At 66.5% G+C, this 57,671-nt stretch carries 47 protein-coding genes; 10 read left to right on the top strand and 37 right to left on the bottom strand.

Annotated elements, in window-relative coordinates; all coding sequences use genetic code 11:
- Nucleotides 1-104: 104 nt before the first annotated feature.
- From FFS49_RS20300 to FFS49_RS20245, 12 genes are all read right to left on the bottom strand, one after another.
- The gene (locus FFS49_RS20300; protein WP_105818422.1) at nt 105-1,049 is read right to left on the bottom strand and encodes an SDR family oxidoreductase; all 945 of its coding nucleotides are present in this window, start codon (nt 1,047-1,049) and stop codon (nt 105-107) included.
- 74 nt (nt 1,050-1,123) lie between these two features.
- The gene (locus FFS49_RS42630; protein ID WP_224755631.1) at nt 1,124-1,813 is read right to left on the bottom strand and encodes a hypothetical protein; all 690 of its coding nucleotides are present in this window, start codon (nt 1,811-1,813) and stop codon (nt 1,124-1,126) included.
- Between the two features lie 485 nt (nt 1,814-2,298).
- A complete protein-coding gene (locus tag FFS49_RS20290; protein ID WP_105818421.1) occupies nt 2,299-3,375 on the bottom strand; it encodes a DUF6708 domain-containing protein in 1,077 nt (358 codons plus the stop codon).
- Nucleotides 3,376-3,380: 5 nt separating this feature from the next.
- Complete coding sequence (locus FFS49_RS20285) at nt 3,381-6,059, bottom strand: T6SS effector BTH_I2691 family protein (protein WP_105818420.1); 2,679 nt, start codon at nt 6,057-6,059, stop codon at nt 3,381-3,383.
- Nucleotides 6,059-6,964 carry a DUF4123 domain-containing protein gene (locus FFS49_RS20280; RefSeq protein ID WP_105818419.1) on the bottom strand — a complete coding sequence of 302 codons (906 nt, stop codon included), beginning with the start codon at nt 6,962-6,964 and terminating at the stop codon, nt 6,059-6,061. The genes FFS49_RS20285 and FFS49_RS20280 overlap by 1 nt, the downstream gene beginning before the upstream one ends.
- Nucleotides 6,965-6,966: 2 nt before the next feature.
- Complete coding sequence (gene vgrG / locus FFS49_RS20275) at nt 6,967-9,810, bottom strand: type VI secretion system Vgr family protein (RefSeq protein WP_105818418.1); 2,844 nt, start codon at nt 9,808-9,810, stop codon at nt 6,967-6,969.
- Nucleotides 9,811-10,141: 331 nt separating this feature from the next.
- Nucleotides 10,142-10,639 (bottom strand): hypothetical protein, encoded by a 498-nt coding sequence (locus FFS49_RS20270; RefSeq protein WP_224755632.1) that lies wholly within the window; start codon nt 10,637-10,639, stop codon nt 10,142-10,144.
- Nucleotides 10,640-10,714: 75 nt separating this feature from the next.
- Entirely contained in the window at nt 10,715-11,209 is a 495-nt protein-coding gene (locus FFS49_RS20265) for a hypothetical protein (protein ID WP_105818417.1), read from the bottom strand.
- Entirely contained in the window at nt 11,187-14,531 is a 3,345-nt protein-coding gene (locus tag FFS49_RS20260; protein WP_105818520.1) for a type VI secretion system Vgr family protein, read from the bottom strand. The genes FFS49_RS20265 and FFS49_RS20260 overlap by 23 nt, the downstream gene beginning before the upstream one ends.
- A 52-nt stretch (nt 14,532-14,583) precedes the next feature.
- A complete protein-coding gene (locus FFS49_RS20255; RefSeq protein ID WP_105818519.1) occupies nt 14,584-15,261 on the bottom strand; it encodes a hypothetical protein in 678 nt (225 codons plus the stop codon).
- Between the two features lie 104 nt (nt 15,262-15,365).
- Nucleotides 15,366-16,616 carry a hypothetical protein gene (locus FFS49_RS20250; protein ID WP_105818416.1) on the bottom strand — a complete coding sequence of 417 codons (1,251 nt, stop codon included), beginning with the start codon at nt 16,614-16,616 and terminating at the stop codon, nt 15,366-15,368.
- Nucleotides 16,603-19,557: a type VI secretion system Vgr family protein gene (locus FFS49_RS20245; RefSeq protein WP_105818415.1), complete on the bottom strand. Its 2,955-nt coding sequence runs from the start codon at nt 19,555-19,557 to the stop codon at nt 16,603-16,605. The genes FFS49_RS20250 and FFS49_RS20245 overlap by 14 nt, the downstream gene beginning before the upstream one ends.
- A gap of 416 nt (nt 19,558-19,973) precedes the next feature.
- Between FFS49_RS20245 and FFS49_RS20240 the strand changes: the two genes are divergently transcribed.
- Together FFS49_RS20240 and FFS49_RS20235 are read left to right on the top strand one after the other, a co-directional pair.
- Nucleotides 19,974-20,234, top strand: coding sequence for a PAAR domain-containing protein (locus tag FFS49_RS20240; protein ID WP_105818414.1), 261 nt, complete (start codon nt 19,974-19,976; stop codon nt 20,232-20,234).
- Nucleotides 20,231-21,667, top strand: a complete 1,437-nt coding sequence (locus FFS49_RS20235) for a hypothetical protein (protein WP_105818413.1) — start codon at nt 20,231-20,233, stop codon at nt 21,665-21,667. The genes FFS49_RS20240 and FFS49_RS20235 overlap by 4 nt, the downstream gene beginning before the upstream one ends.
- A gap of 54 nt (nt 21,668-21,721) precedes the next feature.
- Here FFS49_RS20235 and tssF read toward each other — a convergent pair whose 3' ends face one another.
- Nucleotides 21,722-23,584: a type VI secretion system baseplate subunit TssF gene (tssF, locus tag FFS49_RS20230; protein ID WP_105818412.1), complete on the bottom strand. Its 1,863-nt coding sequence runs from the start codon at nt 23,582-23,584 to the stop codon at nt 21,722-21,724.
- 367 nt (nt 23,585-23,951) lie between these two features.
- A complete protein-coding gene (locus FFS49_RS20225; protein WP_105818411.1) occupies nt 23,952-24,365 on the bottom strand; it encodes a DoxX family protein in 414 nt (137 codons plus the stop codon).
- Nucleotides 24,366-24,803: 438 nt separating this feature from the next.
- Here FFS49_RS20225 and FFS49_RS20220 point away from each other — a divergent pair, with 438 nt between their 5' ends.
- Both FFS49_RS20220 and fliD read left to right on the top strand, forming a co-directional pair.
- A complete protein-coding gene (locus tag FFS49_RS20220) occupies nt 24,804-25,067 on the top strand; it encodes a hypothetical protein (protein WP_137910143.1) in 264 nt (87 codons plus the stop codon).
- Between the two features lie 319 nt (nt 25,068-25,386).
- Nucleotides 25,387-26,889, top strand: a complete 1,503-nt coding sequence (gene fliD, locus FFS49_RS20215; RefSeq protein WP_105818410.1) for a flagellar filament capping protein FliD — start codon at nt 25,387-25,389, stop codon at nt 26,887-26,889.
- A gap of 180 nt (nt 26,890-27,069) precedes the next feature.
- Here the strand turns inward: fliD and FFS49_RS20210 are convergent, their stop codons facing one another.
- Genes FFS49_RS20210 through rbsK form a run of 3 tightly spaced genes read right to left on the bottom strand, consistent with a single transcriptional unit; the run spans nt 27,070 to nt 30,365 of the window.
- The gene (locus tag FFS49_RS20210; protein ID WP_039355280.1) at nt 27,070-28,014 is read right to left on the bottom strand and encodes a dihydrodipicolinate synthase family protein; all 945 of its coding nucleotides are present in this window, start codon (nt 28,012-28,014) and stop codon (nt 27,070-27,072) included.
- Nucleotides 28,015-28,058: 44 nt separating this feature from the next.
- Nucleotides 28,059-29,378 carry an MFS transporter gene (locus FFS49_RS20205; protein ID WP_105818409.1) on the bottom strand — a complete coding sequence of 440 codons (1,320 nt, stop codon included), beginning with the start codon at nt 29,376-29,378 and terminating at the stop codon, nt 28,059-28,061.
- A gap of 60 nt (nt 29,379-29,438) precedes the next feature.
- On the bottom strand, nt 29,439-30,365 hold the full coding sequence (rbsK, locus tag FFS49_RS20200; RefSeq protein ID WP_039355284.1) for a ribokinase: 927 nt from the start codon (nt 30,363-30,365) through the stop codon (nt 29,439-29,441).
- Between the two features lie 241 nt (nt 30,366-30,606).
- Here rbsK and FFS49_RS20195 point away from each other — a divergent pair, with 241 nt between their 5' ends.
- The gene (locus FFS49_RS20195) at nt 30,607-31,692 is read left to right on the top strand and encodes a LacI family DNA-binding transcriptional regulator (RefSeq protein ID WP_105818408.1); all 1,086 of its coding nucleotides are present in this window, start codon (nt 30,607-30,609) and stop codon (nt 31,690-31,692) included.
- A gap of 41 nt (nt 31,693-31,733) precedes the next feature.
- Here the strand turns inward: FFS49_RS20195 and FFS49_RS20190 are convergent, their stop codons facing one another.
- From FFS49_RS20190 to FFS49_RS20180, 3 genes are all read right to left on the bottom strand, one after another.
- Nucleotides 31,734-32,804: a lysozyme inhibitor LprI family protein gene (locus FFS49_RS20190; protein ID WP_224755633.1), complete on the bottom strand. Its 1,071-nt coding sequence runs from the start codon at nt 32,802-32,804 to the stop codon at nt 31,734-31,736.
- 327 nt (nt 32,805-33,131) lie between these two features.
- Nucleotides 33,132-34,256, bottom strand: a complete 1,125-nt coding sequence (locus tag FFS49_RS20185; protein ID WP_105818407.1) for a Fic family protein — start codon at nt 34,254-34,256, stop codon at nt 33,132-33,134.
- Between the two features lie 91 nt (nt 34,257-34,347).
- Nucleotides 34,348-35,265 carry a LysR family transcriptional regulator gene (locus tag FFS49_RS20180; RefSeq protein WP_071335736.1) on the bottom strand — a complete coding sequence of 306 codons (918 nt, stop codon included), beginning with the start codon at nt 35,263-35,265 and terminating at the stop codon, nt 34,348-34,350.
- 128 nt (nt 35,266-35,393) lie between these two features.
- Here FFS49_RS20180 and FFS49_RS20175 point away from each other — a divergent pair, with 128 nt between their 5' ends.
- Both FFS49_RS20175 and wrbA read left to right on the top strand, forming a co-directional pair.
- Entirely contained in the window at nt 35,394-36,119 is a 726-nt protein-coding gene (locus FFS49_RS20175) for a pirin family protein (RefSeq protein ID WP_039355292.1), read from the top strand.
- A gap of 61 nt (nt 36,120-36,180) precedes the next feature.
- Nucleotides 36,181-36,783: an NAD(P)H:quinone oxidoreductase gene (gene wrbA, locus FFS49_RS20170; RefSeq protein ID WP_039355294.1), complete on the top strand. Its 603-nt coding sequence runs from the start codon at nt 36,181-36,183 to the stop codon at nt 36,781-36,783.
- A 90-nt stretch (nt 36,784-36,873) separates the two neighbouring features.
- Here the strand turns inward: wrbA and FFS49_RS20165 are convergent, their stop codons facing one another.
- The 7 genes from FFS49_RS20165 to FFS49_RS20135 form a co-directional block, all read right to left on the bottom strand.
- Complete coding sequence (locus FFS49_RS20165; protein WP_039355296.1) at nt 36,874-37,179, bottom strand: hypothetical protein; 306 nt, start codon at nt 37,177-37,179, stop codon at nt 36,874-36,876.
- Between the two features lie 234 nt (nt 37,180-37,413).
- Nucleotides 37,414-38,148, bottom strand: coding sequence for an LrgB family protein (locus FFS49_RS20160; RefSeq protein WP_039355298.1), 735 nt, complete (start codon nt 38,146-38,148; stop codon nt 37,414-37,416).
- Nucleotides 38,145-38,516, bottom strand: a complete 372-nt coding sequence (locus FFS49_RS20155; RefSeq protein WP_105818406.1) for a CidA/LrgA family protein — start codon at nt 38,514-38,516, stop codon at nt 38,145-38,147. The genes FFS49_RS20160 and FFS49_RS20155 overlap by 4 nt, the downstream gene beginning before the upstream one ends.
- Nucleotides 38,517-38,700: 184 nt before the next feature.
- Nucleotides 38,701-40,653: a HAMP domain-containing sensor histidine kinase gene (locus FFS49_RS20150; RefSeq protein ID WP_226285409.1), complete on the bottom strand. Its 1,953-nt coding sequence runs from the start codon at nt 40,651-40,653 to the stop codon at nt 38,701-38,703.
- Between the two features lie 126 nt (nt 40,654-40,779).
- The gene (locus tag FFS49_RS20145; RefSeq protein WP_105818405.1) at nt 40,780-41,433 is read right to left on the bottom strand and encodes a FlhC family transcriptional regulator; all 654 of its coding nucleotides are present in this window, start codon (nt 41,431-41,433) and stop codon (nt 40,780-40,782) included.
- On the bottom strand, nt 41,430-41,753 hold the full coding sequence (locus FFS49_RS20140; protein WP_071335732.1) for a flagellar transcriptional regulator FlhD: 324 nt from the start codon (nt 41,751-41,753) through the stop codon (nt 41,430-41,432). Before FFS49_RS20140 ends, FFS49_RS20145 begins: the two co-directional genes overlap by 4 nt.
- A 3-nt stretch (nt 41,754-41,756) precedes the next feature.
- Entirely contained in the window at nt 41,757-41,951 is a 195-nt protein-coding gene (locus FFS49_RS20135) for a hypothetical protein (RefSeq protein WP_137910142.1), read from the bottom strand.
- Between the two features lie 218 nt (nt 41,952-42,169).
- Here FFS49_RS20135 and FFS49_RS20130 point away from each other — a divergent pair, with 218 nt between their 5' ends.
- Together FFS49_RS20130 and FFS49_RS20125 are read left to right on the top strand one after the other, a co-directional pair.
- Nucleotides 42,170-42,799 (top strand): response regulator transcription factor, encoded by a 630-nt coding sequence (locus tag FFS49_RS20130; RefSeq protein WP_105818404.1) that lies wholly within the window; start codon nt 42,170-42,172, stop codon nt 42,797-42,799.
- 90 nt (nt 42,800-42,889) lie between these two features.
- On the top strand, nt 42,890-44,608 hold the full coding sequence (locus FFS49_RS20125; protein WP_105818403.1) for an ATP-binding protein: 1,719 nt from the start codon (nt 42,890-42,892) through the stop codon (nt 44,606-44,608).
- 130 nt (nt 44,609-44,738) lie between these two features.
- On the opposite strand, the gene FFS49_RS20120 is transcribed toward FFS49_RS20125, so the two are convergent.
- From FFS49_RS20120 to FFS49_RS20110, 3 genes are all read right to left on the bottom strand, one after another.
- On the bottom strand, nt 44,739-45,779 hold the full coding sequence (locus tag FFS49_RS20120) for an alpha/beta hydrolase (protein WP_105818402.1): 1,041 nt from the start codon (nt 45,777-45,779) through the stop codon (nt 44,739-44,741).
- 65 nt (nt 45,780-45,844) lie between these two features.
- Nucleotides 45,845-46,270, bottom strand: coding sequence for an organic hydroperoxide resistance protein (locus FFS49_RS20115; RefSeq protein WP_046547194.1), 426 nt, complete (start codon nt 46,268-46,270; stop codon nt 45,845-45,847).
- Between the two features lie 224 nt (nt 46,271-46,494).
- Nucleotides 46,495-47,061, bottom strand: a complete 567-nt coding sequence (locus FFS49_RS20110) for a TetR/AcrR family transcriptional regulator (RefSeq protein WP_039355310.1) — start codon at nt 47,059-47,061, stop codon at nt 46,495-46,497.
- 288 nt (nt 47,062-47,349) lie between these two features.
- On the opposite strand from FFS49_RS20110, the gene FFS49_RS20105 reads away from it, so the two are divergent.
- Complete coding sequence (locus FFS49_RS20105; protein ID WP_105818401.1) at nt 47,350-49,203, top strand: ABC transporter ATP-binding protein; 1,854 nt, start codon at nt 47,350-47,352, stop codon at nt 49,201-49,203.
- 63 nt (nt 49,204-49,266) lie between these two features.
- Here FFS49_RS20105 and FFS49_RS20100 read toward each other — a convergent pair whose 3' ends face one another.
- The 7 genes from FFS49_RS20100 to FFS49_RS20070 all read right to left on the bottom strand — a co-directional run bounded on the left by FFS49_RS20100 (nt 49,267) and on the right by FFS49_RS20070 (nt 57,553).
- Nucleotides 49,267-50,757, bottom strand: coding sequence for an aldehyde dehydrogenase (locus tag FFS49_RS20100; RefSeq protein ID WP_105818400.1), 1,491 nt, complete (start codon nt 50,755-50,757; stop codon nt 49,267-49,269).
- Nucleotides 50,758-50,782: 25 nt separating this feature from the next.
- The gene (locus tag FFS49_RS20095; RefSeq protein WP_105818399.1) at nt 50,783-52,198 is read right to left on the bottom strand and encodes an amidase family protein; all 1,416 of its coding nucleotides are present in this window, start codon (nt 52,196-52,198) and stop codon (nt 50,783-50,785) included.
- A 47-nt stretch (nt 52,199-52,245) separates the two neighbouring features.
- Nucleotides 52,246-52,626: a cupin domain-containing protein gene (locus tag FFS49_RS20090; RefSeq protein ID WP_039355318.1), complete on the bottom strand. Its 381-nt coding sequence runs from the start codon at nt 52,624-52,626 to the stop codon at nt 52,246-52,248.
- A 74-nt stretch (nt 52,627-52,700) separates the two neighbouring features.
- Complete coding sequence (locus FFS49_RS20085; protein ID WP_105818398.1) at nt 52,701-53,993, bottom strand: FAD-binding oxidoreductase; 1,293 nt, start codon at nt 53,991-53,993, stop codon at nt 52,701-52,703.
- Nucleotides 53,994-54,019: 26 nt separating this feature from the next.
- Entirely contained in the window at nt 54,020-55,600 is a 1,581-nt protein-coding gene (locus FFS49_RS20080; RefSeq protein ID WP_105818397.1) for a DUF3138 family protein, read from the bottom strand.
- A gap of 31 nt (nt 55,601-55,631) precedes the next feature.
- Complete coding sequence (locus tag FFS49_RS20075; protein WP_039355325.1) at nt 55,632-56,573, bottom strand: ABC transporter permease subunit; 942 nt, start codon at nt 56,571-56,573, stop codon at nt 55,632-55,634.
- Nucleotides 56,570-57,553: an ABC transporter permease subunit gene (locus tag FFS49_RS20070; protein WP_137910141.1), complete on the bottom strand. Its 984-nt coding sequence runs from the start codon at nt 57,551-57,553 to the stop codon at nt 56,570-56,572. Before FFS49_RS20070 ends, FFS49_RS20075 begins: the two co-directional genes overlap by 4 nt.
- Nucleotides 57,554-57,671: the final 118 nt, after the last annotated feature.

Below are 57,671 nucleotides of genomic sequence, written 5' to 3'. Positions count from 1 at the left end.
TGGTACGCATTCTGTCGCACGTCGGTCGGTCTTGATAATTGGCTTCGCCATTGAATGATCTTCAATGGCGACAAGAAGGTGGGGGCCGCGACGGGCGCCCGATCCTATAGCCCCTGCGGCGCATCTCGCAGCACGGCGCGTAGCGCGGCATCGAACGGCGTCGCGTGGTCGATCCCGGCGGCGCGCACGCGCGATGCGTCCAGGTGGCAGTCATATGGGCGCGGTGTCGCGTCGGTCGGCTGGTCGATTCGCTTGAGCGCGGCTTCGATGCCGAGCGCGGCCGCGATCCGCTGCGCAATGTCGTACTTCGTCATCGGCTCCTCGCCCGACCAGTGACGAAGGCCCGTGATCGACGCGCCCGCGAGATGGCGCAGCATGAGGTCGCGGATGACGTCCGCGACATCCGGCGTATACGTCGGGTAACGGATCGCCCATGCGTCCATGCCGACCGCGTCGGCGCCCGGCCGAGCGGAAGCGACGATCGCCGGCACGAGGCTCGTGACGGCCGATTCGCTCCAGTCGACGATCGGGCCGAAGAGCAGCGGCAGGCGCAACACGCACGACAGCGGCGACGCGGCGAGCAGCGCCGCCTCGCCTTCCAGCTTCGTGCGACCGTAGATGTTCAACGGGTTCGGCGCGGCGTCTTCGCGGTACGGGGCCGCCTTGCCGTCGAAGACGTAGTCGGTGGAGATGCCGAGCGTCCATGCGCCGTAGCGCGCGGCGAGCACGCCGATGCGGGCCTGGGCCGTGACGTTGATGGCGCGTGCGGCCGCGGGATCGCGTTCGCAGACATCCGGGCGGCGCTCGGCCGCGCAGATGATCACGGCGGCCGGTCGGCAGGTGGCGAAGAGGTGTTCGAGGGCCGGCTCGTCGAGGACGTCGAGTTCGGCGAGGTTTTCCGGGGGCAGCGCCAGGCGTTTTGCGCTTGCGCCTTGCGGGTTCCGGATCGTTGCGACGAGGTTCAGCGACGATTCACGCGCCAGGGATGCGGCAACCGCGCGGCCGAGGAGGCCGGAGGCGCCGATGAGGAGGACGGTCGAGTGCGGCACGGTAACGATCTATGAAAGGAGAACGGGGATCCTCCAATCTATACAAGAACAGGCACCCGATGTCGACTCCCCTGCTACGTCGGCTGCGTGCCTGCCATCTCAGGAAATGTGCGCAAAGAAGCGATCGACGCCGAACACCTGCATGAACAGCAGCCACAGCAACACCGCATCGAGTGCGAGCATCGCCACCGTCCCCATCGCAACCGATATACGGCTATAGGCATTCTTCCTGGGCTGCATGGGGGCATCGTCCGGTGACACCTGGCATTGGCGGCCACTTCTTCCGGCCAGCGCGGCAGGCGACTCATTCGCATGGCCAGCCAGCGGAACAGACCCGCCAGCGTCGTGACCGGCGCGAACAGCACCGCGAACGGGCCGAACATCTGCCACAGGCGGTACACCCCATAAAGAAACGGTTCGCGTCGGTTTTCGATGGGCAGAAACACATCCGGAGCCGACACGCTCGCCGGGCCTTCCTCCATGTAACGACGGAAGTATTCCCAATGCGCAAGCAACGGTTCGTCCGGCCCGATACCCTTCGGGTGAACCGGCATCACGGCGCCCAGATAGAACGCATGCGTCACTTGCCCGTTCGCGTCCGGCAGATAGCCGAGCACGCCCCAGTTCACTCCGCCCTTCTTCAAGCAGAACACCATCTTGTCCCAATCCAGCGACCACACCCCGCCAGGGCCGTTGTGCCGGAACACATGGACCTTGCGCGTGGACCGCACCAGCCGGATCGGCTTGTAGGTGTAATCCCACATATCCTGCTCCAGTGATAACCAATCAGGATAACCAAAGGTGTCCCGATCGCGCACGCAAAAATCGCAGCCGATACTGCTGCCATCAAATTATCGATAGTCTTGAAATTAAAAATAACGTCAATCAATGCAGCATATGAAATAACCAGGATTGGCGACGCCATCAGCGTATAAACCATCCCGCCAAAGCCACGCCGCATATAGTTTCCATCTGCTAGTTCCATATAGGATTCGTTGCGACCCACTACCATCTCCAGCGATACCGGCTCACCTTTGATGGACGTTGGCCGCCTCTTATCGAGCGGGTACGCAAGCATGTCGGCCGTCGGCGCCCAAGGTTCCTTTGGCGGCAAGCCGATCACCACCTCGCGCCAATAGCGCTTGCTGAACAGTTGGCCCCAGTAGGCCTTTGCCGACGCGTCGTCGCTCATCTCGGTACCCGTGCTCTGATTCGCTTGATCAGCGATGCTTCTCGGAGCTCAGGAGCTTCAAGTAAAAAGCCGGTCGATTTCGAACACGCGCGTAAACAGCAACCAGAACAACACGACGTCCAGCGCCAGCATCAGCACGACACCCATCGCGACGCCGACGCTGTTGTCCGTCGCTTTCTTCTTGGGCTGCACGGTTGCATCATCCGGTGACACCTGGCATTGCACCTCCACCTCTTTCGGCCAGCGTGGCAGGCGACTCATTCGCATGGCCAACCAACGAAACAAGGCTGCCAGCGTTGTGAGCGGAGCAAACACTATCGCGAACGGCCCGAACATCTGCCACAGTCGCCGCGCACCATAAAGGAACGGCTCACGGCAATTCTCGATAGGCAGCAGAAATTCCGGAACAGGCAAGCCAGCCGGGCCTTCCTCCATATAACGACGAAAGTATTCCCAGTGTGCGAGCAATGGTTCATCCGCCCGCATACCGCCCGGGTGGACCGGCATGACGTTGCCGAGATAGAAAGCCTTCGTCACCTGACCGTTCTCGTCCGGCAAATAGCCGAGCACGCCCCAGTTCAACCCGCTCTTCTTCAAGCAAAACACCAACTTGTCCCAATCGAGCGACCACGTGCCGCCAGGGCCGCTGTGCTGGAACACGTGAACTGTACGTGTCGATCGCACCAGCCGAATCGGTTTGTAGGTATAGCCCAACATGTCGTGCTTCCACTGATATCCCACCCAAACAAACAAGGGGATGAACAATAGAAAAATCAGCAAGGAGGCCAAAACCAGAGGAAGTGTCGCTCCGTAATTTGCAAAGCCATAAAAAGGAATAGCCAAGAAGGCAACAGTTGGCAATTCAAACAATGAAAACACCATTCCACCGAAACCACGCCGCGCATATTGACTGTCGGCGACTTCCATGTAGGTTCCGTTGCGTACGACTACCATGTCCAGCGAATCCGGTTGGCAATCTACTTTCGCGGGCTTTGCTTTATTGAGGACGTAAGCAAGCATCTCCGCCGTCGGTGCCCAAGGATCCCTCGGTGGCAAGCCAATGACCACTTCTCGCCAATAGCGCTTGTCAAACAACTGGCCCCAGTAGGCCTTCATCGACGATTCATCGCTCATACAGCCTATCCCGTTGTTGCTTTCTGGAAGTTGTCTTGCTCCTCCGGACCGTCCTGATAGCTATTGGCCGGCCCCCACATGCAATTTCGCGTCCACGTCAAGGTTGGCGGATCCTTGAAAAGGTCGATCGCCACGCTGAGAACCAGGACAATCGCTGTCGCAATCCATGCTGGCGGCCCCAACGCCTCCACCTCAGCGCCACTGATGATTGCAACGATCCAAACTCGCGTCAACGACACGCCGAGTGCGATCTCCAGGCCGCCTCGGACGGCATACAGGGAAAGCATCCCGAACTCTTTGTTTTTGACCGCCTCCCAAGCGCTAACGGCATCTATACCCACCGCAATCCACATCACCACAGCACCCGCACCAGCGCCGCCCATCTTTATAAAGCGCAGAAAACCACCCCCCAAACTCTTCGCCACCGGTCCCAGCAACGGCAATCGCCGCACGCCGGCCGACTTGATACCCGTGCTGACCAGATCCAGCATGCCGCTCACCAGACCGACGGTCGCCGACCTGAACGCCCACGCCACACGCCCCTCTTCGCTCTTCAGCGCCTTGCCCATCGCATCCTCGGCATTCGCCCACCCCAGCGTCGAAAACACCAACGACACCGACGCGAGCATGCCGGGAGATCGCGCATAGCGCAGCACCGTGCCCATATAGCTGTTTACCGAGACCTTCGTGACCACCTCCGCGCCCGGCGCCTTCCCGAGCGACAGCACCCGGTCGGCCGCGAGCTTGCCCTGGGCTTCGGAAGGCAACCGATACAACGCGTCCTTGTCGGCCTCGCTGGCGTCCAGCAGCAGGTTCCACGACCTGACTTCCTCGTCGAGGCTGTACCCGGCCTTCTTCGCCTCCTCCTCCAGGATGGCCATCCGTGCCTGCACGATCATCGCCCGATCGGCCTTGTCCGGACCGCTCGCGGCCGGTTGCAGGGTTTCCAGCGCCTGGTGCATCGCGCTGAACACGTCGCGCCGCGTGCCCACCACCTGCAACCGCTGCACCGGCATGCCTGCGTGCATCCCCAGTACCGTCTTCAAATCTTCGGACGCCGGGTTGCGTTCCTTGATCACGGCCACCATCCGCGGCCCGAGCTCCACGATCAGTTCCGGCAGCGTATTCTTGCTGTCGATCGTCTTGTACGCGTTTTCCCCCGCCATCTTGAGCTTGCTGATCACGGTCTTGTACAGCGAAAACAGCTTCGACCATTTTCCGGGGTTCGGCAGATTGTTGGCCGCATCGGCCGTCTTGCCGTCATTCTTCTGCGCGCCCCCGCTGACCTCTGCGGCATGAGCCTTCAGCTCGGGATGGTTGAAGAACAGCGATCGCCATATCAGGTTGTGAGCCGCCATGCCGCCATGCAGCCATTCGTCATAGAGCTTCACGCACGGTCCATAACCGCCCGTCCCCATCACGCACGCCGCAAACAACGCGGTAAAGCCGACCCCCGTATTGATGTCCTTCGCGTCGAAGTGGTAATCGAACACCGTCGTCATCCCGGCGCTTCGCATCCATGCCACGTGGGCTTCCGCGAGCGGCCGCATGATCCGGTTGTCGTATTCCTCGGACGCCTTTGCGTACTGCTGCCGATATGTCTTTCGCAGGTTGGGATTGATCAGCTTGTGGTACTTGCCCCATGCCTCATTGCGCGCGTGCTCGAGGTCGGCCGCCGTGAATTTCACTTTCCTGGCCTCGTCGAGCAGCGGCTGCATTTGCTTGCGATAGCTTTCCAGCAGAAAAGCCGTCCCGCCGCTATTGACCAACTCGTTGTAATCCTCCTGCGATTTCCGGACCCGGCTGTTGTACAGATCCATCTCGGCCTGACGTTCGACCGCAGCCTGCAGGTTCGTCAGGTTGGTATCCAGGTCGGTCGGCCGTTTCCACTGTTCCGAGAACCCCTCCCATCGCGCGTTCATGTACGCCGGAATTTCCTGCGCGATGCCGGCCGGATCCTGGAGCGCCAGCACCAGCCCCTTCGCGGGCGCCAACCCGTCGCATACCGTCTTGAGCGTCGTGGCGGACAGGATGTCGCGGCACAGGAACGGGCTCCACCGCAACGCGCTGACCTCGTCCACGAGCTTCATCGCATATTCGGCAACGATCATGTCGACCTGGTAAATCTGGAACGCGTGAGCGGGTTGCGGCGCCCCAGGCTGGCCGTGGTCGTACCAGGCGCCGATATCGACGAGACGCATGAATTTGCTGCGCTTGTCCGCGGACAATTTCACATTATTGTCGCGAATCGCCTTGGTCCACCACGCGTCGGAAAACCCGAACCATACCTTGCCCGCGCTGGCGGGATCCTGGATCGTGACCACCGACGCATTGGCCAGCTTGGTCGCATCGCGCTTGCAGCTCTCGTGGAATCGGTCACCACCAGGCGGCTTGTCGTCGACGAGCGGCACGATCGACAGGATTCCCGATTCATCGACGGCGTACGCTTCCCAGTAAGCGTGCGTCTCGTAGTACAGGTACAGGTAGCCCGGGCGCAACGTGCGCCCCGTATAGACGGTTTCGCTGACGTTCAGCGGCACCTCCGCAGGCCCGAGCAGCGCAGTCGCGTCGGGCGGCTGGTGCGTGACCCTGTAGCTCCCGAACGTCTTCGTCGGCGCGATGCCATAGCGGATCGGCAGGATCGGCAGGCCTTTCTTTTCACAGAAGGGGCAGGGTGTCGTCATCAACTCGCTCCTTGCGTCGAGTGATCGGTATTCGCCGGCGCAACACGTCTTGCATCGGCCGCTCGCTCGAGATCCCGAACGATGGCCTGCCAGTCGTCATCGCGCCAGAGCGACGTCAGACGCCGGTAACGGGTGGGGTGCCCCGCGCATTGCTGCAACATCGCAATGACTTCGGGGTGCGTATCGAATCCTGGATGTTTCAACATTCCGTGCCGTGCAAACGCCACGACGTCGTCGCGCTCGCTCAGGCCATGCGCTTCTGCCCTGACGAGCCACGCTTCGACCTGCGGCCCGTACAGTGCCGGCTCGGCACGCCACGCGGCCTCGGTTTCCAGCGCGGCGTGCACCGTACCGATCCGCGCGATGCGACGCCACACCGCCTCGCCCGGCGCGAACCGCACGTAATGCGTTCCTTGCGACGGCGTCGATTGCGCGAACCACGCGCCACCCGACGGAAACATCCAGACCGACACCGGGCCGAACAGCACCGACCGCTGGCCGGCATCGAGCATCCAGCCCAGATGCAGGAACACAACCGGGTCGTAGAAGCGGAACACGCCGCGCGCGCCGTCCGGGAAATGCGGCACGAGCAATTGCCGCAGATGCGCGCGCACATAGGCCGACACCGCGTCGGATTGCAGCAGCCCGACGCACGGCGATGCGGCGATCGCCTCGTCGCGATCAGTCAGCAAGCGCAACGCCTGCGTGCGCCGCGTGTCGCTCAAATCCTGCCAGGCCAGCAGAAACGGCAACTGCCGCGACTGCGCATCGAATCCCGGCGGCGCCAGCGCACGCAACGGGAAGTCTTGCCACGACAGCATCGCGTCCTCTTCACCCTGCAGCGGGTCGAGCAGCAGGAAGTGGCGCGCATCGAGCGCGTGGCGGTCGAAGTCGATGCGTTCCATCGTCAGCCCGCCGGCAGCATGACGACACTGTCGTGGCTCGCGGCCGCGCCCGACAGGCGCAACTGGCAATCCTTCGCGCTGCTGCTGCCCAGCGAGGTTTGCCCGCCCGCGCCTCGCGGCCCTGTCAGTTCGCGCTGCGCCGACTTGAACTCCACCCGCCCCGGCGCGCCGACCTCGATATTGCCGCCGTCCATCTTCAGGTACGCCTTCGCGGCATTCAGCAGCAGACGCTTCGGTGCCTGCAGGTTCGCCGCGCCCTGGCTGCTCGACAAGACGACCGCCTGCTGCGCGGCCGCGCCAAGCGTGCCCGCATTCTGTGCCTGCAGGCACACCGCCCCGGAGGCCGCGTGCAACGCGATGCCTTGCCCGGCGACCGGCCGCTCGCCCGCGGCGTTGCCCTGTGTATAGAACGCGATGCCGTGCGTCGCCGCCAGGGTTGTCTTGCCCTTGGCCGTCCATTGCAGATCCTGGCCTGCACTCAGCACCGTCTCCGTCCCCGACACCCAGACCTGGCTGCCGGGCGTCACGGCGGCGAGACCGTCCGCGCCGTGTGCGACGACATGCGGACGCGACCATGCCGCCGCACTGCCGCTGCCACCGCCGGCCTGGGCGGACGTTCGGCCGTCGCGCGTCGCGGCGAGCGCCTGCTCGCTCTGCTGCAATCCGGTCACGGCAGCCAATTGCGTCAACGTGCCAGGCCCCGCTGCATGATCCGTGTCATCCTGCCCGGCGCCGACGCTCGCGGCGGGCTGTGCCGGCTCGGCACCTTGCGCACGCGCCGCTTCTGCAAGACCGTCGAGCAGCTGGCGGTTCTGTGTCAGCACCTCGCGCGACGCGCTCGCATCCATCTGGCTGACGTCACGCGCTGCGCTGACCAGCATGCCCGAGCCGCCGCGCAACGCGGCAGCCGCGTCGGTCGTCAACTCGATGCCATACCCGCGATCGGCCTGCCGCTGGTTGTCCTGGATCTGCTTGAGATGACCCAGCGTCAACCCGCTGTTGTGGTCCGTCGTATAAAGACGCGCGCTCGCCTCGCCGGCCGTGTCGTCGATCAGGAACTGGCGATACCCGCCGGTTCCTTGCTGGCTCAGTTTCAGGTCCTGCGTCTTGATGCCCGTCAATGCCGCGGGGTGGCCGTTGCCTGCGAACCACGCGGCCGCGTTTCCGGTACTGCTGGCCGGACCGCCTGCTTGCGCGTTGTGCTGCGCATCGGCGTTGCCCTGGCCGTTGTACAGCGAACCCACCACCACCGGCCGGTCGGGTTGCCCTTCGAGCCATTCGGTCCACACCTCCTGCCCGACACGGGGCACGCTCACGCCGCCCCAGTTGTCACCGCCGACCGGCGTCAGCACGCGTGTCCATGTGCCGGCATTCCGGTCGCCTGGCGCGTTGGCCACGTGCGGGTGATCCACGAGACTCGCCGCCTTCGGACCGCGCTGCGCATGGTGCTGGATCCGGACCCGGTGATCGCGATCGGTGTGAACTGGATCGCCCGCGCCCACGACGATCGCCGTTTGCGCGCCCTGTACGGCCGCCACGGGATGCGAACGCGCACCGTGCCCCCCTTCGATCAGCGGCCGGTACGTCTGTGCGGCCGGCAGCGCGACGAAGCTGTTCGCATAGACCGCTTCGTTGCTCACCAGCGGCGCACCATCGTGCGTCCCGCTTCCGAGCGCGGCATGCAGCGCATGCGCCATGCCGTATTCGTTCACGTCGGCATCCAGCATCGGCGGTATGTCGCCGAGCGTCTGTGCGATCGTGGCGTGAACATCCGCATCGACGTTGGCGCGCACGCGGTGCTGAACGCGCAGGCACACGAACGCATCCGACGCCCTCAGCGCCGGATGCCCGCTGATCGCAAAACGCATGCCCGGATGCAGCGCCATGCAGGTGCTACGCCCTTCGCTGCACGACGCGGCGACGCGTTGTGCGTCGAGTTGCTGGCGCGCGCGCTGGTCGCCGAGTGCCGCGGTCTGGAACGCATAAGGGCCGGCGACGTCACGGTCTTCGCCTGCCATCGCGACGCGATCGGCCTGCGCGCCGGTCAACCGGGTCGACAACGTGCGGTGATCCCAGCTGGCGCGTGCGACCCTGCCGATGCGCCAGCGACGCGCGGTCATGAAATGCTGGATGCTGCCCGCCGGATCGCCGTCGCTCGTCTGGTGGTAGCCGATGACCTCCGGCTTGTCCGGCGTGAATGACTGGTTCGAGTCGGCGAGCACGAGCGTGTGCTTGCCGAGGCTGGACGCATGTGCGTCACCGGCATGCTCGAACCAATAGAAGATGCCCTCTTCGGCCCACAGCCGCTGCAGGAAATCGAAGTCGGATTCGCCGGCCTGGGTGGTGAGGCTGCGCTTGCGGTATCGGGCGGGATCACCCAGCGCCCAGCGCCACGCTGGCACCACGGCGCCCGCGGTGTGATAGCCGAAAATCTGCTCGCTGATGTCGAGCACGCTGGCGTTCAGGAAATTGTAGTGATCGACGCGCTGGCGGAGCACCGAGAGCCACGGCTCGACCTCGAGACGAAAACGGGCCAGCCCGCCGTTGTAGCCGATCCGCTCTGCCGCAATGATGTGACCGTGAACGGGACGGCGGACGTCGCTGCCTTCACGCGCCCGCCATTCGATCAGGATCGTCGCACCGATCAGGCGCTCCAGCGGCAACGCCTCGTTCCCGGACAAGGCCGTCAACTGGAACCGGTAACCGCCGTGATCGACCGCCTCCCACCCGAGCAGACTCTCGGCGACCAGCGCGTTCGGACCCAGCGGCGTGGTGACCCAGAGAAAGCGGTCGTACTGCGACCAGTCTCCAGCGAGTTTTTTCAGAACGTCCATATTTGTCGACATGAATGGGTTTGCCTCAGATGTGACGGGCGCGGTTCGCTACGCTTCGTGTCGTGGCCAACGTACGACTGCCCGCTCCCGCAAGCCGGTCAGTGAGCGCCGGCACATGGATTCAGCTCACGCTCGGGCACTGCGATATGCACACCTCCACCTGCCTGCTTGAGCGCACAGAACGCAGCGCCATAAACCGGGCCGGCATCCCCGCCCGGAATGATCGAGCACTCGCGGTGGCTCGACATCACCATGATCAACGCCCGGCTACGGCGCCCGGCACAACCGTGGCCACGTCATCATCCGCGGCCGGTACGCCACGACTCGGAGCCCATTGCACCGCTCAGTGTCCTGCCGGCGTGCACGGGTTCCCTTCCTGCCCCGTCGTCGCAATGCGGACACCGCCCCCCGCTTGCCGGATCACGCAAAACGCCGAGCCGTACACCGGGCCATAGTCCCCCCCCGGTAAGATCGAGATGCTGTAGAACTTGTTGATGTCCAGCGCCCTCGGCGCCGCACGCACAACCGCCCCGGCCAAGGTCTGGCCATAGACGAGACACTCGCCTCGCTTCAGATAAACCAGTGGCGCACGCTCCGGAACCTCCAGCGCCCAATACGTGACAACGGGACTGACCGGGCCGGTTTGTCTCGTCACACCGACCCCACGGATCTGGATCGGCTCCGAGCCGGTATCGTCACGCATGGGCAGGCAAGCAGCCGGCTTTCCCTCGACCTGCCTGATGACCAGACGGACAGGACCATGCGACATCGCGTCTGCACGGGAGGCGAGCAGGCAGCAGGACACGCCCGCCATTGCGCAGCTTCGCAATATGTTCATCATGCTCCGAACCCATCCGTGGCCGCATCGACGCCATTCGAATCAATCAGGAATTCGAACATATCCGCCATGCGCCGGTCAGTGATTGGCGGCACAGGGATTCCGGTCATTCTTCGGCACCGCGATATGCACGCCGCCACCGGGCTGCTTGAGCGTGCAGAACGCCGCGCTGTAGACCGGCCCGGAATCCCCGCCCGGAATGATCGAGATGTAGTAAGTCCGATTGAGATCCAGCGGCTTGGGCTGCGTACGGACGATCGCGCCGTTCACGCGCTGCCCATACACGATGCACTCGCCGCGCTTCAGGTAGACAGGCTTGGCCTCCGCTGGCATGTCAAACCACCAGTACGTCACGTCGGGGCTCGCCGGGCCGGTTGGCCTGGCAACACCGACCGAGCGGATCTGGATAACGCTCTCGGCCCGTTCGTCGTTCAGCGGCAGGCAGGCGGCAGGATTCCCGTCGACCTGCCTGATTTCCAGTTCGATGGGCGCTTCCGACGTCGCCATCGCGCGCGACAGACAGAGCAGGCACGCGAGCACACCTAAAACACTACTTCGGAAGATTGTCTGCATTCTTGGGATCCTCCAGGAGCGGAGCAAGGACGTGATCGAGCTCGAACGGCGTGCCGACGTAGCCACGGTGAAAGACGGCGAAAGGCGCCTTCAGCACCTGCACGGCATAGTAATCCGCGACCAGGTTGCCCTGCTGCTCCATGTTGTAATCGTGAAATACCGCACCTGGCGCGACTGTGTATTCGTATGCGCTCTGTCCGCGAATCGTGACGGTCAGCGCATGCCATCGCACCGCATACCCAAGCTGGTACTGCCAGACATGGGTCATTTCGTGCATGAACAGGCTTCTTTTCCAGATGTCCGGGCCGTTCATTGCCGAGAAATCGTCGACGTACAGGTCGTCAAGGAAATACATCTTCCCGTTCGGCGTGACGGCGGTGTTCTTGTTCTGCAGGTTGAACCAGAAGTAGCTCCCTTTGTGCACCCGCACCTTGTCGTAGTCGATGCCATCCTTGAAGACCGTCCTGGCCATTTCAACTTCGCCCGCGGTCAGCACCCGCTCATGGGCGTCGACCTCCACCGTCTTCTCCGATTCGCCCAACTGAAACTGGTTCGTCTGCACGCCCTTGATCTTGACCTCGACCGGCGTTGGCGGCGTGCCCGACGTGCGCCCGCAGCAGTCCACCATCTGGGTCGGGGTCAGCAGCGCCGACAGGATCCCCAGCGGGCTCGCCGATGCCACGCGCTCGGTCTTGCCCGCGTCATCGGTCACGCCCGCCGCCGTGGTGCCGTCGGCCAGCTTCAACTGATAGGCAACCTTTGACAGCGGCACGCCGTCCGCGTTGACGAAGCGCAGTTGCTCGTCGTAAAGCGCGAGCGGCACGGGTATCGGGAGCGCCGGCAGCACCGGCGACTGCGCGCCTGGCCCCATGAACGGATGCGCCCCCGCCTTGACGGCAAACGATCCGGGTGTCTCGACCAGGATGTCCGCGCCTTTCAGCGTGATCCGGCTCGGCCCCTGCTGAAGCACGATCGCATCCTTCGCGAGCACGTCGATCCGATCGTCCGACGACGTGATGCGCACCGACTGGTCGGCCAGGATCTGCATCGACGAGGCATGCGCCTCGACGCTGACCGGCCCGTGGCCGGCCACGGCCTTGATGCCGCCTGCGGCCGCGTACAGGCTCGCCGCCTCGCCGGACGCACCGGCGACCGTCGCGCCGGCGGCGAGATGCGCATCGTCCTGTGCGGTCAGATGCACGTGCTTCTCCGCATACGACACCGCGCTGTTGCCGGTACTCATCACGACGTTTTGGGGCGACTCCAGCACGACGGCCGGCACCGCGAAGCGCTCGACCGGATCCCCGCTGCCGCCTGCTCCGCCGGCAGCCGGTTTGGTCGCGCTCTGCCCGTTCACCGCCCCCGCGTACTTGCCGTCCTGCGCGGGATCGATCGTCTTCAGGAAATCCGCCTGCGCGGCGTTCGCCGTCAGCCGGCCGGCGGTCGCGCGCGCCGCCGATTCGTCGAGGCTCTGTGCGGTTTTCACCGCCTGCTTCAGCTGGGCAACGCTTTCTCCCACATCCATCTGCGTCGAAGCCGCTCCCGTGCGCGCGGTGCCCGACACCAGCACCCCCTCGCCCGCACGCACGATGCCCCACCCTTCGGTCGCGAGATCGAATCCTTCGCCACGATAGGCCCCGCGAACCGCGCCCTGCTGGTCGATCAGATAGCCTTGCGCGAGTCGGCTGTTCGCGACGCTGTTGGACAGTTCGTGACGCAACTGGCCCGACGAATCGTCCATCACCCAGCGGCTGCCCGCCGTGCCGTCGAGCGCCTGCGTCTGCATGCCGGTCAGCACGCCCGCGTGATTCGCGCTGCTGCCCTCACCGGCTGCGAACGGGGGTTGCACGCGGCCGCCGTAAAGCTGGCCCAGCACGACCGGCATGTCGATATTGCCCGAGTCGAAGCCGATCACGACTTCCGCGCCGACGCGCGGCGTAAAGCTGTGGCCGAAGTTCGGGCCCGCCGCCTGTTCGGCGATGCGCGCGAGCACGCCGGACCGATGGTCGCCGGGCGCGTGCCCCTGCGGGTTCGACCGGCTCGCGGTGTCGGTCAGCCCGCCGGGCAGCGGCGCCGTGCCGCGCATCCACGGAAACTGCACGCGCACCTGATGATCGCGCGTGCTGCTGACCCGGCTCGACGGTTCGCCGACGACGGTCGCGGTCTGAACGCCGTGCACGACGGGCCGGTCGCGGTAAGGCGGCACGATCGGCACGCCGGGCGGCACCGCGGCAAAGCGGTTGCGATAGCGCCCCTGCTCCAGTTCGCCGTGCTCAAGCAACTGCGCGATATCGGCGCCGAGATTGTTGACCGCCTCATGCTCGAGTGTCAGCGGGACGAACGACACCGCCCCGTCCGGGTAGCCGGTCAGCGTGTGAACCTTGCCGATCTCCAGCGTGCGCGACGAGCCGGCGCCATAGTGGATCCGCTTCGACAAGCGCAGCGCGTCGAGACGCTGCGACGCGTAGCGCTGCGCCTGATCCGACGTCTCGAAGCGGCCGGCACGCTGCGCATCCAGCACTTCGCGCGCGGGCATCGCGGGTGCATCGCGGTCGGCCTCGCCCTGCGCATGCCCGGCGAGCGCGACGAGATTGCCGGCTTTCCAGCTCGTGGCGGTCACGCGATCCGGGACCAGCTGGTGACGCGTGGTGAAGTAGGTCATCACGCCGTCGGGGTCGCCCACGTCCTGCCGGTGATAGGCGACGGTGCTGCCTTCGGGCTGTTCGGCGCGCCGGTCGAACACCACGACGGTATGGTTGCCGGACGGCTTCTCGCCGGCGTCCTGCGCATGCTCGATACGAAACGACAGGCCGGCCTCGGACAACTGGCGCATCACGAAGTCGAAGTCGGTTTCGCGATACTGGCCACGCAGATCGAAGGTGCGCAACGGCTCCTTCAGCTCGCACCGCCAACGCGCCTCCGGATAGTCGCCGAACACGCGCTCGCAGATGCCTTCGGTATCGAGGCCGACGAAATACAGGCAGTTGCGGCGAAGCCGCAGCAATTCGAGCCAGGAGGCTATCGTCAGCCGGTAACGCGTGATCTCGCCATCGGTGTCGCTGTACGCGGCCCGCACGACGTAGCCGTTCCAGCAGCGCTCGCCCGCGCCGGTCGCGAGACGCAGGCGGATCGCCGTGCCGAGCAGCGGATTCAGGTCGAGGAACGGTGTGCTCGACAGCACGTCGATCTCGAACCGGAAGGACTCGTCCATCGCTTCCCGGCCATGAAACCGCTCGACCGCGAATGCGCCCGGCATCGCGGTATCGAGCTGGATCTGGCGGGTCGCCTGCGAATAGCCCTTCAATGCAGCAGCAATGTCCATGTCGTCCTCTTGCGTCACACCGGTCTGCCGGGTGCCGGTCACGCTGAATCGCTCAGTTGATCGCCTCGGCCTTCTTTCTGGCAACCCGCGCGTTCGCCTCGTCGACCAGCTCCTGGATCGAGCTGTACGTAGGATTCCTGACTCCCGATTTTTCCTGCTTGCCCTTGCCGCGCAGGAACATCCATTCCGGCCACTGCCGGATGTGATCGAAGGCGCCCACGACGAACTCGCCGCACGGCGGAACGTGCAGTTCCTCGGCGGACTTTTCGCCCGCAAGATACGCCTCCGACTCAGGACCGAACACGCGGTCCTGGCACGACTCGTGCCAGAACACCATGATGCGGCGGCGATCCGACTCGGGAAAATCGTCGAACACGAAGCCATCCTTGCGGTCGGAAACGGCGATGGTGCGCAGATTCCCCTGCGCATCGCGAATGCCGACTTTCCAGTGCGGATCGTCGTTCCGGTCGTAGTCCTGCCACGGGTTGATCGCTTCCTGAAGCACCTCGCGGCTGCCGTCGCGCTTCTCCAGTTCGAACACCACCGTGCTCTTCGGGAACGCCTCCGAATGCCCGAGCTTCGGGTTGCCCTTTATCTTGACGATGCCGTTTGCAGGCACCCTCACCTCGAGCCCGTCCTTCGCATGAACCGGCTCGACACCGTCGGGCTGGTCGAACAAGGCGACCACCGGGCCCACATAGCCTTCGGGAATCACGTAGATCAATGGCATGCGCCGGCTCCTATCCAGTCCGAACACGATCGCCGCGAGCAGTGCGACGGCGAGCAACACGACGTAGCGCCACCTCACGCGACGCGCAGACGACGGCGGTGGCACTACTTCTTCCATAGCTTGGGATCCAGGTCTTCGCTGTCGGGCGCGCGGCCCTCGTTCGGGTTTCGATGAAGGTGATAGTCATTCCAGGCCTGCACGGTCGTGTCACGGGTGGCCGGGGGCCGCTTGAAGCTGTCCTGCAAACGTTGCCAGACGGCGCCGACCTCCTCGTAGGCGGAAATATGCAACGGCGCGCCCAGCCCGCCGCTCACGCCGTCGCCGATCTTGCTGAGCGGATCGGCCGGCCACGCGACGACGTCCATGCCCGGCAGGATGACCGGCGGCCCGTCGCCCGGCACGCCGGACCATCCCGACGGATCCGGGTCGCTCATGCGGCGCGTGGGCGTGCCCGGCGCTGTCTTGATATCGCGGATCGCCGGATAGTCATCGCGCCGGTCGGGTGTGCCGCCGAGCGCCTGCGTGAAGATCCACAGTTTCGATCCGAAGTTGCCGTCGAGCGTCAGTTCCACCCGCAAGACGTTGGCAAACATGATGCGCTTGTTGTCGCCGGCGAGATGGGTAGCGGGGGTGCCGATCCGCACGTGGGTCCCCAGGAACAGCTTGTTGCCCGCGGGATCCTCGATGAACGATTCGCAGTTGGGGAATCCGTCGCCATAGACCAGCATGCAGATGTCCATCCAGCGGCGCACGCGCTCGACCCTGATCCACAGATGCCCACGCGCGTCGAGCGTGGGCACGACGGTGGTGTGAAGTGTGTTCCAGTCCAGCCGCGACCCCAGGAACGCAAAATTCTTGCCCCCGTACCACGACGTCACTTCGGCAATCTGTTCCCCCGCGTGCCCCTGCTCGAAGGCGTTCGCATCGGCGGTTCCATCGGGCTGATATTTCTTCTCCGTATAGGGCTCGGGGCCGTCGGAGGCCCACCATGGCCCCGACGACGTATTGGACCCCGCGTACTTTGAGCGCCTCAGCCGATCCTGGAACTTGTCCTTGCTGCCCGCCGCCAGGTTGCACGAATACAGCTGCCATACGCGTGACGTCACCTTGCCGGTCTGGCGAGCCAGGTAGCTCGGGTGAAAGCTCTCCTCCAGCGAAAAGCCGCGCGTGTCGCCGTGAAAGCGGAAACCCAGCCGCTCGAACTTCTTGTTCGGGTGAAACGAACGGATATTGACCGTGTATTCCACGAGCCTGACCAGCTCGACCGCGACCGGATGCCCGTCCTGTTGCTCCATCGGTGTGCTGTCGGTCTGGGTCAGCACCTTCGGGACGGCGACCGTATCAGCTCCAGCCATGATCGATGTCCTCGTTGCCGGTGTATTCGACCCGGATCGGTTTCGCCGCGGCCTTCGTCGAAAAAGTCGCCGTCCGCCCGTCGCCGGCGCTGCTGCGCGCAGCCAGCTCATCACCATTCGCGCCGACCATCCGGTAAGGCAGCCCCTTCACCGCACCGCCCGTCCGTGCGTCGCGCAGCCAGTAATATTCGTTGTAGAGCCCGTGGTCGCCCCACGCGCCCTTCGCCTTGTCCAGGTCGGTCGGCCCCTGGAACTGATGATCGGCCGCGTGAACCGTCAGGTTGCCCGGGCACTCGAACGTGACATTGCCGCCTTCGATCAGCAGCGACGCGCCGCCGCTCACCGCGAGCCGCAGTACCTGCCCGGCGGCAAGCTCGACGTCGCTCTTCGTCGCGGCCACCGTCAGGTCGTCCTTCGCGCGCAGTGCGAGCGTGCCGTGCTGCGCCTGCAGGTCCAGGTTGTCCTTGCCCGAAATCAGGCTGAGGCCGGCGTCGCTCGCCGCGCCCGTCCCGTTCGCTCCCGCCAGCCAGCCGATGCCTTGGCCGCTGTGAATCCGCAGCGACCGGCCGACCACCAGGTTGGTATCGCCGCCGCTGCCGACCGTCAGCGTCTCGCCCGCGGCCCACTGCAGCGCCTGGCCTGCGAACAGCCCTTGGCCGCCGCGAGCGGCGATGCCAAGCAACGCGTCGCCGGTATGCGGCAGCGCGTTGCCGGTGCCGCGTTGCACGGCGTCGGCCGTGGCCTGCTCGAACCCTTTCGCGCTCACCCTGGTCGCCAGGCTGCGCGACAGCGCGTCGAGCGGTGCGGCCTCGCCGTCGAGCGACGACTGGCCCGCCTTGCGCACGCCGCGCTGCGCAGCAAGCGGCAACGTGCGGTGCACGTCGGCAGCCTTGTCGAAGGTACTCGCCAATGCAAGCTGTTGCGCCAGCAACGACTTGAGCGCCGTGACGTCGCCCGCGGGTTGCGCCGGATCCGGCGCGTAGCTCGAGATCAGGACGCCGCGCGCCGCGCGCACGGCGCCATAGGCATCCGAACGCAGCTCGACGCCCTGGCCGCGGAAACTGCCGAGATAGTTGTCCGCCTGGTGGCGCAAGTGGCCGAGGTTGAGCTGGGTCGCGGCGTGCGTCGTCGCCATCTGGAGGCGCCCCATGCCATCGCTGTCGTCCGTCACCAGCTGATTGTGGCCCTGCGCGTCGAATCCCTGGCTCTTGAAACCGGACAGCGCGCCCGCGTGGTTGTGCCGCTGCGCGCCCGCCCCGCCGCCGTGCCACGCCGGGCTGTAACCGCCAACCTGGTTGCCCTGGGCGCTCGGCGCATGATCGGCCGCCTTGGCGTAGATCGACTCGTCGAGCGGCTGGCCCGCCTCGCCGCCCGGCGTCGGCGATTCGCCGCCTTCGCCACGGCCATTGAACAGGCCGCCGAGGATCACCGGCCGATGCACGAGACCGTTCATGAACTGCACCAGCACTTCGTGGCCGATCCGCTGCGTCTGCTGCAGACCATGTCCGTCGCCGGCCAGCCGCTGCATCGCGCGCGTCGCGAACACCCCCGTGTCGCCGTCCGCCTGCCAGTGGTAGCGCAGCTTCAACCGGCCCTGCGCGTCCGTGTGAACCGGGCCGGTGGTGCCCGGCTGCGACTCGCCCTGCGGGCCGACCACGATCGCGGATTGCGCGCCCAGCGCCGTCGGCACCGGGTTCAGCCGCTGTCCCGTTCCGTCCTCGAGCGTGGGACGCCAGACCTGCTCGCGCGGCACGCTCGTGAAACGGTTCGCATAACCGCCGGTACCCGCTTCCTTCAGCACGCGCGGATCGAGATCGTCCTGGGGCAGCGTGCCGAGCGTCTGCTGAAGCGCGTCCATGACGGTGCGCGGCAGGTTGTTGATCCCGACGTGCGTGACCTTGGTGAGGAGAAAGGTGTCGGGCGTTTCCGCCGCGTCGCGCCCCTGTTGCCACGGCGGGTTGGCGACACGCAGCGCCCGGCCGGCCCGCGCCGTATGCAGCGTGCTGCAGCCCGCCCAGCAACGCGCCTCGGACAGGATCGCGTCGGCCTGCCGGCGCGCCGTGAACTCGGCCGCGCGCAGCGTCGTGAACGCTTCCGGCCCGACGTCGTCGTACAGTTCCCGACCACCGGCCGGATCGCACAGGTTCGCCGTCGCCGTCACCGACTGATTGCTGCGATAGTCGCTGCTGATCAGCGTCAGCCGGTCGGCGGTCAGCGACACGACCTGGCCCATGCCCAGGATCACGTCGCCCGTACCAACCGCCATGCCGTTCAGGCGAAGCGGCAGGCCGCCGACACGCCGCGAGGTATCGTCCTCCGGAAGTTGCGCGCTGTCGTCGAAGACGAGCAGCGCATGGCCTGCCGGTGCGTCCTCGTCCTCGACGAAGCAGAAGCCCAGGCCGGCTTCCGCCAGCACGTGGCGGACGAAGTCGAGGTGCGTGTGGGTCCGGTACTGCACGCGGTATTCGCACGGCCCGAGCGCGTCGATACGCTGATTGGCATCGGCAGTGAAGCGCCAGCGGGCGGTACCGCGGTAGGCAGCGAATACGGTGTCGAGCACCTCGGCGACCGTCCGGTTCACAAACGTGCGCTGATCGCGGCCATGCGCGAGTGCCTCCAGCCATGGCACAAGTTGCAGGTGGTAGCGGGCCAGCGTCCCGTCATAGCCGACGCATCCGGCTTCGGCCACGAGGCCGCTACGGGTCGTGGTCGATCCGTTCGCCAGCGTGGTGGTGATGATGACGCGCTGCCCGACCATTGCGTCGAGATCGAGTCCGGGATCGGTGGCGAGCGCATAGACGTCCCAGCGATAGATCTCCGAAAGCGCTTCATGACCGCTCCAGCGTTCGATCTGCAAGGACGAGATCGGACCCGGCCCGTCGAGTACGTGAAGACGATTTGAAGCACTGAATAGAGACGGCAGTTTCGAGTTGACATCCATGCGGGTCTCTCTCACCTGTTACGTTTTTCTATTAAATGCGCCGCGGTGCAATAAACCTGCCCTCTCGAAAGCGCGATGACGAATACCCATGAAGCCGGCCCGGCATTCGTTTTTAAAATGACACAAAAATTTAAAACTATTCTGCGCCAATTGATATAGCCCTATTTTATAGCGCTTCGGCCATTAGAATATCATCAGCCTGACAGCAAGTGCCAACCGGGAATGGGAACTCGGATAGAATGGCGCATCAACCCTGATCTGATTTCCACCCGCGATCCGGCGCGTGTCGTAAAATCGGCGGCGGCGGCGGCTGTCGAGCGGAATTAATTACCGATACCCGGCATTCGGTCGCCGAAACTGCGAATTAAATACCGATCGCCCGAATCGGCAAATTCGAAATTGCAGGAGGCCTCTATATGACGCGCCCGTTTATCGTTCTCGGTGACAAGCACAGTCATGGCGGCGTCGTGACCAGTGCGTCAGGTATCGCCAAAATCGACGGCAAGGGCATTGCGCGTCGCAACGACACGGTTACCTGCCCGCTTCACGGCGTCAATTACATCGATGAAGGCGACGACACGGCGATTATCGAGAATCGCGCCGTCGCACGGGACGGTCACAAGACGAAGTGCGGCGCAATACTGATTGCCAGCCAGTCGAATACCGGCAGCGAATGAGCTCGGCGCCCGACTCTGCTGCGGATCGTCCTGGCGGGCGATCGCCGCTTGTCACCGCGATCCGGGTGGCCACCGCGTTCGTCGCGATCTGGCTGTTGGCCGCCGCGTACTGGAAAGCGACCGCCCACGTGCCGAGCGCCAAGGAACTGTTCATGGCCGGCGTCGGGATACCGCTGTTGCTCGTCATCGGGGTGGCCAGCATCCGCAAGGGTTTTGCTCCCGTGCCCGGCCCGGCGCCGAAACCCGGGCCGCAGGCTGGCGGCGCCCTTGCCGAAACATCCGGCGAAGATCCGTCGCTCAGGTGGACGTTGGCATTGCTAGACGCCAGCGTGCGCCTGCCGGCAGGCAGCCATGTCGCGGACGTGCTCGCGCTTGCCCGCGACGGTCGGGTCGTCGGGCTGCACCCGACGCTGCAGCGGCTTGACGGCACGAAGGTGTTCGCCGGTACCGCCGCGTCGATCTGGCGCGACGATCCCGATGACGGCATGCTGGCGCTCGACGTCATGCCGAGTGAAAGCGACGAGCAGCGCCGTGCGATGCTGCTGGCCGCCGAAGCGATCGACGAGCTGATGGCGCGCCATGCCACCACCCCTGTCACGGCAACGGGCGATACGTCGCGGGGCGCGGCACCGCCATTCGCGCTGCATCTTCTGCTGCCCGAGCGCTGGCGCGCCGATGCGCCGACACTCGCGGCCTGGCTCGACCGACACCTCGAACGCGGGCACTGGCGGCCCTCGGTCGAGCCCGCACAGGTCGCTTTCGTTGCGCACCCGGTCGACGCACTCGCCGCGCTCGATGCACTGAATGTCGAGCTTCACCGGACGCACGCGACGACCCGGCATCTCGTGCTCGCGTGCGACTCGACGTTAAGCCAGCCGACGGTGAACGAGCTCGACCACGCCGGCCGGCTGTTTGCGCACAACCGGCCCGACGGGCAGGTACTCGGAGAAGGTGCGTGCGCGCTCCTGCTCGCCCTGCCGCCAGTTGCCGGCATGCCGGACAGGCCACGGATTCATCGGCTCGTGACCGCCGAACACCGCCCGTCGAACGGGCAAGCCCACGGCGAAACGGTTGCCGGGCTGCTTCGACAGGCGGTCGCTCGAATGACGGACGCCGATCCGGCAATGGCCGGCTGCGCGCTCGTGAGCGACGCGGATCAGCGCAGCAGCCGTCGCACCGAGATCGGCGATGCCGCCGCGCGCACGTGGCCCGACGACTCCGACGTCCGGCTGCGTTGCAGCCACCTTGGCATCGCGAACGGCGAGAGCGGCGGCGCGCTGGCGCTCGGCCTGATCGCCGCGGCCGGCACGCACGCAGCCGAGGCACAACGGCCGACCCTGGTCGCTTCGATCAGCGACCCGCTGCTGCGCGGCGCCCTCGCCGTCAGCCATCACATGGCACCCGACGCGGACGGCGCCTCGCCGCCCGCGTGACGGCCGCGCGCGTTCGTCATGCGTCGCCGCACCGGCGAGAGCAGGCCGGCGCGCTCAAGTCAGGAATCCGTTGCCGGCGGAGCGCGGGCAGCGCAACAACATGTCGCCGGTACGGCTCGAGAAGACAATCAGCTGGGTGAAACTGCTCGTTGTCACATGCAGGCGCAGCAGCCTGTCGACGATCTGCGCAAATGCATGAATGCCGGTGCCCATGCCGGCGAACGCGTCTTCATCGATGGTCAGATGAAGCTCGATGCCGCGAACGATGCCAGCGAAGTGTCGCTCGGTCACCCACGCCGTCACCGCGTGCTGCGTCAGTTTCACCACGCCGTCGATCAAACGGACCGACGCGGCCGACCGCTGCAGATCGTGCAGCGCGAGCAATTCCCGGACAGGGCCCGCGCCACCCGTCAACGACACGGCATTGAGCGACAGTTGCGAAATCAGTCGCCACTGCGCGCCGCGTTCGTGCCGCGGATGCAACGGCCGGGTTGGCCGGTGCAGCAATGCAATCCGCCGCGCAAGGCTGCCGCCCTCCATCATCAGGTCTCCCATCGGCGAACCGCAATCCAGGCGCTCGGGCAGATCGCCATTGCTGCAGGTGAGCCGGATGTCGAGCGCCGCCGGCGGCGACCGGTGCACAAGAGCACCGCTCACGAACGTCAGCGTCGCGTCCGCGCCGGGACTGCCCGGCGTCGCGCGGCGAGCAAGACCGGCTTGCCAGTAGAGCGTCTCCGCGCCCGCATGCCACCCATGGCGCAGCGAGTGCAGCGGATCGAGCGGCTCGGCCTGGTTGCCCTGTGGTGACGCCTTCACCTGAGCGACCGAATCCACAGAATAGATCGCGCATGCATGGGCGCTCTGTTCGTCGGCCTCCAGTACGTATGCGTCGGCGGCATCCGACGTGCTCGAGCGCTCGCCTAGCTTGCCCACCGCATCGAACAGGTTGACGACCGGCGTGCAGCCGAGTACCAGGTGACGCTCGTCGAGTGTCGCCAGCGCATGCGCGGCAGCCGACTCGGTCGGCATCTCCTTCAACACGAGATGAATGGTGAACTGCCGGCCGCCCACACGGCCGGCCTGACGCAGATCGCAGTCGAAGAAGCCGAATTTTTCCGGGTACGCGAAAAACTCCGTCAGCAGCAGGTAGGCCGAGGCTGCCGACTCGGGATACGGGACGAGACTGTCCGCGCAATCCATGCCGGCCACCGTGCACGGCGAACCGTCGAGTTCGATCCACCGGCCGCCATGCGCCGGCTCGACATAAGCGCGCAGCGCCTTCATCGACAGCGCGTCCCGAAGCACCGCTGTAAATAAGGGTGTGCCTTGCGTATAGAGCCGGACCGACTCCACATTCAGTTCGGCGATCGACGGATGGGCGGATTGAATCGCAAACGTCAGCGAGATCAGCGCCGTCGCGCCAGCGGGCAGACGCAACGCGCGCGGCACGTCGGCAATGGAGCGGAACTGCGCTGCCGTCAGTTGCAGCGGTGAAAGCGTGACGTCATACGCAGTCCGGAACAATATCTTGGATCCACGCAACGGCCGGCTATACAGCTGCGTACCGCGCGGCACGGTAACGGCGGCCGACATCTGGGCCGCCCGGCCGCTGTCCATCTCGAAGTGCGCGATCGAGCATGACGGAAATGCGCGCAGGTAATGCGGGTACAGCGTCTCGAACAATGCCTCGGTAAACCGCGGATAGTCGTCGTCGATGCTGCGCGCCGTACGTGCAGCCATCAACGCGAACGACTCGACCAGACGTTCGACGTGAAGATCCATGCTGCCGCTGTCCATCCCGCCGGTCAGCGACAGCCGGCTGGCGATCTTCGGATAGTGCGCGGCAAATTCACGCACGTACTGTCGCAGGAAGGTGAGTTCCCGTTCGTAATAGGGCAGCAGGTCTTCCGGACTCATACGTCGTCGTTCTCCGTCGGCAGCGCGCTGAAGCAGATGACTGATGCGAGACGCCACGTACGTGGGCCCGGCCGGTACCGATGCGCATCGAACGCAGCATTGCGCCTGCGCCGCAGCCTCTTGCGCGTCACCGGAAGCCCCCGAATGCCGGCGAGAAACGCGCGCGAGATAGTGAAACGCGACGCGAAATCACGCCAGGCAATGCGGCATCAACAGCGTCACTGTGCACGTGCAATCATCTCCGGAACCGGTTCGTTTGGCAACGCAGTCAGCGAGCCGCCGCACGTCGCGCGCCCACCCGCAACGACAAAGCCCGGCGCACGCTCGTGCGCCGGGCTCGCGAACCCGAACGGAAACTTCGCCCGCGTTACTTCTGGTCGAGCGAATACCGCCCCGGCCCGGTCAGTGCGAGCAACAGCAGCCCGCCGATGATGCTCACGTTCTTGTAGAAGTTGATCATCGCCATGTATTGCTCCATCCCCTGCAACGCCCAGTAGCGATGGCCGATCAACGCGGTCGCGAGCGTATAGGCGGCGAACACCAGTGCGAGCGGACGCGTGTAGAAGCCGATCGCGATCAGCAGGCCACCGACCAGCTCGACCGCCACCGCGATCGCGGCCGCCAGCTCGGGCGCCGGGTTCCCCGTCGACGCCATGTACGCGACCGTGCCCGAGAAGCCGGTCAGCTTCTGCCAGCCGAACAGCACGAACAGGATCATCAACAGCACGCGAGCCGCCAGCAGCAGCTCATCCTTCTTCGACTCCAGTGAAACGTAACGCATGGCAATCACCCTTGAATTGACGGTTTGATGCGTCCGGTGCCGAGATGCGCCGAATCGGCGCGCCAGGTCGGCAACGAACCACTCCTCGCACGATCGGACAGCAAGCCGGCTGGCCCGCCGCCGAAGAATCCGTCTGGGCGCGCCGCTCGTGGCGCGCTCCGGATCGGTTCTGGCGAAGCACGGATGCAGTCTACTGTCTCCGTGCGAATCATCAATCCGTCAAAACAAGATTCGCTGTCACACAGAAGTGGACAATGGAGGGAAACAAGGCCGCGACGCTGGAGCAATGAATCCGACCCAATGGATCTGCTCTTATGTTTCAAGGACATGAAAACCGCCCATTCATATCCGGACTCGGTGTCCAGTCGATATTGGAGCGCTAATTAGTGCTCACGGGCCACGTCGGAGTATCTCGATCGCCATTCGACGATACGTTATGTGTACAAACCTGCCATATGTGAATCAAGTTTTACACTCGACTTTCCTTCCAATCTGCGCAGCCCCCTGTTCCGGAAAAAGACGTCTGGACTGGAAATGCGTATTGGCAAACGAAAACGCTTCACGTGCAGGCGGGTTGACGTCATCCGCAGCGAAGGTAGTCCAGTGGGCAAGGATTTCAACCCGATGGCAGCAGAGAAGAACACTTTCCGCGCACTGCCGACCGATCCAGTGTTTAGCAGAGCAAGCGAAAAAACTCATTAAACATTCACACTCTCCGCAAGTTTTAAATTCCGGTAAAAATCCATCACCAAATACAATCAAAATGATGTGTTTACGGCAAAAAATCTCAACCCTTTAATCCCAACTCCACCTTCGCATTTCCAACCACACTTTTCCCAACAATCATTACAAAAAATTACTAATTAATGCAGATTTAAATATACGATAGCGCACGACATTACGTTTTCCCGACATTCCCGTGACTCCCCGGAACGCGTCGCTCCGGACACGGCCCGCAGGCGCATCGCCGCAGGCCGTCGACACGCTCGTCACGGGATCGCCTTTCAACCGGAGACCACCCATGACAACGAACACGCCAGTGAACGGCAGCGCGAACACGAACAGCCTGTTGCAACAGGCGGCGCAATCGATCATCAACGGCTCGACCGGCAATGCGTCGATGGATGTCGGCTTGCTCGTCACGACGCTGGTGAACGCGAAGACGGCAGGCCGGGCCGCGGCGCTCGCCGCGTCGCAGCAGACCGGCACCACGCAGATTTCCGCATTCGGCGCGCTGTCGTCCGCGCTGGGCGCGCTCGAGGCGGGCCTCGCCACGCTGGCGAATGGCGGGCTGCAGTCGACGTTCACCGCGGTCGCGAGCGGCAAGGGCCTGACCGCAACGTCGAGTGCAGGCGCGGTTGCCGGCACCTACACGGTCGGCGTCACGCAGATCGCGACCGCGCAGGCGCTGGCTTCGTCGGGCGTCGACGGGAAGAAGCCGCTCGGCACCGGCACACTAACGCTGTCGCTCGGCAGCCAGTCGTTCAAGGTTGACGTCAACGGCACGAACAACACGCTGTCAGGCATCGCGGCCGCGATCAACTCCGCCGCGAACAACCCGGGGATCAGCGCGACGGTCATCAACGGCACCGACGGCGCGCACCTCGTGCTCGCGTCGTCGAAGACGGGCTCGGCGAGCACCATCAGCATCGCGGTCGGCAACGTGGCCAACGACAACGGACTGTCGAGCCTCGGCGTCACGTCGACGGCCGACCCGACGGGCGGCCCGTCGAAGATCGACTCGGCGAACGGCGCGGCCGCGTGGCGGCAAAGCGCCGTCGCGCAGGACGCGAAGTTCAGGGTCAGCGGCATCGCGTCGACCAGCGCGAGCAACACGGTGTCGGGCGTGCTGAACGGCGTCACGCTGAACTTGTCGGCGGCTGCGGTCAGCGCAACCGATACGCAGACGCTGACGATCAGCCCCGACACGAAGTCGCAGGCGGCCACGATCACGAATTTCGTGAACCTGTACAACGCCGTCGTCAAGACGATGGGCGCGCTGTCGAGCTACACGCCAGGGGCGAGCACGCAGGGTACGCTGATCGGCGATTCGACACTGCACACGATCCGCAACGCCCTGGCGTCGATCGTCGCGCGCGGCGTTCCCGACAAGGACGGCAACGGGCACACGAACCTGGCGGCGATCGGCGTCTCGCTCGAGAAGGACGGCACGCTGAGGGCCGACAGCGCGAAGCTCGACATTGCGCTGACCGGCAACCCATCGGGGGTCGCGCACCTGTTCAACTCGACGAACGGGATAGGCAAGCAGTTGACCGACCAGATCGCGACCTTCACGAAAAGCGGCGGGATGATCGCCCTGCGCACGAACGCGCTGGGCGCCGACCTGAAGCGCGTCACGCAGCAGCAGACGAATCTGGCCGACTACGCCGCGCAACTGACCAAGCAGTATCAGGCGCAGTTCACGGCACTCAACGCGCTGATGGCCAAGATGAATTCGAACACGCAGTACCTGACGCGGCTGTTCGGCGGTGCCAACAGCAGCGGCACGCTGGCGAACAAGTGACGAGCGTCCGGGCTGATCGATGATCGTGGCGGCGGCCGCCGGTCAATGGATCGACCGGCTCGCGCCGCCGCGCAGGGTGTCCCGCATGGAAACTTCACTCACGCCCGGCAGTGCGCAAGCACGCGCCGGGTTCGGTTCCCCGTCTCGCACCGCAAACCTCGGACGGCAGCGCACGCACGATTACGCAGCGATCCTTCGCCGGAAATGCTCGGTCCCGGCCACGATCTTGTCGAGCACCGCATCGAGCGCCCAGAACCGTTCACGCACGTCGTAGTCGATCACGCGGCAACGGATCGACGCGAAGGTGCCGATCCGCTGGTGATAGAGCTTCGCGAGCGCCGGGTACCCCAGCGCTTCCGACACCGCCGAGACGACGAGGAACGTCGACAGCTCGTCGGCCAGCGCCGGATTCGACTCCCCTTGCGTACGCAACCACCGGTACAGGTCCGGATGGAAGTTGGTGAACACACCGTTGAAGCCGGCGGAACCCGCCTTCATCGCGTCCCACGCAATCGCGGCGTTCGCGTTGAGGATCTTCAGCGGCGAGCCCTCGGCGAGCGCGACCCGCCGCTTTACCGTCTCCAGGTCGCAGCTCACGTCCTTGAGCATCACGAAGCGGCCCGTATCGATGCACGCGCGCAGTTCGTCATCCGACAGCAGCCGCCGGTAAGGCGCCGGACACTCGTACAACCCGAGCGGCAGGTCCGACGGCAAGCGCGCGAGCAGCCGGTGCAGATGGTCGAGCAGCGCGGCGCTGCCCTGGCGCTGCGGATCGAGTCGGTTGGTCACGAGCACGACGCCCTGCGCGCCCGATTCGGCCGCCGCGCACAACTCCTCGGCCTGCGCGTCGAGATCGTCGCTGATGTGTCCGGACGCGACGACGGGCACGCGCCCGGCCACCCGCTCGACCACGAAGCGCGCGAGTTCCGCGCGTTCCGCGAGGCTCAGGAACTGCATCTCGCTCGACTGGGCGACCGCGAACAACGCGTCGGCGCCGTGCGCCAGGTACCACTCGATGAGCCGTTCGAGCCCGGCGTAGTCGATCGCGCCGGCGTCGTCGAACGGCGTCAGCATCACCGGAACGATCCCCTCGATGGTCACGTTCGATTGCTGCGGGTGTTGCATCTGTTTCTCCTTGCTTCAGTGAATGCGTGGCGCATGCCGCGTGCTCAGGCCGGCAACGGTCCGGATGCAGCGTTCGCGGCCTGCTCGGGAATCGGCTTGCGCACCAGCAGCAGGTACGCCATTGCACCGGCGAACGCGATCGCCGCGGCCGCCAGAAGCGCCGGCACGAACGACCACTTCTGCGCAATGATGCCCGTGAGGATCGGCGCGAGCGCGCCGCCGATGAAACCGCCGAAATTCTGGATCGCACCGAGCGACGCGATGCGGCTCGGCGGCGCGGCTGCCGTCGCGAGCGCCCACGAACAGGCCGACGCCGCGTTGGCGAGAAAGATCACCACCGAAATGCAGGCAAGCGCCACCGTATTGCTCTGCACGAGCGCGGCGGGAATCGTGAACGCGACCATCCCGAGCATCGCGACCACCACCGCATTGCGCCGGCTCACGACCGGTGAACGGCTGCGGCGCGTGACCAGGTCCGACAGCCAGCCGGCCAGCAGCGAGCCGACGAACCCGCACAGGAACGGCACCGACGCGGCAAAGCCGGTGCGGATCAGGCTCATGTGCCGCTCCATCGTCAGGTAGCCCGGCAGCCAGGTGAGGTACACCCAGTTCAGGTACACGGAACCGAAATAGCCGATCAGCATCCCCCAGGTCGTGCCGTGCGAGAACAGGCCGCGCCATTCGGTGAACGTCAGTTTCGGCGCCGCGACCGTGCTCTGCGCGTCGGCGTCGAGATAATTGCGCTCGGTGGCGGTCAGTTGCGCGCGCACCGGATCGCGATACAGCGCGAACCAGACGACGGCGACGACGAGACCGGCTGCGCCTGTCGCGATGAACGCCCAGCGCCAGTCGAACGACGCGACGAGGATCGACAGCAGCAACGGCGCAAGCGCGGTGCCGAGCGGCGACGCAGCGTTGAAAATGCCGGTCGGCGTGCCGCGTGCGCGCAGCGGAAACCAGTTGCTCACCACCCGCGCGGCCGACGGGAACTGCGGCGCCTCGCCGATGCCGAGCACGATGCGCGCGACGATGAACCAGCCGAAGGTCGATACGATGCCGCCCGCCGCTTGCGCGATCGACCACACGATCAGGCTGATCCCGAGCAGCCGGCGCGGCCCGATGCGGTCGACGAGGCCGCCGACCGGGAACTGGCACAGCGCGTAGCTCCACGAGAAGGCCGACAGCAGCAGCCCCATTTGCGCGAGCGACAGGCCGAGATCGGCGCGGATCGCCGAACTCGCGACGGCCAGCGTGCCGCGATCGAGATAGTTGACGATGCCGCTCACCATCAACAGCGCGAGCGCGATGCGTTGCCCGCGCCGGATACGCGGCGGAGCGGGCGGAATGGTCGGGGTTTCGTTCATTGCGGTTGTCTCCATGTCAGTGATATCGGCCGGTTCCGGCCTGTCCGTCTGATGCGGAATTCAGGGTTCCAGGCGCGCCACTTCGTCGCGCGTCGGAATCGAGGTCTGCGCGCCGTAGCGCGTCACGCTGATCGCGGCGGCGCGCTGGCCGAAGCCGATCGCGTCGTCCATCGACGCGCCGCCCGCGCGGGCGGCCGCGAACCCGCCGACGAACGTGTCGCCGGCCGCGGTCGTATCGACCGCGACCACCGACATCGCCCGCAGGCGGCCATTGCCCGCACCGCCGCGCCAGCACACGCCGCGCGCGCCAAGCGTGACCAGCACGTTGCCCACGCCCTTCGCGCGCAGCGCATCGGCGGCGCGCACGGCGGACGCATCGTCGCCGACGGCGATGCCGGTCAGCGACTCGGCCTCGGTCTCGTTGACGACGAGGTAATCGACCCGTGCGAGCAGCGCGTCGAACAGCCGCTGCGCGGGCGCGGGATTGAGCAGCACCGGCGTGCGGTGCGCGGACGCACAGGCAATGGCGCGCGCCACGGTGGCGACAGGCACTTCGAGCTGGCTCACGAGCATCGCGGCCCCGGCGATCGCTTCGCGCGCCGCGTCGATCCGGTCGGCATCGAGGCGCGCATTCGCGCCGGGCACGACGACGATGCTGTTCGCGCCGCCTTCGCCGACCGTGATCGTGGCCACCCCGGTCGCCGTACCGCCGATCCGGTCCAGGTGCGTCACGTCGATGCCCTCTGCCGACAGTGCGTCGTGCAGGCGCGCACCGAATGCGTCGTCGCCGACGCAGCCGATCATCGCGACCGACGCGCCCAGGCGTGCGGCCGCCACCGCCTGGTTCGCCCCCTTGCCGCCATGGACGGTCTGGAAATCGGTGCCGAGCAGCGTCTCGCCCGGCACCGGCAGGCGCGGCGCGCGTGTGACGAGGTCGATGTTCACGCTGCCGACGACGGCGATGCGCGGTGGACAGATGTTGCTCATTTCCGAATGTAATCGCTTACATTTGAGACGGACAAAAAGGCCGGAATGGCCGTCGTCGATGAAAATTTCACGATATGGATAGAATATGGGTCTGACATAATGTGGAAGCACGCCAAGATAGCGCTTACATTCTCACAGGGTCGAGCGAGAATGCAAGCGGCGCCACCATGAATCGAGGGTAAACATTGACGCATTTGACAACGCGTAGCGCCGCCACCACCGCCATGCCGGGAGTCGCCCGATGAGCGCGCCCCCGTCCCGTGGCGGCGCGCCCCGCGCGCGCCGCGGCAGCGGCCGCTCGGTGCTCGGCGATGTCGCGAAGCTGGCCGGCGTGTCGACCGCGACCGTTTCGCGCGTGTACAACGATCCCGGCAAGGTGTCGGCCGACGTGCAGCAACGCGTGCGCGACGCGGCGCGCGCGCTGAACTGGATCCCGAATGCGGCGGGCCGCGCACTCGCGTCCACGCGCACCCACATCACGGGTGCGATCATTCCGACGCTCGACGACCAGGTGTTCGCATCGCAAGTCGCGGGCATGCAGACGGTCATGGCCGAGCACGGCATCACGCTGTTCCTCGGCTGCTCGAACTACGATCCGGCGCAGGCGCTCGACCAGGTGCGCGCGATGCTGTCGCGCGGCGTGGAAGCCGTGTCGCTCGTCGGCGAAGCGTATCCGCCGGAACTGTTCGAACTGCTTGCGATGCACCGCGTGCCGTACGTCGTCACTTATGCGTATCGCGACGACAGCCCGCACTGCTGCATCGGCTTCGACAATCGCGCGGCGTTCGCCCAGCTCACCACCCACCTGCTCGACCTCGGCCACCGCGATTTCGCGATCATCATGCAGCCGTCCGCCGACAACGACCGTGTGCAGGCACGCCTGCGCGGCATTCACGACACGCTGGCCGCGCGCGGGCTCGCGGTGCGCCCCGTCCATCAGCACGAAGGCGCGGCCACGATCGCGTTCGGGCGGGCGAGCCTGCGCGCGATCGCCGACAGCGACGCGGCCACGCGGCCGACGGCCGTGATCTGCGGCAACGATGCGCTCGCACTGGGCGCGTTGCTCGAGGCGCAGGCGCTCGGCATCGACGTGCCCGCGCAATTGTCGATCACCGGGTTCGACGACATCGCGCTCGCGCGCGAGATCCAGCCGCCGCTGACGACGATGTGGGTCGACACCAACGCGATCGGGCGCCAGGCCGCGCACGCGTTGCTCGACGCGCTCGAGAACGGCGCAACGGGGCCGGGTCATGCGGTGCTGCCGGAGTTGCGCACGCGGGAATCGGCCGCGGCGCCTGCACACGCTCGGGCAGGACTTAAGAAATAAAGACGCACCGGGCGGCTTCGGCTGCCCGGCTTGCCCGTCAATCACTGCATCACGTCGACCGGCAGCGTCTTGTCGAGATTGTCGTGCCACGCCTGGATGGTCTTCGGCACGCGCTTCTTCCACGCCGGCACGTTCGTGTAATAGCGCATCCGGACATCGTTCTTCGCGTCGAACACGAGCAGCCCGATCCACAGGTCGTTACCGCGGCGCATCACGATCGCCGCATTCGTCGTCGCGATGCCGCGCACCCAGTACGACGCCACGTGCGCGTTCAGCCCGTCGAGATCCTTTTCGTCGGCGCTGTAATTGACGTTGTCGACGAGCGTCTGGTAATCGGCGCCGAGCAGTTTGTGCGCCGTCGCATTCTGCGTCGCGTCGTCGACGACCTTCAGGCTCAGCAGGTCGGCCGCCGGTTTGGCCTGGAACTGCGACGCGGTCACGTACTGGCCACCGTAGAAAACTCCCGAGCCCGCACCGCAATCGACATCCGCGCCGTGTTGCGTGATGCCGATACGCCCGCCCTTCCGTTCGAAATTGAGCCGGCATTTGTCCTGGCGATAGGTGCCGCTGTCGCCGTGCAGCACGATGTCGCCATCGAGCCCGCCCGTATTCGCGCCGTTGTTGCCGCTCAGCTCGAAATGCAGGCGCGGCGCCGTGCCGGTGAACGTCAGCACGCCGCCGAACGACGGGTTGTCGCTCGTCATGTACCACGTCTGCTGCCAGCGGTCGGCGGCCAGCGGCTTGCCGTTCAGGCTCGCGAGCCGTTCGCGGTAGCGGTCGCCGAGGCACTGCTCGTCGCCGCCGCACCGGTCGCGCTGCTTGAGCCATTTCAACTGCGCGGCTTTCAGCGCGGCCGTATCACCGCCTTTTCCGAGCGCCTGCTTCCACGCCACCGCCAGGTCGCCGTCGAGCCTCGACAGCGCGGCGTTCGCGCAGATTGACTTCTCGGTTGGCGACGCGGCTTTTGCGCAGTCGAAGCCCGCGGCATGCGCGGCGAGCGGCAGCAGCGTCAACAGTGCAGCCGCCACGATGGATCGCAGTGGCGTGCGCGCTGCGTCACTGGCGGGAAACGCGGTTTGCCCGCGCGCATTCGATCGGTTCTGGAGGGTCATCGGCTTGGCTCGTCGCAGGATCGCGCGCCTGTAGACGCTACCAGCACGCGGCATTCGAGGTAAAAACGCCCGGCCCGGCATGCGGCGCAGGCCGTTGCTCGCCGAAGCCTAACCCGAATGCGGGGCGCCGATCAATCGATCGGTCGATGTCAACGCAACCGTTCCCGCGGCCACGCGACATTGGACAAACAGGCGCGGGCAATCGCTTGGGTCACGGCCATGCGAACCGGTGCGAGCCGCCGCCCGGTCAACGCGGAAGCGATCCAAGCGGCAACACGACTCCGCTCCGTCGCGGCCAACGCCGGCCGGTCATGACCCCGGCCGGCGTCAGCCGTCGACCGGCGCCAGCTCGTAACTCGTGCTCCGCCCACCGGACGACGAGCGGCGCAGCACACCGTGCTCGACGAGTTCGGTGATGTCCCGCAGCGCGGTGTCTTGCGAGCATTTCGCGAGCGCCGCCCACTTGGTGGAAGTCAGCTTTCCCTCGAAGCCGTCGAACAGGCGATTCATGACCTTCACCTGGCGTTCGTTCATCGCGAGGCCCGCGCAGCGCTGCCAGAAGCGCGCCTTGACCAGCACCGCGTCGAGCGTCGTGTGCGCGTGATCGATGGCCCTGCCGAGTGCGGTGAGGAACCACGCCAGCCATTCCGTGACGTCGAGCGAACCGCGTTGCGTCCGCTCCAGCACGTCGTAATACGCGTTGCGCTCGCGCTGGATCTGCGCCGACAGGCTGTAGAAGCGCTGCGGGCTGCGGTCGGCGCGCGCGAGGACCAGATCCCCGAGCGCACGCGCAATCCGGCCGTTGCCGTCGTCGAACGGATGGAGCGTGACGAACCACAGATGGGCAAGGCCGGCGCGGATCAGCAAGGGCTCGGCCGGTGCGGCATTGAGCCACGCGAGAAAGCGCCCGATCTCGCTGGCGACGCGCGCGGCGGGCGGCGCCTCGAAATGCACGCGCTGCCGGCCGATCGGCCCGGACACGACCTGCATCGGCCCGGTCGCGTCCGTGCGCCAGCCGCCGACCGTGATCCGCGACATCCCCGAGTAGCCGGTCGGGAACAGCGCCGCATGCCACCCGAACAGACGGGCGTCCGTGACCGGCGCCGCCGCATGGGTCGTCGCGTCCAGCACCATGTCGACCACGCCCTCGACATGACGATCGACCGGCGCCAGCGCGCCGATATCGACGCCGAGCCGGCGCGCGATCGACGACCGGACCGACGCGACGTTCAGGCTTTCGCCCTCGATGGCGCTCGTCTTGACGACATCTTCCGTCAGCGCGGCGAGGCTGGCCTCGTCGCGCGACGCCAGGCCGACGTCCGCCAGCCGCCCGGCCAGCATGCCTTGCGCACGGCTGACGTCGGCGAGGGGCGTCGCCAGTGCGGGGAGGTCGAAGCGCCATGCGGGCCAGTCGGCCGACTCCCAGATGTAGGTGTAATCTCCGCTCATGATGCGGAGATTATCTCACCGATTCACCGCACGACTCAATATTCTCCGCAAATCATGCGGAGAATATCACCCTCATTCCCCGCATCCCTGCCCGTTACCGCGCCCGCCCGGCTCCGTCCCTCCCCGCCGGCGCAGCCGCGCCGAGCCGTTCCGCGAGAAACCCGATGAACGTGCGCAGCGTGACGAACCCTTCCCGATGCTGCGGAAACACCGCATTGAGCGTGATCGGCGACGGCGCATACGCGTCGAGCACCGGCACGAGCGCACCGCTGTCGAGCGCACCGCCGACGATGAAATCCGGCAACAGCGCGATGCCGAGGCCCGCGATCGCCGCGTCCCGCACCACCTCGCCATTGTTCGCGACCAGCGGCCCCTGCACGTCGAACGTGCGCGCCACGCCGTCGACGCGGAATTCCCAGCCGATGCGCCGCTCGCGCCCGTACAGCACGCACGTATGGCCGGCGAGATCGGCCGGCGTCTGCGGCGTGCCCTGCCGCTTCAGGTAGGCGGGGCTCGCGCACGCAATCATCCGCCATGCGCCGAGCGGGCGCGCGATCAGCGTCGAATCCTCGAGCGAGCCGATCCGCAACACCAGGTCGAAGCCCTCGCCGATCAGGTCGACGCGCCGGTCGGTCAGGTCGAGGTTCAGCCGCACGGCCGGGTGCGCGGACAGGAATTCGGCGATCAGCGGCGACACGTGCGTGATCCCGAACGACAGCGGCGCGCTGATTTTCAGCGACCCGTGCAGCTCGGTGCTACGCACCGACATCGCCTGCTCGGCGTCGGCGATCTCCGCGAGGATCCGCTGCGCCCGCGCATAGAACTCCTGCCCCGATTCGGTCACCGCGAGGTTGCGCGTGTTCCGGTGCAGAAGCCGCACGCCGAGCGACGCCTCCAGCGCCATCGTGCGGCGGCTGACGAACTGCTTGGACAGCATCAGCTGGTCGGCCGCCGCCGTGAAGCTGCCCGCATCGACCGTCGCGACGAAGATCCTGAGATCGTTGAGTTCCATATTGTCCACTCCATAGCGACAGTCATTATCGCTACAGCCATTTATTTGTCAAATCGATTGACCTAAGATTCATCTCAACGAACGGCCGGGCCCACTTCCGAGGTCCGGCGTCTTGAGGAACAAAAATCATGATCGAAATCCGTGCAGCAAACCAACGTGGCCGTGCGGAGCATGGCTGGCTCAGCTCCCGTCATACGTTTTCGTTCGCGAATTACTTCGATCCGAAGCAAGTCGGCTTCTCCGACCTGCTGGTGATCAACGACGACCGCGTCGCCCCGGGCCGCGGCTTCGGCACGCACCCGCACCGCGACATGGAAATCCTGTCGTACGTGCTCGACGGCGCGCTGGAACACAAGGACTCGATGGGCACCGGTTCGGTGATCGTGCCGGGCGACGTGCAACTGATGAGCGCCGGCACCGGCGTGCGTCACAGCGAGTTCAACCACTCGCCGGAACTGCCGGTCCACTTCCTGCAGATCTGGGTCGGGCCGGCCGAAAAAGGTGCCGAGCCGCGTTACCAGCAGACGAACGTCACGGCCGACGACAAGCGCGGCAAGCTCGCGCTCGTCGTCTCGCCGAACGGCGACGCCGGTTCGCTGAAGATCCGGCAGGACACGCGGATCTACGCGGGCCTGTTCGACGGCGATGAACGCGCGACGCTGGAACTGGCGCCGAACCGCTTTGCTTACGTGCACGTGGCACGCGGCAGCGTGACGGTCAACGGCGTGACGCTCGGCGAAGGCGACGGCGTGCGCGTGCGCGACGAAAAAGCGCTGACGTTCGCCGACGGGAAGGATGCCGAAGTGCTGGTGTTCGACCTGCGTCCGGTCGAAGTAACGGCCGAGTGGGCATGACGCCCGTTCGGGAAACCGGGCCCCGCTGACCGCGGGGCCCTTTTAATCGGAGATTCGCAACATGGCCAAGGTACTCGTTCTTTACTACTCGTCCTACGGGCACGTCGAAACGATGGCGCAGCACATCGCGGAAGGCGCGAAATCGGTGGCCGGCGTCGAGGTCACGCTCAAGCGCGTGCCGGAAACGATTCCCGTCGACCAGGCCCGCGCGATCGGCGTGAAGGTCGACCAGGCCGCGCCGGTCGCGACGGTGGACGAACTCGCCGACTACGATGCGATCATCTTCGGCACGCCGACCCGCTTCGGCAACATGGCCGGCCAGATGCGCACGTTCCTCGACCAGACCGGCGGCCTGTGGATGAAGGGCGCGCTCGTCGGCAAGATCGGCAGCGTGTTCGCGTCGACCGGCACCCAGCACGGCGGCCAGGAAACGACGATCACGTCGTTCCACACCACGCTGCTGCACCACGGGATGGTGATCGTGGGTGTGCCGTACGCATGCAGCGGCCTCGTCAACATGAACGAAATCACCGGCGGCACGCCGTACGGCGCGACCACGCTCGCGGGCGCGGACGGCAGCCGCCAGCCGAGCGCGAACGAGCTCGACATCGCGCGCTACCAGGGCAAGCACGTCGCGGAAATCGCGAGCAAGCTCGCGTCGTAACGCGGCGGCCCGGCGATTCGGGCAGCCCGCACATGCGCAAACGGCGCCGGTCGATCCGGCGCCGTTCGCGCTGTGCCCGGGTTCCGGCCGTTACTGGCCCGATGCCGGGGCGGCTGGCGCCGCCTTAGTCGCGGGCGCCTTCGTCGCGGCGTTCTGCGGATAGTTGCTCTGGTCGTTGGTCAACCGGTAGCCGCTGCCCGTGCCGATCGCCTTCAGGTCCGACGCATGCCGCGCCCGGGCGGCCTTGCGGGCCGCCTTCTTCTGCGCCTTGTCGAGCTGCTTCTGCGTCGGCGCGGACGCCGGATCCTGCGCGTATGCCGCCGGCGCGGCGGTCAACAGCAGACCGAACGACGCCGTTACTGCTACTGCCACCGATACCACGCGAGACTGCTTCATGGCCGGATCTCCTTGTCGATTGTTGATAATGGGTCGAACACCGGCGCGCACACGACCGCTTGCGACATCGGCGCCGTTGCAACGTTAGCCGATCAGTATTCGGTTGTCCGTGTGCGTTCCTGAATTCTCCTGATAACGGCCACGATACATGCGCACGGCGTGCTCCGTCGTTTCGGCGCCGCGCCGGCGCCATCAGGGAAAGCGATAACCCGGCCTTGCCCGCCCCGGCCGCGCTCAGATCCAGCGCGACAGCACCGGCAGCAGGATCGGCACGACGAAAGCGGTCAGCACGCCGTTCATCCCCATCCCGAGCCCGGCGAACGCACCGGCCTCCTCGCTGACCTGGAACGCACGCGCGGTGCCGATTCCATGCGACGCGACGCCGAGCGCGAAGCCGCGCACGGCCGGTTCGTCGACCCGCAGCGCATTGAGGATCCCGCGTGCGCACACCGCCCCGAAAATCCCGGTCGAGATCACGAGCACGGCGGTGAGCGATGGAATCCCGCCGATTTCCGCGGCGACGGCCATCGCGATCGGCGTCGTCGCCGATTTTGGCGCGAGCGACGCGATCGTCTGGTGCGACGCGCCGAACAGCGCCGCGATGCCGACCGCCGACACGATCGCGGTCAGCGAGCCCGCGAGCAGGCCGACCAGCAGCGGCACCGCGGCGCGGCGCAGCTTCGACCACTGGCGGTACAGCGGCAGCGCCAGCGCGACGGTGGCGGGGCCGAGCAGGAAGTGGACGAACTGCGCGCCTTCGAAATACGTCGGATATGGCGTACGGGTGATCGTCAGCAGCACGACGATCAGCGCGACCGCGATCAGCACCGGGTTCGCGAGCGGGTTGAAGCGCGCCCGCGCATAGACGGCCTGTGCAAGCAGATAGGCGATCAGCGTGATGGTCAGGCCCAGCAGCGGGGTCGCGGCGAGATAGACCCAGATCGCGCCGAGCTTCGGGAAGGCCGTCATCGCGTGCCCTCCGCCGCGCCGCCCGCGCGCCGCTGGCGGCGCAGCAGCGCGCGCGTGACGAGCGCGGTCACCGCGATCGCGAGCGTGGTGCTCACCGCCAGCGCGACGACGACCGCGACCGCATCGCCGCGCACGCGGTCGGCCGACACCATGATGCCGACGCCGGCCGGCACGAACAGCAGCGACAGATGGCGCAGCAACTCGAGCGCGGTCGGCTCGATCGCGTCGGCCACCTGCGGGCGCACCATCACGAAGCCGAACAGCAACAACATGCCGGTCACCGGGCCCGGCACCGGCAGGCCGAACAGGTAGGACACGCCTTCCCCGAGACACTGGAAGGTCAGCAAGACCGCGAACGCCTGCAGCATGAACCGCTTCTCCCGAACGAGACCGTGCGGCCGGGCGGCCGTGCGACCGATGGCCGGCGGGTTGCGGCGCCGGCGTGAACGATACGCGCGATCGTACCAACTTCACGCGCCGTCGAACATCGCCGCGTGCGGCTGCGCGAAGACACCGCCGGGTGCACGGCGTGCGGCCTCCCGCCGCCATGCATCATCCCGGTATCGGTTCGGCCGACATCGTTCGGTCCGGGTCGTGCACGTTGCAGGATGCACCGGCCACGGGCAGCGTGAGCGTCACGGTCGTGCCCTGCCATGGCGCGCTGCGCACGTGGATCTCGCCGCGGTGCCGGTCCACGACCGCCTTCGCGAACGCCATGCCGAGCCCGACGCCCTTCGTGTCGGGCTGCCCTTGCAGGCGAAAGCGCCGGTAACGCTCGAACAGGCGCGCCTGATCCTCGGCCGCGATCCCGTAGCCGTAATCGCGAATCACGCAGCACACCGAAGCACCGTCGTCCGCCAGTTCGACGCTGCACTCGACGCGGGTATGCGCCGCGCTGTATTCGACCGCGTTCCCCAGCAGATGGACCAGCGCACGCGACAGCAGCGCCGGATCGCCGCGTACGAGCGCGTCGTCGCACGGTGGTACGTCGTCGATCGCGATGTGCTTGTCCCGGGCGCGCGGCCAGATTTCGTCGCGTGCCTGATTCATCAGGTCGGCCACGTTGACGAGTTCCGACGCGTACTCGCCCGCCTCCGCCCGCGACACCTGCGCGAAACCGTCCGCCATCGCGAGCGTATGACGCGCCAGCCCGCCGATCTCGTGAAGACGCTCGCGCAGCGTGCAGTCGGGCGGGCAGCCGGCAGGCGCGTCCACGAGCACGATGACCGACGTGAGCGGCGCGCGCATGTCGTGCGAGAACAGCGTCAGCATGTCGTTGCGCTGCCGCTCGAGCAGCGTGCGATGAACGTAGGCGCCACGCAGCGCGTCCAGTGCATCGTTCACGTGCGCGATCTCGGGGCTCGTGCCCGGAATCCGGACGATCGGTGACACGTCGCCGTTGCTCAACGCAACGATGCGCCGGCTCAGCGCATCGAGCGGTTTCGACAGCGTGCGCTGCGTGCCGCGCACGAGCAGGAACAGGATCGCGATGCAACACGCCGCCTCGGCGGCCGATAGCGCCATCCGGACGCGCGCCGCATCGCGCAGCGCCACCGCCCGTGCACGCGTGAGGTCGAGCACGCGGTCGCGCAACCGCGCCGATGCGTCGAGGTCCCGCATGATCCGCGACGCGAAATCCTCGGCGTTCATCGCATAGGCGCCCGTGCGCCCTGCGCGAACCGTCGCGGCCACGAGCGGCAGGAAGCTGCCGTCCATCGTGTCGTTCAACCGCGCCAGGTCATTCGACAGCATCGCGTCGTCGAGCGGCGGCACGATCGCACCGGCGATCAGTGCGCGAAGCTGCACGATGCGCCCACGCATCTGGAGGATGCGCGCCAGCCGATCGTTGTCGAGCGCCTCGCGCGTCACCAGCGGTGCGACGAACAGCGAGCCGAGCCGGCCGGTGTATTCACGCAGGTCGCCCAGCAGGCGCGCGAGGACCAGCGCACCGGCCGTGTCCGGATGACGCATCGCCGTACCCGCCATCACACCGCCGGTCAGCGTCGCCAGATCGTCGGCGGCCGCGAACATGCGGTCCTGTGCAGCCCGCACCTGCCACGTCGCACGCGCCGCCGCGGGCCGCGCGGCGAGCGCATCGACTTCGCCGCGCGCGCCGGCCAGCTCGGCGCGTATCGACTCGAGCGCGTGCAGCGCGGCCCCGCGCTCGGATGCACCGGGCGCCTCCGCCCGAGCAAGGTCGTCTCGCAGCGCATCGAGCGCCTGATCCGAACGCGCCCGCGCATCGCGCACCGCCTGCACCTGCGTCGCGGCATCGCGCCGCCGCAGCGCCAGCAACTGGTTGGCCGGCCAGCGTTCGGCCGAGATCCGGTTCGACGCGATCATCGCGCGCTCGACCAGCGCGAAATCGCGCAGGTCGAGATAGCCCTGCCGGTATTGCCGATAGCTTTCCCGCAGGTTCGTCCCGCACGCCACCGCCGTCAGCATCACGACGAGCGCGAAGCCGGCCTGCATCCGCTGCCGGATCGAGAGGCCGCGCAGGTTCACGATGGCGGCACAGGATGCGCGCCGCCATCGCGATCGGGCGAGCGCGCCGCCCCGGCCGACGCGACGTGCCGGCCGGCACCATTCGCCGCGTGCCGCGCGGGCCCCGCCGCGGCCGCCGTTGCCCCGTTAGATTGCACACCATTCTCCCGATGAATCGCCAGCGGCGCTCCCGCTGCCGCGACTGGACGCGACGGCCACCTGTACATCGTGCCGTCGCGCATGCCGCGTGCCGGGCGCCACGCGCGTCGACGTGCCGACCACGCGCTTGCCGGCACGTGCCGGCAGCCGGCAGGCGACGCACACGGGATGCCGGCGCAGCGCGTGGCGATAGGTGATGAACGCCGCGCCGCAATTGCGGCAATGGGCAATGTCGAGCACGCCGGCGTCGACGAAGCGCACCAGCATCCAGGCGCGTGTCAGGTCCAGCGGCAACGCGCGGCACGCAGCATCGCCCTGTTCGGCATACAGCGTATAGGCCTTGACGAGTGCCTCGAGTCGCGTGCAGCCCGCCTGGTTGCGCAGGAAGCGGTAGATGCTGTGGAACAGCGATGCATGAAGGTTCGCGAACCACGTCATGTACCAGTCGATCGACGACGGCAGCAACCCCTTCGGCGCGGCCACGCCGCGCACTTCGCGATACAGGCGCACGAGACGGTCGCGCGGCAACCCGCACTCGATTTCCAGCATCTGCAGCCGCGCGCCGAGCCGGATCAACGCCGCCGCGTGCATCGTCAGTTGCGCGTCGTCCGCGAGGCCAAGCCGCCCTGCCCGGCCGTTCACGATGTTTCCTCGTCTGGCAGCGCAAGGCCGGCCAGCACCATCGCGGTATGCACGCGCACGAGATCGACCGGCGGCGTCGCACGAGTCAGTGCCGACAGCACGCCGTATCGGCCCGGCCGCAATGCGCAGATCAATTGCCCCGCAGACGCGAGGTCGTTCATGTGCTTCATCGACAGCGCGGCCAGCGCGGCGGCGACATCGGCGGTCACGCCCAGGCGGAACATGCCGGTTGCGCGATCCGACTGCAGGAGTCGCTGCGCAAGCCAGAGATACGACATGTTCAGTTCCCACATTGCATCGCTGTCGTTGGCAACCTTCATCGTTCACCTCGATTCATGCGCGATCAGGATCAATGATTCACCGTCCAAATACGTGCCGATAATCCGGCTATTACGAGCCGTTATTTTTTTCGTTCGACGTGAATAACGGAAATTCACCGCCGCCGAACGACGCACCTTGCGTGCGTGCATCGTGCCGCCATTCAGTCCTGAAGCGGCCGCGTGCTTCGTCGCTCGCATCGCCGCGTTGCCGGCGACGCATCGAATGGCGCGCCCGCATTCACCTGCATTGCGAACTGTCGTGATTGAGTCTCGGCGATATTCCGCTGAATGTAAATGCGACGTTAGACGCAAGACAGATGCCGGGCAAACTCGACTTTAGTATTAAGACTTTCGTCTTGTACAATCCGGTTCGTTCGTATCGGTCCGCGTCCTGATTCACTTATTCAAGCGCCCTCATGAAAATTCTGATCGTCGACGATCACGCGATCCTGCGGGATGGCGTGGAGATGCTGCTGCGCCAGGGTGACGACGACACGGTCGTCGTCCAGGCGAGCAGCGCCGATGATGCGGTGCGGCTGCTCGACGATCACACCGACCTCGACGCCATCGTGCTCGACCTGAAGCTGCAGGGCATGGACGGCCTCGACGCGCTCGCCGTCTTCGCGACGATGCGCCCGGGGCTCCCCGTCATCGTGCTGTCGTCGTCCGAGGATCCCGGCGCCGTGCGCAGCGCGTTCGCGCAGGGCGCGATGGGTTACGTGCCGAAGTCCGCCAGCCCGCGCACGCTGCTGTCCGCCATCCGGATCGCACTCAACGGCGAACGCTACGTCCCGCCGCTCGTGCTCGACGACCCCGCGCTGCAGCATCAGGACGGCGCCGCTGGAGCACGCGGATCGATGCTGACGCAACGACAGGTCGAAGTGCTGCGCTATCTCGCGGAAGGCGTACCGAACAAGGTCATCGCCGACAAGTTGGGCCTGTCCGAAAAGACCATCAAGGCGCACATCACCGCGATCTTCAAGGCGCTGAACGTCATCAACCGCACCCAGGCAGCGGCCGCCGGCAGGAAGGCCGGCCTCATCTGATCCGACGCCGGCCCGCGTCGCGACATTGCCATGCCGGCGTGGAACGCCTAAATTTTCCTCATCTTCCCCGCCCGTTCGAGGAGCGTGCGCATGACGCATGTCGACGAGCCGCCCGAAGCTCCGGCCGACCATGAAGTCCCGTTCGACCTCGCCGCCGACGTGATCGCGCGCTGGCAGCGCCTCGTCGACCTGATGGCGGAAATCGTCGGGGTGCCGGCCGGGCTGATCATGCGCAACGTCGGCCGCGACATCCAGGTGCTGGTGGCGAGCCGCAACACCGGTAATCCGTTCTATCCGGGCGAATCGGCCGAGCTGCACGGCTCGGGACTTTACTGCGAAGCGGTCATTGCGAGCGGCCATACGCTGGTCGTGCCGGATGCGCGGCAATCCGCGCAGTGGCGCAACAACCCTGACCTGCGCGTCAACATGGTCTCGTATCTCGGCCTGCCGATCCGCTGGCCCGACAACACGCCGTTCGGCACGATCTGCCTGCTCGACTGCAAGGAGAATGCGTATTCGGAGCGCTACATCCGGCTCGTCGAGGAATTCCGCGACCAGATCGAGATGCAGTTGCAACTGATCCGCGCGCAGCGGATCGCCGAACGCGAACGCCAGCGCGCCGCGCAGCTGGCCGAGAACTTCCGCCGGCAAAAGGATCTCGCGACGCAGGCCGTGCACGTCAAGTCGAGCTTTCTCGCGGCAGCGAGCCACGACCTGCGCCAGCCCGTCCACGCGCTGAGCCTGTTCGTCGGCGCATTGCGTCACGTCCCGATGCCGGCGAACGGCACGCTGCTCGTCGATCGCATCGACCAGTCCGTCAACGCGATGGATGCGCTGTTCACCGCGATCCTCGACATCTCGCGGCTCGATGCGGGCGTCGTGCCCGTCCATCGCCGGCCGTTCGCGATCGGCACGGTGCTGGAGCGCGTGTGCCGCGAAGTCGCCGCCGACGCGCACGGAAAAGGCCTGTCGCTGTCGTACGTGCGCAGCACGGCAGTGGTCGATTCCGATCCGGTGCTGGTCGAGCGCATCGCACGCAACCTGCTGTCGAATGCGGTGCGCTATACCGACACGGGGCGTATCGTCGTCGGCTGCAGGCGCACGCGCCAGCACGTTCGCCTGCAATTCATCGACACCGGGCGCGGCATTCCGGCCGACCAGCAGGCACGCGTATTCGACGATTACTACCAGTTGCGCCGTCGCGGCGACGAGCCCGAACGGGGTGTCGGCCTCGGGCTGGCGATCGTGCGGCGCCTCGCGGGGCTGCTCGACTGTCCGCTGACGCTGCGCTCCGAACCCGGGCGGGGCTCGTGCTTCGAACTGCAGCTGGTGCGGCTGGACACGGTCGTGCAGCCGGGTGCGGCCGCCGACGAGATCGCCGTCGACGAGGCGACGGCCGCCGCCCACCTCGTGGTCGTGATCGACGACGAAAGCGCGATCCGCGCCGGCATGTCGATGCTGCTCGAGCGCTGGGGCTACCAGGTCGTCACGGCCGCGTCGGTCGACGACGCGATCGCGTGCCTGGCATCGTGTGAGGTACGGCCAAGCCTGCTGATCTGCGACCTGCACCTGCTGCACGGCGACCAGAACGGAATCGCTGCGATCGCGCGCATTCGCGACGAGTACAACGCGGCGATTCCCGCGATGCTGATCACCGGCGACACGACCGCGCGCCGGCCCGGCCGGTTGAAGCACGGCGGGTTCGTGCTGCTGCACAAGCCGGTGCCGAGCGACAAGCTGCGCGCGGCGATGGCACGCCTGCTGCAAGCGCAGCCCCCCGGGCAGCCGCACCGGGCCGACGCGGGATAGTCGCAGGCGCACTGCATCGCGTTCGCCGCCCGCCCGCCCGCCGGCGGCATGCAAAAACGGCGGGCATCTGCCCGCCGCCGAGACTACGCACGCACACCGCGTCAGGCGCGGCGCGCGTGCGGGTCATCGCTTACTTCAACCGCGTCGCGATTTCATTCGCCATCGCCTTCGTCGCCGCCTTCGTCGGCGCATCCGTGGCCAGCGCGTTCAGCAGGCCGAAATCGTGGATGGTGCCGTCGTAGCGCGTGGTCGTCGCATCGACACCCGCTGCGTCGAGCTTGCGGCCATACGCTTCGCCTTCGTCACGCAACACGTCGAACTGCGCAACCTGGATCAGCGCGGGCGGCAGGCCCTTCAACTGCGCGGTGCTCGCGCGCAGCGGCGACGCGTAGATCTCGTTGCGTTGCGCTTCGTTCTTCGTATAGGCGTCCCAGAACCACTTCATCATCGGCCGCGTGAGGAAGTGCCCTTGCTGATACGCGTTGTACGAGCCCGTGTTGAAGTTGTGGTCCGTCACCGGCCACATCAGCCCCTGGAAGCGGATCGCGGGGCCGCCCTTGTCCTTCGCCATCAGCGCCACCACGGCCGCCATGTTCCCGCCGACGCTGTTGCCGACCACCGCCAGGCGGCTTCCGTCCACACCGATCTCCGCGCCGTGCGCGGCCACCCACTTCGTCGCCGCATACGCCTGGTTGATCGCCACCGGGTAATGCGCTTCCGGCGACGGCGTGTAGTTCACGAACACCGCGACGGCGCCCGATTGCACGACGAGGTCGCGCACGAGGCGTTCGTGCGTCGGGAAATCGCCGAGCACCCAACCGCCGCCGTGAATGAACATGAACACCGGCAGCGTGCCTGTCGCGCCCTGCGGGCGGACGATCGTGACCGGCACGGACACGCCGTCCTGTTCGATCGTGCGGTTCGACACGTCGATGCCCGACAGGTCGACCTTCGTGCCGTTCTGCGCATCGACCAGCACCTGCCGCGCCTTCGCGGGGCTCAGCGTTTCGAGGCCCGGGCCCTTCTGGCCGTTCAGCACGGCGAGGAATGCGCTCGTCGTCGCATCCGGCCGGACAGCTTCGGCGCCGGCGCCCGCGGCGAACGCGGTGGGCGCGGCGGACAGTGCAGCGGCAACGGCGGCAGCGATCAGCAGCGGCTTGACGATCTTCATGGTGTAACTCCTTGGCTCAATCCGTGAATGACGATGTGATGGTGAATGTTTCGCAATGCGTACGATCAGACGAGCGTGAGCGTGACGTCGATGTTGCCGCGCGTCGCGTTCGAATACGGGCACACGACGTGTGCGCGATCGATCAGCGTCTGCGCGACATCACGATCGAGGCCCGGCAGCGAGATCTTCAGTTCGACTTCGATGCCGAAGCCGTTCGGGATCGCGCCGATACCGACGCTGCCTTCGATCGCGGCGTCCGCGGGGATCGCGATCTTGTCGCGGGCCGCGACGAACTTCATCGCGCCGATGAAGCACGCGCTGTAGCCGGCGGCGAACAGTTGCTCGGGGTTCGCGCCCGCGCCGCCCGCGCCGCCGAGCTCGCGCGGCGTGGTCAGCTTCAGGTCGAGGCCGCTTTCGGGCACCGTCGCACGGCCGTCACGGCCGCCGGTGGCTTTTGCATGGGCGCGGTACAGCACTTTTTCGATCGACATGACAGACTCCTTTTTCAATCAGTGAGTGAAACAGCCTTCCAACCGGGGAACGCTTGCCAACTGCCTCGCAGCCGGCATCGCGTTTATTTATCTACTCATAGATAGATAAACATCCCCAAAAAATGCAGGCGGTTGATCCACCTGCCCGATTCATCTATCTACCATCAGATAGATAACAAAGCCCAACAAAAGGCGGCGAACCGCCCGACTGCTTGCGCCGTCCGTCAGGACCGCGTTTTCCAGACCGCCTCGACATCCTCGAGACGCGCCCGCGTGTGAAACAGCCTACTGGCCAGCACGCTGCCCTGGAACGCCGCATACAACGTGCGCGCGGCCGTGTCGGGCTTGCCGCTGAACTGCAGCGTGCCTTCCTTCGCGCCCTGCGCCAGCAACTCCGCGAGCCAGCTCTCGTTGGCCTTGAAGAACGCCTGCACGGCCTGCCGCACGTTCTCCGGCAACGACTCGATATCGGCCGCCAGCATCCCGCACAGGCAGATCATGTTGCCGTCGCCGAGCGTGCGGCCGAACATCTTCGTATAAAGACTCAGCTTCACGTCGGCCGGCAGCGCCGGATCGATCGTCCGCACGGCCGAGAGGACGTCGTCGCTGTAGACCGACACCGCTTCCAGTACGAGATCGTCCTTCGACGGGAAATAGTAGTGGATGCTCGACGTCTTCACGCCCACCAGGTCGGACAGGTCTCGATAGCTGAAGCCGTTGTAACCGCGCAGCATCATCAGCGTGATCGCGTGGTCGAGAATCTGTTCGCGGACGGTGGGTTTCGTTTCCATGGATCGAACTTTATCTACTCATAGATAGAGAGTCAAGGGGTTTTTTAACGGCGCGTGACCGTGCCTCCGAGCCAGATGCGCGAGTACGACGCCGTTCGCCCGGCCGGTCGGCTTACAACCGGCCTGCAGCCCGCTCGAATCGATGCGACACTTCACGCCGGGCCACGCGAATCGCGGCGCAACGTCCATCGGCCGGACGGATGTGCCGGCACACGATGACCGCATCGCAGCCGGCCCCGGCATCATCGGCCCGCGCGCTGCATCGGGCCGCACAAGGAGAACAAGTCGATGTTTTCGTGGTTTGAACGGCGCCTGCCGACTTTCCCGCTCGAAGATCCCGTCACGCCGCCGCGGGGTTTCTTCTCGTTCGTCTGGGCGTGCACGAAAGGCGCGCGCAGCTGGATCCTGCTGATCGCGCTGATGTCGGCCGCGTTGGCCGCGTACGAAGCCGCGCTGTTCGCGATGATGGGCCGCGTGGTCGACTGGCTCGCGTCCGCGACGCCGGCCGATTTCGGCGGCCGGCACTTCGGCACGCTCGCCGGGTTCGCGGCGATCCTCGCCGGCAGCGCGCTGCTGATCGCATTGCATACGATGGTCAAGCACCAGGTGCTCGCGATCAACTTCCCGATGCGGCTGCGCTGGCTGTTTCACCGGCTGATGCTCGACCAGAGCCTGTCGTTCTACGCGAACGAGTTCGCCGGCCGCGTGACGACCAAGATCATGCAGACCGCGCTCGCGGTGCGCGATGCGCTGTTCATGTCGGTCGACGTCGTGATCGGCGTCGCCGCGTACCTGATCGGCATCCTTGCGCTCGCGGCCAGCTTCGACTGGCGGCTGATGATCCCGCTCGCGCTGTGGGCGCTCGGCTACGGCCTGGCGTGCGCGTATTTCGTGCCGCGCCTCGGTGCCGTCGGCAGCCGCCAGGCCGACGCGCGCGCGCTGATGACGGGCCGCATCACCGACGCGTATTCGAACATCACGACCGTGAAGCTGTTCTCGCACACGCGGCGCGAAGCCGACCACGCGCGACGCGCGATGGAAGCGTTCAAGGCGACCGGCGACGCGCAGATGCGGCTCGTCAGCGCGTTCGAGGTCGTCAACCACCTGCTGTCGACACTGCTGCTGGTCGGCTCGACCGGCCTCGCGCTGTATCTGTGGATGCACGGCGAGGCGAGCGCGGGCGTCGTCGCGGCGGTGATCGCGATGGCGCTGCGCCTGTCGAGCTATTCGCACTGGATCATGTGGGAAATGACCGAGCTGTTCGAGAACGTCGGCACGATCCAGGACGGCATCAACACGCTGACGAAGGTGCACAGCGTGGTCGACGCGCCCGACGCGAAGCCGCTCGCGGTGCAGCGCGGCGAAATCGTGTTCGACAACGTGCAGTTCGCGCACGAGGACAACGATCGCGCTGTGTTCGACGGGCTGAACCTGACGATCCGGCCCGGCGAGCGGATCGGCCTGATCGGCCGCTCGGGCGCCGGCAAGTCGACGCTCGTGAACCTGCTGCTGCGCTTCTACGACGTGGGCGGCGGCGCGATCCGGATCGACGGGCAGGACATCGCGCACGTGACGCAGGACAGCCTGCGCGGCGCGATCGGGATGGTCACGCAGGATACGTCGCTGCTGCACCGGACGATGCGCGAGAACCTGCTGTACGGGCGCCCCGACGCGACCGAGCGCGAGATGCACGACGCGGCCGTGCGCGCGGAAGCGTCCGAGTTCATCGACCGGCTACGCGACCGCCACGGCCGCAGCGGCTACGACGTCGAGGTCGGCGAGCGCGGCGTGAAGCTGTCGGGCGGCCAGCGGCAGCGCGTCGCGATCGCGCGCGTGATGCTCAAGGACGCGCCGATCCTCGTGCTCGACGAAGCAACCAGCGCGCTCGATTCCGAAGTCGAAGTCGCGATCCAGCGCAGCCTCGACGACCTGATGCGCGGCAAGACGGTGATCGCGATCGCGCACCGGCTGTCGACCATCGCGGCGATGGACCGGCTGATCGTGCTCGACGAAGGGCGCATCGTCGAGGAAGGGACGCACCAGCAGCTGCTGCAGGCGGGTGGCATCTATGCGGCGCTGTGGGCGCACCAGAGCGGCGGGTTCCTCGGAGAGACGGCGGATGCGGAGAAGGCGGAGCAGTAAGCCGCCCGTCCGGATGCGCAAGACGCGCGGCCTCGTTGCCCAGGCCGCGCGTCGCCCGTGACATTACAACCGCACGACGGTCGACTTCAGCTCGGTGTACTTGTCGAGCGCATGCAGCGATTTGTCACGACCGTTGCCCGACAGCTTGTAACCGCCGAACGGGAAGTTCATGTCATCGCTGCCGTCGCCGTAGCAGTTGACCCACACGGTGCCCGCGCGCAGACGTCGTGCCACAGCGTGTGCGGTCGAGAGATCCACCGACCATACGGCCGCGGCCAGCCCATACTCGGTGTCGTTGGCAATCTGCACGGCCTCGTCGACATCGTCGAACACGATCACCGACAGCACGGGCCCGAAGATCTCCTCGCGCGCGATATTCGCATCCGGCTTCACCTCGAACACCGTCGGCTCGACATAGAACCCGCCCGTCTCCTCTCGCACGCGCGCGCCACCCGTGACGAGCCTGCCTTCGTCGCGCCCGGCACCGATATACCCCATCACGCGATCGAGCTGCGTGCGATCGACGATCGCCCCCATCGTCACCGACGGATCGAGCGGGTGCCCGGGCGCGAAGCGCCGCGACGCGCCGACCAGCTTCGCAACGAATGCGTCCTTGATGTCGCGATGCACGAGCAGACGCGAGCCGGCCGTACACACTTCCCCCATGTTGAAGAAGATCGCGTCGGCGGCCGCCTGCGCGGCACGGTCGAGATCGGGGCAGTCGCGCAGCACGATGTTCGGCGACTTGCCGCCGAGTTCGAGCCACACACGCTTCAGGTTCGACTGCGCGGCGCACGCCATGATCTGCTGCCCCGTGCGCGTCGACCCGGTGAACGCGATGCAATCGACGTCGCGATGCAGCGCGAGCGCCCTGCCCGGCTCAGCGCCACCCGGCACGACGCTGAACACGCCGGGCGGAATACCGGCCTCGCACGCGAGCTGCGCAACCCGGATCGCGGTGAGCGGCGATTTCTCGGACGGCTTGAGCACGACGCTGTTGCCGGCCGCGAGCGCCGGCGCGAATTTCCATGCGGCCATCAGCAGCGGGAAATTCCACGGCACGACGGCCGCGACGACGCCGATCGGCTCGCGCGTGACGAGCCCGACCAGATGATGGTCGACTGGCGCGACTTCGCCGCCGATCTTGTCGATCGCTTCCGCATACCAGTCGACACAATGCGCGGCGGCCGGCACGTCGATCGCCGTGGTATCGGCAATCGGCTTGCCGGTGTCGAGCGTCTCGAGCAGCGCGAGCTCGTCGAGATGCTCGCGCATCAGCGCGGCCCAGCGCTGCAGCACCGCCTTGCGGGCGCGCGGATTCATGCCGGCCCAGCTCCGCGCGTCGAACGCGCGGCGTGCGGCCGTCACCGCGAGGTCGACGTCGTCGGTGCCGCAATCGGCCACGTGCGCGAGCACGCCACCGTCGATCGGGCTCACACAGGCGAAGGTCGCGCCGGTGTGCGCGTGGCGCGCCTCGCCGTCGATGAACGCGCGCCCTTCGACCCGCAGCACGGCCGCGCGGGCCTGCCAGTCTTCGAATGTCGGTTGATTCATGCGTTTCCCTGTGAAAAGTCCCGCATCACGACCCGGTGACCGGATCGATCGGCGTGAAGATGCCCGCGCGTGCCTCGATCGCTTCGCCCGCGGCGAGACACAGCGCTTCCTGGAATCGACCGGCGACGAGCTGCACGCCGGTCGGCACGCCGTCGCGGATACCGGTCGGCACCGAGAGCCCCGGCAGCCCGAGCAGCGCGGTCGCGAGCAGCGGCCCCTGCCGCTCGACGATCGCGCGCATCGCGTCGTCGCCGTGCTGATCGGCGTCGATCGCGAACGGCTGCGCGCACGACACCGGCATCAGCAGCAGCGGATAGCGCGCGAAGAACTGCTGCCAGTCGCGCAGCAGCGCGGTGCGCCGCGCGAGGCCGTTCATGTAGCCCTCGAGGTCCAGCGGCTTCGCGAGACGGCGCTGGCTCGCGAACGCGGTACGGATCGCCGCGTCGCCGTGCTGCATGATCACGTCGCCGAGGCCGCTGCGCGCTTCGTTGGTCACCAGGTCCAGCCACAGTTCGCACGCTTCGGCGAACCGCGGCGGCACTGCTTCCTCGACGATGCAGCCGGCTTCTTCAAGCCAGCGGGCGGCCTGCCGGATCGCGTCGACCACCACCGGATCGGACGGCACGCCCGGCAGCGCCGCGCAAACGGCCACGCGCGCGGGGAACGCGGCTTCGCGTGTATTCGGCGCGACCGGCATCCACCATGCGTCGCGCGCGTCGCCGGCCGCCATCGCGTCGAGCGCGAGCCGCAGGTCGCCGACCGTGCGCGCCAGCGGCCCCTGCACGGACGCGAGCTGCACCGCGAGCGTGCGGTCCTTCGACTGCGTCGGGTTGTACGCCGGCACGCGCCCGGTGCTGGGCCGCAGCCCGGCGACGCCGCACGCGTAGGCCGGGTAGCGGATCGAGCCGCCCAGGTCGTTGCCGTGCGCAATCGCGCCGATGCCGGCGGCCACGGCCGCAGCGGCACCACCGCTGGAACCGCCTGGCGTCAGCGACGGATTCCACGGATTCGACGTGCGGCCGTGCAGGTCGTTGTCGGTGAACCAGCGGTACGAAAACGCCGGCGCATTGCTGCGCCCGATCACGATCGCACCGGCCTTGCGCAGGTTCGCGGTCACCGGGCTGTCCTCGTGCGCAACCACGTCCGAAAACGCGCGCACACCATTGGTCGTCGCGTATCCCGCCGTGTCGACGTTGATCTTCACGGTCACCGGTACGCCGTGCAGCGGGCCGACCGGTGCGCCGCGCGCGATCGTGGCATCGGCATCGGACGCGGCCTGCAACGCGCTGTCGGCCATCACGTCCACGATCGCGTTGATGACGGGGTTCACCGCTTCGAGCCGCTGCAGGCAGCTGCGCGTGAGTTCAGTGGCAGACACGTCGCGACGCGCGACGCGCCCGGCCATCTCGGCCGCGCTGAGACGCCACAATTCCTGGGTCATGAGTTGTTCCTCGTTGATCTGGATGGTTGTCCTGAACCGGCCGCGCGTCATGCGCCCGGCTGTCCGGCCAGCGGTGCGTGCGACGCATAGATCTTGCGGCACGTTTCGACGACTTCCCACGTGCCGCGAAAACCCGGTGGAATCACGAAGCGGTCGCCCGCGCGCAGCACGCGCTCGCGGCCCTCCGCGTCGCGCACGATCGCGACGCCGCTCAGCATCTCGCAATACTCCGACTCGTCGTACTCGATCGTCCAGCGGCCGGGCGTGCATGCCCAGATCCCGCAGCTGAACTGCCCGCACGGGCTGATGTAGTGATGCGACAGCGTCTGCTGCGGATTGCCGTCGAGCAGCAACCCGTTCGGCACGCGGCTCTGCGTGAGCTTCGCTGGTGCGCGCATCAGGTCGACGATATTCGTGATGTTGGTCATGAGTGCCTCCAGGGCATGAGTGATTCGAAACGTTTCGGTGCCGTGCGGAAGGACAGACGCGCTGCCCGCGCGGGTCAGAGCAGGTCCATCATCCGGTGCCAGGTCATCGCGAGCGCCAGCATCGGCGTGCGCAGTGCGCGGCCGCCCGGAAAGTCGCGATGGCGAATCCGGCCGAACAGGTCGAAGCGCGCGGCCTGTGCATCGATCGCTTCCGCGATCAGCCGCCCCGCCAGGCCCGTCACGTTGACGCCGTGCCCGGAAAAGCCCTGCGCGAAATACACGGTCGACTCGAGCCTGCCGAAATGCGGTGCGCGATTCATCGTCGCGTCGATCAGCCCGCCCCACGCATAGTCGATCCGCACATCGGCCAGCTGCGGGAACGTCTTCAGCATGTCGCGCCGCATCGCGGCCGCGAGGTCGCGCGGCGTATTCGTCGAGCTGCTGGCCTTGCCGCCCCACAGCAGCCGGCGGTCGCGTGTCAGCCGGAAATAGTCGAGCGCCGAATGGGTGTCGCAGATCGCCGCATCGGCCGGCATCGTTTCGGCCGCACGCGCGTCGCCGAGCGGCTCCGTCGCGATCAGGTATGTCGCGACCGGAATGATCTTGCGCGCGAGCGCCGGCGCCAGCTGCCCGAGGTATGCATTGCAGGCGAGCACGACGTGACGGGCATCCACGTGTCCACGTGCGCATGTCACGCGGTGATACGGTGCGGCGCGGTCGAGCGCGAGCGCGGGCGTGTCCTCGTGGATCGTCACGCCGGCTTCACGCGCCGCCCGTGCAAGGCCGAGCGTGTAGTTCAGCGGATGCAGGTGGCCGCTGCCTTCGTAACGGAGGCCGCCGAAGTAGCGATCCGATGCGACGAAGCGATGCATGTCGGTGCGCTCGACGACTTCGTAGCCGCGATAGCCGAAGCGGCTCGCCGCGGTATCGCGCCACGCGCGCAGCGCATCGAGATGGCGCGGCTTGATTGCGGCGGTCAGGTAGCCGGAAATCAGGTCGCAATCGATGCCGTACCGCTCGACCCGCTGCCGGACGATCTCGACCGACTCCAGCCCCATCGCCCAGACGCGCCGCACGTCGTCTTCCGGCAGGTAAGCCGAGAACGTGTCGATATCGCACGCGTACCCGGCGATCAGCTGGCCGCCGTTGCGCCCGCTCGCGCCCCAGCCGATCTTCGACGCCTCGACGAGCACGACCGAATGGCCGCGCTCGGCGAGTTCGAGTGCCGCGGACAGGCCCGTGAGCCCGCCGCCGATCACGCAGACGTCGGCCGTCACGGCCCCGTCGAGCGACGGATGCCGCGTACGGTTGTTCGCCGTCGCTGCATAGTAGGACTGAACATGTTGCTGGTTTTCGAACTTGAGCATGTGCAAGACTCGCGAACGGCGCCGCGTCAGAAAGCGTAGATGAGTTGGGTGGCGAGCAGGTCGTTCGACTTCTCGTACGACCCGTCGTGACGCAGGAAAACCTTGTTGCTCGCCCAGTCGTGCCGGTATTCGACCTTCACCGTCACTTGCTGGGTCGGGTAGAACAGCAGGTCGAACGCGGCGGCCTGCCGCGTCGCGCCCTTGCACTCGAAGCCGACGCCGCCGCTCGCCTTCGACAGCGCAAGGCAGTCGGCATCGATGCCGAAACCGTTGTACGGATCCATCCCGTTGCCATTCAGGCCGATCGACGAGCCGCCGCCGCCGTTCTTCCGGTTCACGAGCAGGTCGTAGCGCAGCGTCGCGCCCATGCGGCCGACCACCGGCGCGTTGAACTTGCGGTGCGCGAGCAGCGACAGCCCGAACCACTGTGCGAGCCCGCCGTTGAACGCGCCGTGCTGCTGCTGGCCGTAATCGAACTCGGCGTTGTACTGCGCATCGGCGAGCGTGTAGGTCGCATCGGCCTCGCCGAAGAAGAACGCGCCGTACGCGCTCGGTGCGTTGCCGCCCACGCCATAGCGCACGTTCCCGGTCGCCGGGTCGACCGCGCTCGGCAGCGTCTGGCGGCCGATGCTGATCGAGCCGCCGACGTCGAGCGCGCTGCCGCGCAGGTAATCAACGCGCGCGGTGAAGGTCGGCACCTTGTTGCTCGTCGTGACCGGGTCGCCGAGCGCGTTGACGCCGGTCTGCGTGACCGCCCCCGCGCTGCGGAACTGCTCGTTGCCGACGAAGAACTTCCACGCCCAGTGGCCGTCCGCGCTCAGGTAGTTGAGGCCCGCGCCGATCGACGAACCCGGATCGGAGAAGTCGTACAGCAGGTTGTGCGTGAGCGTCAGCATCATGTTCGACTGCTGGTATTCATAGCCGCCGAAGCCCGTCACCAGTCCGCCGGTGAGCGCCGTCGTGCCCGACAGCGGCACGGTCAGGACGGCCGTGTTGACGATATTCAGGCCGCTCGAGCCGCTGCCCGTCATCATCGACAGGCCCGCGCCGCGGTTCGGCATCAGCGTGATTTCCGCGGACGGCGCGGTCGGGCCGACGCCAAATGTCTTCTTGATGTCGAGGAATACATCGCCGAACGTGCTGTTGTAGTAGGTGTACGCGTTCTCGTGATTCGCGAACTGGAACGACGACGTGCCGGCACCCCGGTTGACCACGTAGGTCGGGTCGAGGTAGCCCGTCACCGACAGCCCGGCGATCGGGCCGGTGCGCGCGGCGTCGGTCAGCGAATCGACCTTCAGCTGCTGGTTCGCGACCTGTTGCCGGATTTCCGACACGTCGTCGTTGGTCAGCACGGCGGGTGCCTGGCCGTAGCCGGGTGCGGACGGATCAACCGCCGCGCCTGTCGCGGCGTTCGATGCATTCGTCGCGTTCGACGCCACCGGTACGGTCAACGGCTTCGCGCCGAGCTGCGATTGCAGCGCACTCATCTGCCGTTGCAGCACCGCGATCTGCTGCTGCAGCGTCCGGATCTCGTCGGCGCTCGAATTCGCCGCGGCCAGCCCCGGCAGCGCGCCGGCGATCAGCGCGCAGAGCATCTTCTTTTTCATGGAATGTCTCCTGGTCGTTCGTCACTGTTCGTCACTTCGTGGGATGCGGGATGCGGTCGTGCAGCGGCGGCGCGGCAGGCGCGCGCGCGGGCAACATGGCGGACGGTGACGCGGGGTTCCCGGATACCTCGGGCGTGGATGCCGCATGCCACGTCCGCGTGTCGCGCGCGTGCCGCCGCTCGCGGGCCAGCATCGCGCGGTTCACGACGACGACCCCGATCGTCACGACCGTGATGAATACCGTGGCGAGCGCATTCATCTCCGGGTTGAGCCCCATCCGCACGCGCGAGAACACGACGAGCGGCAGCGTCGTCGAACCGGGGCCCGACAGGAACGCGGACAGGATCACGTCGTCGATCGACACCGTGAAGGCAAGCAGCCAGCCGGACACCAGCGCCTGCGCAATCAGCGGCAGCGTGATCACGAAGAACACCTTCCACGGCCGTGCGCCGAGATCGAGCGCGGCTTCCTCGATCGAGCGATCGAGCTCCTTCACGCGCGATTGCACGATCACCGCGACGAACGACAGGCACAGCATCACGTGGCCGATCCAGATCGTCAGCCAGCCGCGCCCGGCCGGCCAGCCGAAGGTCTGCTGCATCGCGACGAACAGCAGCAGCAGCGAGATGCCCTGGATCACCTCCGGAATCACGAGCGGCGCGTTGATCATCGCGGCATACAGCGTGAATCCGCGAAAGCGCCCCATGCGGGCGAGCACGAAGCCGGCCCAGGTGCCGATCGCGACCGACGCGGTGGCCGTCAGCAGCGCGATCTTCAGCGACAGCCAGGCGGCCGTGAGCAGTTCGTCGTCGTGCAGCAGCGCGCCGTACCACTTCAGCGAGAAACCCGACCACACCGTCACCAGCTTCGACGCGTTGAACGAGTACGCGACCAGGCTGACGATCGGGATGTACAGGAACAGGAAGCCCGCGCCCAGCACGCACGCGGACAGAATGCGATTCGCACGGTTCATGACCTGGGCTCCGCTTCGGTCTGGCTGTAATGGAGCAGCGCCATCGGCACGAGCAGCAGCAGCACCATCGTCACCGTCACCGCGGACGCCATCGGCCAGTCCATGTTGTTGAAGAATTCATCCCACATCACGCGGCCGAGCATCAGCGTGTTCGCGCCGCCGAGCAGCTCGGGAATCACGTATTCGCCTACCGCCGGGATGAACACGAGCAGGCTGCCCGCGACGATGCCGTTCCTCGACAACGGCAGCGTGATGCGCCAGAACGCGGACCACGGTGTTGCACCGAGATCGTTCGCGGCTTCGAGCAGCGTGAGGTCCATCTTCACCAGGTGCGCGTACAGCGGCATCACCATGAACGGCAGGTACGAATAGACCATCCCGATGTAGACGCCCGCGTCGGTGTGATACAGGCGCAGCGGTGTCGCGATCACGCCGAGCGACGCCAGCACGTGGTTCAGCAGCCCGTCGTCCTTCATGATCCCGACCCACGCATAGACGCGGATCAGGAACGACGTCCAGAACGGCAGCATCACGGCCATCATCAGCACGTTGCGGCGGCCCGGCGCCGAGCGCGCAATGAAGTACGCGATCGGATAACCGGCCAGCAGGCACATCAGCGTCGATGCCGCAGCCATCTTCAGCGAGCTGACGTAGGTGTTCAGGTACAGGTCGTCCTGCAGCAGCAGCGCGTAATGCTTCAGCGACAGCACGACCTGCACGGTGCCGGCCTCCAGCCGCGCGAGGGCGGTGTACGGCGGGATACCGAGCATCTGGTCGGCGAAGCTGATCTTCAGCACCAGCACGAACGGCAGCGCGAAGAACACGGCCAGCCACACGAACGGCACGCCGATCGCGACGCTGCGGCCCGACGGCAGGAAGCGCGACAGCGCGGCGAAGCGGCCCGGGCGGGCGCGGCCGGCGCCGGCGCTCGCGGCGCCGGTCGGCACCGGCGCGGACGGATTGGAGGCGGAGGTTCTCATCGCGTCGTCCTCACTGCGTCAGCACGACGCCGCTGGCCGGCGACCACGACACGAACACGTCGTCGTTCCACGCCGGTGCGTTGTCGTTCATCAGGTGCGAGCTCGACAGGTTCGACAC

The sequence above is a fragment of the Burkholderia sp. 4NA327C6 genome, assembly GCF_005502655.1.
GTDB classification, from domain to species: domain Bacteria; phylum Pseudomonadota; class Gammaproteobacteria; order Burkholderiales; family Burkholderiaceae; genus Burkholderia; species Burkholderia contaminans.
Note: the sequence above shows the minus strand (reverse complement) of the source record. Positions and strands in the feature narration are given on the sequence as shown.

Coding starts and splice junctions, on each gene's coding strand:
- FFS49_RS20165 (WP_039355296.1), bottom strand. CDS start 37,179: ATGAAGCAGTCTCGCGTGGTATCGGTGGCAGTAGCAGTAACGGCGTCG.
- fliD (WP_105818410.1), top strand. CDS start 25,387: ATGACAACGAACACGCCAGTGAACGGCAGCGCGAACACGAACAGCCTG.
- FFS49_RS20245 (WP_105818415.1), bottom strand. CDS start 19,557: ATGGATGTCAACTCGAAACTGCCGTCTCTATTCAGTGCTTCAAATCGT.
- FFS49_RS20180 (WP_071335736.1), bottom strand. CDS start 35,265: ATGGAACTCAACGATCTCAGGATCTTCGTCGCGACGGTCGATGCGGGC.
- vgrG (WP_105818418.1), bottom strand. CDS start 9,810: ATGTCGACAAATATGGACGTTCTGAAAAAACTCGCTGGAGACTGGTCG.
- FFS49_RS20240 (WP_105818414.1), top strand. CDS start 19,974: ATGACGCGCCCGTTTATCGTTCTCGGTGACAAGCACAGTCATGGCGGC.
- FFS49_RS20080 (WP_105818397.1), bottom strand. CDS start 55,600: ATGAAAAAGAAGATGCTCTGCGCGCTGATCGCCGGCGCGCTGCCGGGG.
- FFS49_RS42630 (WP_224755631.1), bottom strand. CDS start 1,813: ATGTGGGATTACACCTACAAGCCGATCCGGCTGGTGCGGTCCACGCGC.
- FFS49_RS20120 (WP_105818402.1), bottom strand. CDS start 45,779: ATGAAGATCGTCAAGCCGCTGCTGATCGCTGCCGCCGTTGCCGCTGCA.
- FFS49_RS20250 (WP_105818416.1), bottom strand. CDS start 16,616: ATGGCTGGAGCTGATACGGTCGCCGTCCCGAAGGTGCTGACCCAGACC.
- FFS49_RS20175 (WP_039355292.1), top strand. CDS start 35,394: ATGATCGAAATCCGTGCAGCAAACCAACGTGGCCGTGCGGAGCATGGC.
- FFS49_RS20125 (WP_105818403.1), top strand. CDS start 42,890: ATGACGCATGTCGACGAGCCGCCCGAAGCTCCGGCCGACCATGAAGTC.
- FFS49_RS20105 (WP_105818401.1), top strand. CDS start 47,350: ATGTTTTCGTGGTTTGAACGGCGCCTGCCGACTTTCCCGCTCGAAGAT.
- FFS49_RS20075 (WP_039355325.1), bottom strand. CDS start 56,573: ATGAACCGTGCGAATCGCATTCTGTCCGCGTGCGTGCTGGGCGCGGGC.
- FFS49_RS20155 (WP_105818406.1), bottom strand. CDS start 38,516: ATGCTGCAGGCGTTCGCGGTCTTGCTGACCTTCCAGTGTCTCGGGGAA.
- FFS49_RS20100 (WP_105818400.1), bottom strand. CDS start 50,757: ATGAATCAACCGACATTCGAAGACTGGCAGGCCCGCGCGGCCGTGCTG.
- FFS49_RS20070 (WP_137910141.1), bottom strand. CDS start 57,553: ATGAGAACCTCCGCCTCCAATCCGTCCGCGCCGGTGCCGACCGGCGCC.
- FFS49_RS20160 (WP_039355298.1), bottom strand. CDS start 38,148: ATGACGGCCTTCCCGAAGCTCGGCGCGATCTGGGTCTATCTCGCCGCG.
- FFS49_RS20095 (WP_105818399.1), bottom strand. CDS start 52,198: ATGACCCAGGAATTGTGGCGTCTCAGCGCGGCCGAGATGGCCGGGCGC.
- wrbA (WP_039355294.1), top strand. CDS start 36,181: ATGGCCAAGGTACTCGTTCTTTACTACTCGTCCTACGGGCACGTCGAA.
- FFS49_RS20110 (WP_039355310.1), bottom strand. CDS start 47,061: ATGGAAACGAAACCCACCGTCCGCGAACAGATTCTCGACCACGCGATC.
- FFS49_RS20205 (WP_105818409.1), bottom strand. CDS start 29,378: ATGAACGAAACCCCGACCATTCCGCCCGCTCCGCCGCGTATCCGGCGC.
- rbsK (WP_039355284.1), bottom strand. CDS start 30,365: ATGAGCAACATCTGTCCACCGCGCATCGCCGTCGTCGGCAGCGTGAAC.
- FFS49_RS20195 (WP_105818408.1), top strand. CDS start 30,607: ATGAGCGCGCCCCCGTCCCGTGGCGGCGCGCCCCGCGCGCGCCGCGGC.
- FFS49_RS20290 (WP_105818421.1), bottom strand. CDS start 3,375: ATGAGCGATGAATCGTCGATGAAGGCCTACTGGGGCCAGTTGTTTGAC.
- FFS49_RS20090 (WP_039355318.1), bottom strand. CDS start 52,626: ATGACCAACATCACGAATATCGTCGACCTGATGCGCGCACCAGCGAAG.
- FFS49_RS20255 (WP_105818519.1), bottom strand. CDS start 15,261: ATGCCATTGATCTACGTGATTCCCGAAGGCTATGTGGGCCCGGTGGTC.
- FFS49_RS20085 (WP_105818398.1), bottom strand. CDS start 53,993: ATGCTCAAGTTCGAAAACCAGCAACATGTTCAGTCCTACTATGCAGCG.
- FFS49_RS20270 (WP_224755632.1), bottom strand. CDS start 10,639: ATGATGAACATATTGCGAAGCTGCGCAATGGCGGGCGTGTCCTGCTGC.
- FFS49_RS20225 (WP_105818411.1), bottom strand. CDS start 24,365: ATGCGTTACGTTTCACTGGAGTCGAAGAAGGATGAGCTGCTGCTGGCG.
- tssF (WP_105818412.1), bottom strand. CDS start 23,584: ATGAGTCCGGAAGACCTGCTGCCCTATTACGAACGGGAACTCACCTTC.
- FFS49_RS20235 (WP_105818413.1), top strand. CDS start 20,231: ATGAGCTCGGCGCCCGACTCTGCTGCGGATCGTCCTGGCGGGCGATCG.
- FFS49_RS20265 (WP_105818417.1), bottom strand. CDS start 11,209: ATGCAGACAATCTTCCGAAGTAGTGTTTTAGGTGTGCTCGCGTGCCTG.
- FFS49_RS20135 (WP_137910142.1), bottom strand. CDS start 41,951: ATGCGAGCGACGAAGCACGCGGCCGCTTCAGGACTGAATGGCGGCACG.
- FFS49_RS20285 (WP_105818420.1), bottom strand. CDS start 6,059: ATGACGACACCCTGCCCCTTCTGTGAAAAGAAAGGCCTGCCGATCCTG.
- FFS49_RS20115 (WP_046547194.1), bottom strand. CDS start 46,270: ATGTCGATCGAAAAAGTGCTGTACCGCGCCCATGCAAAAGCCACCGGC.
- FFS49_RS20130 (WP_105818404.1), top strand. CDS start 42,170: ATGAAAATTCTGATCGTCGACGATCACGCGATCCTGCGGGATGGCGTG.
- FFS49_RS20210 (WP_039355280.1), bottom strand. CDS start 28,014: ATGCAACACCCGCAGCAATCGAACGTGACCATCGAGGGGATCGTTCCG.
- FFS49_RS20280 (WP_105818419.1), bottom strand. CDS start 6,964: ATGGAACGCATCGACTTCGACCGCCACGCGCTCGATGCGCGCCACTTC.
- FFS49_RS20190 (WP_224755633.1), bottom strand. CDS start 32,804: ATGACCCTCCAGAACCGATCGAATGCGCGCGGGCAAACCGCGTTTCCC.
- FFS49_RS20260 (WP_105818520.1), bottom strand. CDS start 14,531: ATGGACATTGCTGCTGCATTGAAGGGCTATTCGCAGGCGACCCGCCAG.
- FFS49_RS20140 (WP_071335732.1), bottom strand. CDS start 41,753: ATGAAGGTTGCCAACGACAGCGATGCAATGTGGGAACTGAACATGTCG.